Source organism: Massilistercora timonensis (assembly GCF_048354975.1).
GTDB classification, from domain to species: domain Bacteria; phylum Bacillota; class Clostridia; order Lachnospirales; family Lachnospiraceae; genus Massilistercora; species Massilistercora timonensis.
On sequence record NZ_DBGCJQ010000083.1, the window covers coordinates 1 to 41,909 of the forward strand.

At 49.8% G+C, this 41,909-nt stretch carries 38 protein-coding genes, 2 pseudogenes and 1 other annotated feature; of the genes and pseudogenes, 32 read left to right on the top strand and 8 right to left on the bottom strand.

Going from position 1 to position 41,909, the window contains the following annotated elements; translation table 11 throughout:
• The first annotated feature begins 138 nt into the window (after positions 1-138).
• Entirely contained in the window at positions 139-1,416 is a 1,278-nt protein-coding gene (locus tag ACML7B_RS07620; RefSeq protein ID WP_418540366.1) for an IS30 family transposase, read from the top strand.
• Positions 1,417-1,686: 270 nt separating this feature from the next.
• On the opposite strand, the gene ACML7B_RS07625 is transcribed toward ACML7B_RS07620, so the two are convergent.
• The 6 genes from ACML7B_RS07625 to ACML7B_RS07650 form a co-directional block, all read right to left on the bottom strand.
• Positions 1,687-1,881 carry an AAA family ATPase gene (locus tag ACML7B_RS07625; protein ID WP_418540368.1) on the bottom strand — a complete coding sequence of 65 codons (195 nt, stop codon included), beginning with the start codon at positions 1,879-1,881 and terminating at the stop codon, positions 1,687-1,689.
• A complete protein-coding gene (locus tag ACML7B_RS07630; protein ID WP_418540370.1) occupies positions 1,878-2,279 on the bottom strand; it encodes a cytidylate kinase family protein in 402 nt (133 codons plus the stop codon). Before ACML7B_RS07630 ends, ACML7B_RS07625 begins: the two co-directional genes overlap by 4 nt.
• A gap of 63 nt (positions 2,280-2,342) precedes the next feature.
• Positions 2,343-2,627 (bottom strand): hypothetical protein, encoded by a 285-nt coding sequence (locus ACML7B_RS07635; RefSeq protein ID WP_418540372.1) that lies wholly within the window; start codon positions 2,625-2,627, stop codon positions 2,343-2,345.
• Positions 2,628-2,649: 22 nt separating this feature from the next.
• Complete coding sequence (locus ACML7B_RS07640) at positions 2,650-3,258, bottom strand: AAA family ATPase (RefSeq protein ID WP_418540376.1); 609 nt, start codon at positions 3,256-3,258, stop codon at positions 2,650-2,652.
• A 10-nt stretch (positions 3,259-3,268) separates the two neighbouring features.
• A complete protein-coding gene (locus ACML7B_RS07645; RefSeq protein WP_418540378.1) occupies positions 3,269-5,977 on the bottom strand; it encodes a hypothetical protein in 2,709 nt (902 codons plus the stop codon).
• A 4-nt stretch (positions 5,978-5,981) separates the two neighbouring features.
• Positions 5,982-8,060 carry an efflux RND transporter permease subunit gene (locus ACML7B_RS07650; protein ID WP_418540380.1) on the bottom strand — a complete coding sequence of 693 codons (2,079 nt, stop codon included), beginning with the start codon at positions 8,058-8,060 and terminating at the stop codon, positions 5,982-5,984.
• A 190-nt stretch (positions 8,061-8,250) separates the two neighbouring features.
• Here ACML7B_RS07650 and ACML7B_RS07655 point away from each other — a divergent pair, with 190 nt between their 5' ends.
• The 7 genes from ACML7B_RS07655 (at position 8,251) to ACML7B_RS07685 (ending at position 15,377) form a co-directional block, all read left to right on the top strand.
• Positions 8,251-8,835: a TetR/AcrR family transcriptional regulator gene (locus tag ACML7B_RS07655; protein ID WP_418540382.1), complete on the top strand. Its 585-nt coding sequence runs from the start codon at positions 8,251-8,253 to the stop codon at positions 8,833-8,835.
• A gap of 215 nt (positions 8,836-9,050) precedes the next feature.
• Positions 9,051-10,325 (top strand): glucose-1-phosphate adenylyltransferase, encoded by a 1,275-nt coding sequence (locus tag ACML7B_RS07660; RefSeq protein ID WP_418540384.1) that lies wholly within the window; start codon positions 9,051-9,053, stop codon positions 10,323-10,325.
• A complete protein-coding gene (gene glgD / locus ACML7B_RS07665) occupies positions 10,322-11,440 on the top strand; it encodes a glucose-1-phosphate adenylyltransferase subunit GlgD (protein WP_418540386.1) in 1,119 nt (372 codons plus the stop codon). The genes ACML7B_RS07660 and glgD overlap by 4 nt, the downstream gene beginning before the upstream one ends.
• 33 nt (positions 11,441-11,473) lie before the next feature.
• Positions 11,474-11,767: a septation regulator SpoVG gene (spoVG, locus tag ACML7B_RS07670; RefSeq protein WP_346707474.1), complete on the top strand. Its 294-nt coding sequence runs from the start codon at positions 11,474-11,476 to the stop codon at positions 11,765-11,767.
• A 118-nt stretch (positions 11,768-11,885) separates the two neighbouring features.
• Complete coding sequence (locus ACML7B_RS07675; RefSeq protein ID WP_346707475.1) at positions 11,886-13,064, top strand: PLP-dependent aspartate aminotransferase family protein; 1,179 nt, start codon at positions 11,886-11,888, stop codon at positions 13,062-13,064.
• A gap of 11 nt (positions 13,065-13,075) precedes the next feature.
• Positions 13,076-13,918, top strand: coding sequence for a diaminopimelate epimerase (dapF, locus tag ACML7B_RS07680; RefSeq protein WP_418540389.1), 843 nt, complete (start codon positions 13,076-13,078; stop codon positions 13,916-13,918).
• Positions 13,908-15,377: a UDP-N-acetylmuramoyl-L-alanyl-D-glutamate--2,6-diaminopimelate ligase gene (locus tag ACML7B_RS07685; RefSeq protein ID WP_418540392.1), complete on the top strand. Its 1,470-nt coding sequence runs from the start codon at positions 13,908-13,910 to the stop codon at positions 15,375-15,377. The genes dapF and ACML7B_RS07685 overlap by 11 nt, the downstream gene beginning before the upstream one ends.
• 3 nt (positions 15,378-15,380) lie before the next feature.
• Here ACML7B_RS07685 and ACML7B_RS07690 read toward each other — a convergent pair whose 3' ends face one another.
• A complete protein-coding gene (locus ACML7B_RS07690; RefSeq protein ID WP_418540394.1) occupies positions 15,381-16,106 on the bottom strand; it encodes an RluA family pseudouridine synthase in 726 nt (241 codons plus the stop codon).
• Between the two features lie 159 nt (positions 16,107-16,265).
• Positions 16,266-16,475 (top strand) — a binding site (T-box leader).
• A gap of 97 nt (positions 16,476-16,572) precedes the next feature.
• Between ACML7B_RS07690 and proS the strand changes: the two genes are divergently transcribed.
• From proS to ACML7B_RS07765, 15 genes and pseudogenes are all read left to right on the top strand, one after another.
• Positions 16,573-18,012 (top strand): proline--tRNA ligase, encoded by a 1,440-nt coding sequence (gene proS / locus ACML7B_RS07695; protein WP_106789532.1) that lies wholly within the window; start codon positions 16,573-16,575, stop codon positions 18,010-18,012.
• 86 nt (positions 18,013-18,098) lie between these two features.
• Positions 18,099-18,872 carry an REP-associated tyrosine transposase gene (locus ACML7B_RS07700; RefSeq protein WP_418540397.1) on the top strand — a complete coding sequence of 258 codons (774 nt, stop codon included), beginning with the start codon at positions 18,099-18,101 and terminating at the stop codon, positions 18,870-18,872.
• Positions 18,873-18,976: 104 nt separating this feature from the next.
• Positions 18,977-20,302, top strand: coding sequence for a CCA tRNA nucleotidyltransferase (locus ACML7B_RS07705; RefSeq protein ID WP_418540399.1), 1,326 nt, complete (start codon positions 18,977-18,979; stop codon positions 20,300-20,302).
• 131 nt (positions 20,303-20,433) lie between these two features.
• Positions 20,434-21,435 (top strand): CotS family spore coat protein, encoded by a 1,002-nt coding sequence (locus tag ACML7B_RS07710; protein WP_418540402.1) that lies wholly within the window; start codon positions 20,434-20,436, stop codon positions 21,433-21,435.
• Between the two features lie 45 nt (positions 21,436-21,480).
• Positions 21,481-23,214, top strand: a complete 1,734-nt coding sequence (locus ACML7B_RS07715; RefSeq protein ID WP_418540404.1) for a phospho-sugar mutase — start codon at positions 21,481-21,483, stop codon at positions 23,212-23,214.
• A 183-nt stretch (positions 23,215-23,397) separates the two neighbouring features.
• On the top strand, positions 23,398-23,673 hold the full coding sequence (locus ACML7B_RS07720; RefSeq protein ID WP_106789537.1) for an HU family DNA-binding protein: 276 nt from the start codon (positions 23,398-23,400) through the stop codon (positions 23,671-23,673).
• Positions 23,674-23,735: 62 nt separating this feature from the next.
• Positions 23,736-23,978: pseudogene (locus ACML7B_RS07725) on the top strand (RNA-binding S4 domain-containing protein); the annotation flags it as partial.
• A 49-nt stretch (positions 23,979-24,027) separates the two neighbouring features.
• On the top strand, positions 24,028-24,312 hold the full coding sequence (yabP, locus tag ACML7B_RS07730; protein ID WP_106789539.1) for a sporulation protein YabP: 285 nt from the start codon (positions 24,028-24,030) through the stop codon (positions 24,310-24,312).
• A gap of 5 nt (positions 24,313-24,317) precedes the next feature.
• Positions 24,318-24,671 carry a spore cortex biosynthesis protein YabQ gene (gene yabQ, locus ACML7B_RS07735; protein ID WP_418540407.1) on the top strand — a complete coding sequence of 118 codons (354 nt, stop codon included), beginning with the start codon at positions 24,318-24,320 and terminating at the stop codon, positions 24,669-24,671.
• A 63-nt stretch (positions 24,672-24,734) separates the two neighbouring features.
• Positions 24,735-25,058: an FtsB family cell division protein gene (locus ACML7B_RS07740; protein WP_418540409.1), complete on the top strand. Its 324-nt coding sequence runs from the start codon at positions 24,735-24,737 to the stop codon at positions 25,056-25,058.
• 81 nt (positions 25,059-25,139) lie between these two features.
• On the top strand, positions 25,140-26,528 hold the full coding sequence (locus ACML7B_RS07745) for a SpoIIE family protein phosphatase (protein WP_418540411.1): 1,389 nt from the start codon (positions 25,140-25,142) through the stop codon (positions 26,526-26,528).
• 64 nt (positions 26,529-26,592) lie between these two features.
• Complete coding sequence (tilS, locus tag ACML7B_RS07750) at positions 26,593-27,963, top strand: tRNA lysidine(34) synthetase TilS (protein WP_418540413.1); 1,371 nt, start codon at positions 26,593-26,595, stop codon at positions 27,961-27,963.
• Entirely contained in the window at positions 27,935-28,462 is a 528-nt protein-coding gene (gene hpt, locus ACML7B_RS07755; protein ID WP_106789544.1) for a hypoxanthine phosphoribosyltransferase, read from the top strand. The genes tilS and hpt overlap by 29 nt, the downstream gene beginning before the upstream one ends.
• Before the next feature lie 14 nt (positions 28,463-28,476).
• On the top strand, positions 28,477-30,315 hold the full coding sequence (gene ftsH, locus ACML7B_RS07760) for an ATP-dependent zinc metalloprotease FtsH (protein ID WP_418540416.1): 1,839 nt from the start codon (positions 28,477-28,479) through the stop codon (positions 30,313-30,315).
• A gap of 15 nt (positions 30,316-30,330) precedes the next feature.
• Complete coding sequence (locus ACML7B_RS07765; RefSeq protein ID WP_418540419.1) at positions 30,331-32,367, top strand: alpha amylase N-terminal ig-like domain-containing protein; 2,037 nt, start codon at positions 30,331-30,333, stop codon at positions 32,365-32,367.
• A 71-nt stretch (positions 32,368-32,438) separates the two neighbouring features.
• Here the strand turns inward: ACML7B_RS07765 and map are convergent, their stop codons facing one another.
• Complete coding sequence (map, locus tag ACML7B_RS07770; RefSeq protein ID WP_418540421.1) at positions 32,439-33,248, bottom strand: type I methionyl aminopeptidase; 810 nt, start codon at positions 33,246-33,248, stop codon at positions 32,439-32,441.
• A 198-nt stretch (positions 33,249-33,446) separates the two neighbouring features.
• On the opposite strand from map, the gene ACML7B_RS07775 reads away from it, so the two are divergent.
• The 9 genes and pseudogenes from ACML7B_RS07775 to ACML7B_RS07815 all read left to right on the top strand — a co-directional run.
• The gene (locus tag ACML7B_RS07775; RefSeq protein WP_346707491.1) at positions 33,447-34,523 is read left to right on the top strand and encodes an ATP-dependent 6-phosphofructokinase; all 1,077 of its coding nucleotides are present in this window, start codon (positions 33,447-33,449) and stop codon (positions 34,521-34,523) included.
• The gene (dnaX, locus tag ACML7B_RS07780) at positions 34,523-36,112 is read left to right on the top strand and encodes a DNA polymerase III subunit gamma/tau (protein ID WP_418540424.1); all 1,590 of its coding nucleotides are present in this window, start codon (positions 34,523-34,525) and stop codon (positions 36,110-36,112) included. The genes ACML7B_RS07775 and dnaX overlap by 1 nt, the downstream gene beginning before the upstream one ends.
• 37 nt (positions 36,113-36,149) lie before the next feature.
• Entirely contained in the window at positions 36,150-36,503 is a 354-nt protein-coding gene (locus tag ACML7B_RS07785) for a YbaB/EbfC family nucleoid-associated protein (RefSeq protein WP_346707493.1), read from the top strand.
• A 15-nt stretch (positions 36,504-36,518) separates the two neighbouring features.
• Complete coding sequence (gene recR / locus ACML7B_RS07790; RefSeq protein WP_418540428.1) at positions 36,519-37,115, top strand: recombination mediator RecR; 597 nt, start codon at positions 36,519-36,521, stop codon at positions 37,113-37,115.
• Positions 37,116-37,131: 16 nt separating this feature from the next.
• Positions 37,132-38,229 carry a LacI family DNA-binding transcriptional regulator gene (locus tag ACML7B_RS07795; protein ID WP_346707495.1) on the top strand — a complete coding sequence of 366 codons (1,098 nt, stop codon included), beginning with the start codon at positions 37,132-37,134 and terminating at the stop codon, positions 38,227-38,229.
• Between the two features lie 273 nt (positions 38,230-38,502).
• On the top strand, positions 38,503-39,156 hold the full coding sequence (gene fsa / locus ACML7B_RS07800; RefSeq protein WP_346707496.1) for a fructose-6-phosphate aldolase: 654 nt from the start codon (positions 38,503-38,505) through the stop codon (positions 39,154-39,156).
• 18 nt (positions 39,157-39,174) lie between these two features.
• Entirely contained in the window at positions 39,175-40,011 is an 837-nt protein-coding gene (locus ACML7B_RS07805) for a transketolase (protein WP_346707497.1), read from the top strand.
• Entirely contained in the window at positions 39,999-40,940 is a 942-nt protein-coding gene (locus ACML7B_RS07810) for a transketolase family protein (RefSeq protein WP_346707498.1), read from the top strand. The genes ACML7B_RS07805 and ACML7B_RS07810 overlap by 13 nt, the downstream gene beginning before the upstream one ends.
• Before the next feature lie 244 nt (positions 40,941-41,184).
• Positions 41,185-41,909, top strand: a pseudogene (locus ACML7B_RS07815) (peptidoglycan-binding protein); the annotation flags it as partial.

Consider the following 41,909-nt stretch of genomic DNA (forward strand, 5'->3'; position numbering starts at 1 on the left):
GCTGAAGTGAAAAGTTTATTTCCACTTTGAAGGTGGCAAAGTAGATTTTAGTCTTTCACTCATTTCCACTTCCCTATATATGGCATTTAGTCTTACACTTTTCATGTTAGGCAGTCGCCGGAAAGGTTGGTGTCTATCATGAAAACTCAAAACTCTTTTTCTCATTTAACTTTAGAAGAACGGCGTATTATTCTCGCCGGCATTACCAACGGTTCCACCAAAACTGCCATTGCCCAGACCATAGGCAAGGATAAGTCTACGGTTGGCAAAGAGATCAAGCTTCACAGATCGCTTACCCACAAGTGTAAGATGCCTCTGGAGTGCAGTCACTATAAAAAGTGTGTTTATGGCCGCCAGTGTACACCTGACTGTCCGGAATACAGCCCTTTCCACTGCTCAAGGCGCGACCGCTCCCCCGGCGCCTGCAACGGCTGTCCCAACTGGTCCCGCTGTCGTTTTGATAAATACCAGTACTCTCCAGAAAAGGCCCATAGGGATTACCGTACCACTCTGATCGACTCCCGGGAAGGTGTAAATCTTACCGTCCGGGAGGCTAAACAGATGACCGCTGTTATTGCTCCACTCCTGAAACAGGGGCAATCCCCTTATCAGATCGTTACGAACCATCCAGAACTTGGCATTTCAGAAAAAACGCTTTACAACTATATCGAAAACGGTGTTTTCCGCGAAATCGCCGACATCACTGTCCTGGATCTACGGCGGCAGGTATCACGCAAACTGCCCAGGAAAAAGGCCAAAACTTATAAGAAACGCACCGATAGAAAGTATCTTGAAGGCAGAACCTACAAAGATTATCAATCTTATCTTTCCGATCATCCTGAGGTTTTTGTTGTCCAAATGGATACCGTCTATAACGATGAAACAAACGGCCCCTTCCTTCAGACCTTTAAATTTGTGAGGGCCGGCTTCCTTCTCGCCTTATACCATGATGAGAAGACCTCCTCTTCCATGAAAGAAGGCATTGACATACTGGAAGGCATTCTTGGTACAGAACTGTTCCGCAAATACGTTCATGTCTTACTGACCGATCGCGGGGCGGAGTTTTCTGCCGCAGAAGCCATGGAGACATCCCGTGATGGTACAAGACGGACAAGGGTATTTTACTGCGATCCTATGCAGTCAGGACAAAAAGGCACGCTGGAGAACAAGCATATAGAACTCCGTTACATCCTTCCAAAAGGAACGGATCTGAAAGAACTCGGCCTGACCTGTCAGACCAGGCTGAATCTGGTTCTCAGCCATCTAAACTCCTCCCCCTGTAAGTTGCTTGGCAATAAAAGTCCGTTGGAACTGACAGAATTTATGTATCAGGATCTATATGAAAAACTGCTGGCTTTTGGCATCCATCCGATTGAAAAGGATCAGATCATCCTAAAGCCATACTTGCTCAAGTAGAGAACAGGTAGGGAACTAAAGCTGCCGATAAAAAAACAACAGGCGACTGTCAAAGAAAGAACATACCATCCACAGCAAGTGGAATTTAGTCCTACACCCTTAAAAACACCGACTAAAGTCCGCTTTTTTGTCATGCTCAAAAATCCTGTCTTTTTCAAGTAACCTGTTGTTTGCTTTATTTAGTGTAACACTTATTTCTGCTTAATAAAACAGAAAAAGCGGCACTCACTCATTTTGCAAGAGACAATATTTTCTGACACTTTTCTTTTTTCAATGATTGATCGTATATAATAAGATATCGGCGCATTCCGGAATTGAGAGCATCCCTGTATTTAATTCCAGATCATAGTTTTTTCTGTCTCGTGGATCTTTTTTTGTCCAGAATCTAAAGTAGGATTGCCTTTCCCTGTCATTTTCTTTCATCAGCGTCTTTGCCTCTGCTTCTGATACATGCTCCTTTTTCATAATTCTGTTAATTTTTTTGTTATACTGGATGAATAGATATATGTTCTAACTACATCCGGATGATATATTAAGATTTCAGTCGAGCAGCGTCCAATAAATACTGCTGGCCCTTCACCTGCAAGTTTTTTAATTGTCGCTTTCATACCGTCCCGCATTTTACAAAGTTCTGATCTGTCAGCATCTTCCGCATTTAAAGGAGTCGTCAGTATACTCCAAAGAAGATCATCCGTCTTCTTCTCATCATATTCTTGCAATTCTCCGATATTCAGTTCATATTCTTTTGCAGCCCGTACTAACAAATTTGTATCATAATAAGGTATTCCTGCCTTTTTCGCCACACTAATACCGATCTCTCGGCCACCAGATCCATATTCTCTTTCAATTGCTAAAGATTTCATAAATATTACCTCTCTTTAATACAGATAAACATAAGTACGTCCATAGCCATCTCGTAAAACCTGTCATATTTGATATCCTTCAATCTGAAATTTTCCTTTTGAAGTTTCCATTTCTCCCCGGATCAAGTCCATATTAATTTGGAATACCAGTTTATAATCTAATGTATAGGCATATGTCTGCAGCGTTCCCTGAATCCATCCCATCTTGTCATTATCCATTTCCCCGGAAACAGGGTTTGTATGCCGCAGAATCATCAGGCTGCCTTTGAGTTTTTTTCCTTCTTTGGTAAGAGAAAGTTTTCCTTCTCTTTTTCCAAGTTCTGTTTTCATAAAAATACAGTAAATCATACAAACCCTTCCTTAGCATTTTTTATCTAACGGAAATTTTCTTTGCTATTTCTGTAATCATACAGACTACATTATTTTCTCCCAATTGTGCAGAATTGAAAATCATGTCATAATCAGACGGTTTTTCCCAGTCACCGCCAGTATAATAATTATAGTAGGCTCTCCTCGCCTTATCTATTTTGCGGATTCGAGCGGCAGCCTGCTTTTCTTCAATTTTTTCCCGCTCCATGACTTTGTTTATCCTGTATTGCATGGGTGCTGTTATAAAAATATGAATCGCCAGATGACTGCTTTCCCTTCTGATAATATCGTGGGCACATCTTCCTACAACCACGCAGTCCCCTTTGTCTGCCGCTTCCAAAATTAATTCTTTTTGAGCCTCATACATGATATCATTCGCCGATTTTCCATAGTGTTCCTTCATGTTGCCTTCATAATAGGCTTCGTATATAAAAGGAGTGGTTCGCTCATCAGCTTTTTCCATTGCATGAGCAGGCAGACCGCTTTTCTCAATTGCCCGTTCTATCAAATACTTATCATAATAGTCAATCCCCATTTTTTCTGCCACTCTCTTAGCAATCACATGACCGCCGCTTCCAAATTGTCTTCCTATACAGATCACTTTGTTCATTACAATCATCCTATTCTGATTTAATTTCTTCTGTTGTAATAATAAATTTCACTTCGCCGTCCATATCTTTTTGTTTCCCTGAAAAAGACTGATATTCATATTCCGGGGAAGTCAAAATCTCCATTCGATCCAAAATTCCATCTAAGTTTTCCTCTACTGTAGTTGTTAAAGTATGTATTCCTTCTTCCTGGAATTCCTTCATCCCATCTGCCAATGTAAATGCGCCTTCACTTAATGCCGAAATTCCATTCTGCAACTGACTGCTTCCACTTTGCAAAGTACCCATACCGCTATTCAGCGTATCTGCGCCAGTTTCCAGTTCAAATGCTCCCATTCGCAGTTGCGGACTGCCTGCCGCCAAAGCACCTGCTCCGTCGGAAAGCTGGTTACTGAGTTCATCAAAACCGCCAATAAGCTGATCTGTGCCACCTTGTAAAGCACTTGCTCCCTGCACAATGGCGGGCGCATTTTGCTTCAGTTGCTCTGCTCCTGCCAAAAGCTGTGCATTACTTATATCCAAAGTTTTGATACCTGACTGCAGCCCTTCAATACCCTCAGCCGCTTCTGAAAAATTATCAGTTTCGCCGTCTAACAATTTAACATTTTCAGACAGAGAGCTTACCGCTCCATTTAGTTTTTTCATTCCAGCGCTTAACTGACCGGTAATATCCGTAAGCGTTCCCTGCATTTCTGTTATGTCCTGCAACTCTTCATTTTGTTCTTTCACGAGATTCAACTTTTCCCGCAGGTTTTCTGTTTTTGTCTGCATCTCCGAAATAGTGTCCTGCATTGTACTGCAATAGTCAGATAACTGCTGAGCAGATTCCGCCAAGTTTTCTGTATGAATGCGGACGTTTTCTGCTGAAACTGATGGAATCTCGATACTCTCTATTCTTCCTGTTTCTGCCGGTGCAACAGAAATATCACTTAATGAATCCGCTGCTGCATATAATGCATCTGCGCTGCTCTGGTCACCGGTTGTAGCCGCTGCTTCAGCCTGTGAACGCAGAGAAGCTCTCGCTGCTTCAATCTGACTATTCGCCTGATCCTGGGCATTGGAAGATATGTCGCTCGAAATCTGTTCTAAAGACATATTTTTCTCCTGAATCTGCGCATTTATATTTTCCGTTGCCTGACTCAGCGCCGTATCTATTTTCCCCTGTTCTGTTTCCTGCAAGGCTGCAAGCTGGCTGTTTACTTCATCAGCCTGTTTTTGTATACCACTCACTTTACCAGAGACCGCCTCCACCTGGCTCCCAATCCCGGTATCTGCCGTTTTAGCAAGTGCGTCTGAAGCCTCTGAAAGTTCCTTTCCTTCTTCTGCAAGTGTATTGAGTTTCTCAAGCATTGTCTGCATATCCGCACTATTCACAGCCTGATCCAAAGAATCCATGCCTTTGCTTAATTCTTCAACGGCTGCCAGGATATCTTCTTCGCTTGTTCCCTCTCCATCCAGCACATCATTTAACTGACCGATGGCTTTTTTTGTCTGTGACAGTCCATCAGAAAGCGGCGCCAATTGCTGTACTCCTGCTGAAAGCTGTTGTTCTCCCATAACATACTGCTCAACACCATCAGCAAGGGCAACTGTCCCATCTGCATATTCCTGGATTCCCAATATCACTGTATTTACCCCGTTCTGGTATTCCTTTACACTTCCTGTCATAATCCCCTTGTTTCCCAGGTATCGTTGGATTCCATTATTTAACTGATCTGCGCCTTCTGTATATGCATTGATTCCATCTGCCAGTTCCGTGCTGCCGCTTTGCAATATTTCAACACCATTTTTTAATTCACGGATGCCGTCATCAAACTTCTGATAATTGCTGTCCAGCTCATTGCTGCCATCGGCAAGTTCCTGTGTTCCATCCACTAATTGTAATGAAGCGTCTTCCAGATCGTCTAATGCCGTCTTAAGCTCCTCTGTGCTGTCGATTTCATCCATATTCAGATCCTGAAAGATATCAGAGGATGCGAATGTATACGTCTGGCCCATAGAAAAGTCGGTAACATCCGCTGTAATTTCCAGGCTTTCCGGTAAATTTAGGTCGTCAGTCAGCTCTTCGCTATCAATACCCAGGCTCTTCGCAAGCCCAGGCATACCATACCCAATAACTATATTCTTATCTCCATCCGAAATTACCTTGCCATTATCAATCATGACATTGCTGAATGTGTCTCCTGGCATAATGATTCCTGTCATCATCAGGAAAGGACTATATATCTCCTCTTCCTTCCCATTAATTTTTGCTTTCTGCTTTGTATTATTTTCATAATCGATCCGAATTTTCAGTTTCCCGCTCTGCCCTTTTAAATTTTCCGGAGAAATTTCTTTTCCATCAAGATAGTAAGTAAATGAAACTGAAACCGGTGGCTCTTCCTCACTCTGCCCGGTATAATAAATATCTTCGCCTTCCGTCTTCCAGATGATCTGATCGTTTTTTTCTGTATATTTTTCATCCCCTTTCACGTTCTTAATATTTTCCAGATTGCTCTGGTCTCTCAGTTCCGCCTGCTGTCCGGCATTTTTCAGCCAGTTGGAAACCGTAATCTTCTGATTTTCACCGGCAGCGTCTGCAGTAACATATACCGTTTCATCCTTAGATATTTCTGCACTCTCTGCCGCTTGTACACAAACCGGAGAGGCAGCCATCAGAAGAGACATACTTACTGCTGTTCCCTGGACAATTTTGTTTCTCAATTTTTTATTTCTGTTCATTATTTTAAGCCCCTTTCTTCGTTCCCAAAAAATTAATAGTAGTCTTACAGATTAATTTGTCGAATAACATATACATAGCCGGCAGTACCAAAAGTACCACGATCATGCTAATGATCGCTCCCCGTGCCAATAAAGTACAGATAGAACTGATCATATCAATGTTCGAATACAAGGCTACTCCATAAGTTGCCGCAAAAAAAGCGAGACCGCTGGTAATAATAGAAGGCATGCTCGTTCGATGTGCTATTGATATAGCTTCTTTCTTCTCGTGGCCGTTCTGTCTCTCTTTCTGATAGCGGGTAGTCATCAGTATCGCATAATCTACAGTTGATCCCAGTTGTATTGTTCCAACTACGATGCTTGCTACAAAAGGCAGGCTCACTCCCTGATAGTAAGGTATGGCCATATTCACCATAATTGCAAACTCTATCACCGCCACTAAAATTGCCGGAATTGAAATTGATTTAAATACAAGCATGATGATAATGAAAATAATAATTACGGAAACGCTGTTCACATTACGGATGTCTGTATCTGTAACCTCCTGCAGGTCATAGGTCAGCGGCGCCTCCCCGATCAACATAGCGTTCTCGCTATATCCCTTAATGATTGTATTCAATTCATCAATTTGTGCGTTTACCTCCGGTGTTGCTGTTTTATATTCCGAGCATATAAAGGTCAAGTCGTATTTATCACTCTCTAGCATAGACTTTACCTCATCCGGTATAGCTGAATCTGGTATTGCCGGCCCAACAAATGAATTAAGACTGATTGCCCACTCCACGCCATCTGCGTTTTGAATATCTTCCAGCATCTGCTGTTTGTCTTTTGCTTCCATATTCCGGTCAGACATAACCATATGAATCGTGCTGACGCCAAATGTATCTTCCATTTTTTCCGTCGCAACGCTGCTTGGAAGATCTTCTGGCAGGGACTTCGTTAAATCATAGTAAACTTCTGTATGATTGTTTCCATATACTGCAGGTATCAAAAGCACCAGAAATGCTGCCAGCCAGATTCCATAATGCTTCACAATAAAGGCCGAAGGCTTCTTCATATCACCAAATATTTTTTTATGGCTGGTTTTCTGGATCGGTTTATCAAAAACGAGCACAAATGCGGGGAGAATTGTAATACAGGCAATAACTCCAAGAATTACACCTTTTGCCATAACAATTCCCATATCCATACCTAAAGTAAACGACATAAAGCAAAGTGCGATAAATCCGGCCACAGTGGTAACAGAGCTTCCTGTCACAGACTTAAATGTATTGGCAATTGCATATCCCATGGCTTTATATCTGTCGGTTGGATAGTTTCTTTTCTCTTCCTCATAACTGTTTAAAAGGAAAATAGAATAATCCATTGTAACGCCAAGCTGAAGCACTGCCGCCAGAGCCTTCGTCACATAAGAAATTTCTCCCAGGAATACGTTAGTCCCAAGATTATATAAGATTGCCATCCCGATACTGAGCAGGAACAGCACTGGAACCAAAAAAGAGTCTGTTGTAAGGAGGAGTACAATAAAAGATAACAGCACTGCGATACCCACATAAATATTAACTTCTTCCTCGGATAACTCCTGCACATCCTCCAGCATAGAGGTCATTCCACTGATGAAACATTGTTCATTTGCCGCTTTTCGCATCTCCTTCACTGCATTTACTGCTGCATCCGAAGAAGATGTATCATCCAGCAAAACCAGCATCATAGTTGCATCTTCTTTAAAAAAGGCATTTCTGACTTCTTCTGGAAGCATTTCAATAGGAACATCAATATCCATTACATCGTCATACCATAGCACGTCTTTTACATGATCGATATCCTCAAACTTTTCTTCCAGTTTCTGGACATCTTTCATATCCATTCCCTGCACGATAACCATGGAAAAAGCGCCCATATCAAAGTCATCAACCAGAATATCCTGTCCTTTCACTGTTTCCAGATCCTCCGGCAGGTATGAAAGCAGATCATAATTGACCTTTGTCATGTTCATTCCTATTACAGAAGGAATTAATAACAGAATACTTACCAGAAGAATGAAGATCCGGTGTCTGGCAATCCATTGTCCTACTTTTATCAAGTAATTCACCCCTTTCATTTTTCATGTAAGATGATATCTCTGCTATGGATTTTTCTCAATCAATAGTATTATATCATTGTTCAATTTTTAGACATTTGTATAAAATTGTTTAAATTAATCTTGTAAACAAATGTCACACCATGTACAATAACAAAAGAGCATACAATGTGACAGAAAGGGATTGATTGTTATGAAAGACCATGCGACTCCAGCCTCACGCAGAACAAAAGATGCAATAGCATTTTCCCTGAAGAGGCTTATGGAATCGAAACCTTTGACTAAAATTTCGGTACGGGAAATTTTACAAGACTGTCAGATTAATCGGGGAACATTTTACTACCATTTTCAGGATATATATGATGTCGTCAAATATATCCTGGATAAGGAAGCCTACTCTTACCTGGAGTCTTACGCTACTCTTTTGACTTACGAAGATGCCGTTCGATTCGTCCTTGAGTATGCCCGATCTAACAAATATATTGTTCAATGTGCTTTGGATAGTTTTGCATATGAAGACTTGAGACATTTTTTTCACAAAGATATCTATCGTACCATCCATAATTCCATTCTGGATTTTGCAGAGGGACGGAATATCAGTAATAATTATCTGGATTTTCTGACTAATTTTTATACTTATGCACTGGTCAATCTGCTATTGGACTGGATTCGAGATGGAATGAAAGCAAGCGATGAAGAAATCATTAAAAATGTCCGTACAGTTGTTTCCGGAACGGTTGAAACAGCTCTTGATAACGCTGAAAAAGGACATTGCTGATAGAGCGGCTTCTCCTTATTCCCGCTGCACCAGCAATGTCCTGTCTTTATTTTTTCTTGTGCTTGCCACTTTTATTTTGACATTTTTCAAAGTGGAAATAAACTTTTCACTTCAGCAGAATGGAAAAAGTGAACATTATTTGTGAATTTTTATTCACGAAAATGAATTTCTGTGTTATAATAGATGAAATCAACTACGCGCGAAGGGGTGATGACATGATAAAAAAAGAAATGATAGCGATGCTGCTTGCAGGGGGACAGGGCAGCAGGCTTGGTGTTCTTACGGCGAAAGTGGCAAAGCCGGCGGTTGCGTTTGGAGGAAAGTACCGGATCATTGACTTCCCGCTCAGCAACTGTATCAATTCTGGAATCGATACCGTGGGTGTGCTGACCCAATATCAGCCCCTGCGTCTGAACAGCCATATCGGAATCGGGATTCCCTGGGATCTGGACCGGAATATCGGAGGTGTGACGATCCTGCCGCCGTATGAGAAGAGCAGCAACAGTGAGTGGTACACAGGCACGGCCAACGCCATTTACCAGAATCTGGACTATATGGAGTCCTTCCATCCGGACTACGTGCTGATCCTCTCCGGCGACCATATCTATAAGATGGATTATGAAGTGATGCTGGATTACCACAAGGAACATAAGGCGGACGTGACCATCGCCGCCATGCCGGTGCCTATGGAGGAGGCCAGCCGGTTCGGGATCGTGATCACCGACGAGGACGGACAGATTACGGAATTTCAGGAGAAGCCGCCCCAGCCCAAGAGCAACCTGGCGTCCATGGGGATCTATATCTTCAGCTGGCCGGCGCTCAAGGAAGCCCTGGTAGCGCTGAAGAACGAGCCGGGATGCGACTTTGGAAAACATATCATTCCCTACTGCCACGAGAAGGGGGAGCGGCTGTTCGCTTATGAATACAACGGCTACTGGAAAGATGTGGGGACCCTGGGTTCCTACTGGGAAGCCAACATGGAGCTGATCGACATTATCCCGGAATTCAACCTGTATGAAGAATTCTGGAAGATCTATACCAACAGCGATATCATCCCGCCTCAGTACATTTCCGGACAGGCGGTGATCAACCGGAGCATTATCGGCGACGGCGCGGAGATCTACGGCGAGGTGGACAACTGTGTGATCGGGCCCGGTGTTACCATCGGGGAAGGGACCATCGTCAGGGATTCCATCATTATGAAGGATGTGTCCGTGGGCGAGGGATGTGTGATCGACAAGGCGATCATCGCCGAGAGCGTGGAGATAGGCAGCCATGTGACGCTGGGCATCGGCGCGGACGTGCCCAATCAGCGCAAACCTGATATCTACGCGTTTGGCCTTGTGACCATCGGCGAGAATTCTGTCATTCCGGAAGGAGTGCAGGTTGGAAAGAATACCGCCATCAGCGGCGTCACTGCCAGGGAAGATTATCCGGACGGCGTGCTGGGAAGCGGAGAGACTTTGATAAAGGCAGGTGAGCGCTCATGAGAGCAGTAGGACTTATTTTAGCAGGCGGGAACAGTAATAAAATGAGGGAGCTGACTCAGAGGCGCGCGGTGGCGGCGATGCCGGTGGCCGGAAGCTACAGGGCCATTGATTTCGCGCTGAGTAATATGTCCAATTCCCATATCCAGAAGGTGGCGGTGCTGACCCAGTACAATGCCCGCTCCCTGAATGAACATCTGAATTCCTCCAAATGGTGGGATTTCGGAAGAAAACAGGGAGGGCTGTATGTATTTACCCCTACCATTACCGCGGACAATGGTTACTGGTATAGGGGGACGGCGGACGCCATCCACCAGAACCTGGATTTCTTAAAGAAATGCCATGAGCCATATGTGATTATCGCATCGGGAGATGCGGTGTACAAGATGGATTACAATAAAGTCCTGGAATACCACATTGCGAAAAAGGCGGACATCACGGTGGTGTGCAAGGAACTTCCGCCAGGCGAGGACGCCAGTCGGTTCGGCACGATCAAGATGAACGATACCATGCGGATCGAGGAGTTTGAGGAGAAGCCCATGGTGGCTAATTCCAATACCATTTCCACAGGGATCTATGTGATCCGAAGAAGACAGCTGATCGATCTGATCGAGCACTGCGCGGAAGAAGAGAGACACGATTTTGTAACCGATATCTTGATCAGATACAAGAATCTGAAGAAGATCTGCGGTTATAAAATAAAAGATTACTGGAGCAACATATCGACGGTGGATGCTTATTACAGGACGAATATGGATTTCCTGAAGCCGGAAGTAAGAAATTACTTCTTCAAGCAGCACCCGGATGTGTATTCGAAGGTGAGCGACCTGCCGCCGGCGAAGTACAACCCGGGAGCGGCCGTGAAGAACAGCCTTATCGCAAGCGGCTGTATCATCAACGGCACGGTGGAGAATTCCATTCTGTTTAAGAAAGTATTTGTCGGTAACAATTGTGTCATCAAGAATTCAATCATTCTTAACGATGTCTACCTCGGAGATAACACTTACATTGAAAACTGCATTGTAGAGAGTCGTGATACAATCAGGGCAAACACACGTCATATTGGGGAAAATGGTGTGAAAGTAGTTGTTGAAAAGGACGAGAGGTATGCACTCTAGTGCAGTGCCGAGGAAGAAAGGGGCAAAAGGAAGATGAAGATCACAGATGTACGCATGAGGAAGGTGGCAAAAGAAGGAAAATTAAAAGCAATCGTGTCCATTACGCTGGATGATGAATTTGCCGTTCATGACATCAAGATCATCGAAGGAGACAGAGGGCTGTTCATTGCAATGCCAAGCAAGAAAGTACTGGACGGAGAATATAGGGACATTGCACATCCGATCAATTCTGAAGTGAGGGAGAGAGTTCAAAGTGAGATCCTCCGGAAATATCAGGAGATGTTGGATAGCGAAGAGACAGAAAGTGAGGAAGAGGGAGCTTTTTAAGCCCCCTTTTCTTTCGCTGCAAAAGTCCTGGGTTTACGGTAAATATGGCGGTTCATGTTGAAAAACAGGGCCGGAAGTATTATAATGACAGTGTTTAAAAACGAAGGAGGATAAATCTATGATAAACGATTGCTACTATGACAATTTTGATCGGAAAGAAAACCTGCATTTTGACTCACAGACGGTGCATGGAGCCTTGGGGTATGATCCGATCACAGGGTCGGTCAGCTTTCCAATCTTTCAGACTTCTACGTTCCGTCACAGGGACTTTCAGATATCTACCGGGTATGATTATACCAGGCTGCAGAACCCAACCAGACAGGAGCTGGAGCGTACCATCGCCATCCTGGAGGAAGGGGAGGAAGGATTTGCATTTTCCAGCGGACAGGCAGCCAATATGGCAGTATTTGCACTGCTCAAACCCGGCGATCATGTAATGATGACCGACGACATTTACGGCGGTACTTTCCGTATGTGTGAGGATGTCTTCACGGCGGAAGGCTGTGAGTTCAGCTATCTTGACATGGGAGACATGGCTCGTGTGGAGGCGGCGTTCCGTCCGAATACGAAGATGATCTATATCGAGACGCCTACCAATCCGATGATGAAGGTTGCAGATATCCGCAAGATCGCTGAGTTTGCCAAGGAAAAGGGCGTGCTGTTTGTTGTGGACAACACGTTTATGACTCCGTATTTCCAGAAGCCGCTGACACTGGGAGCCGATATCGTGGTACACAGCGGTACAAAGTATCTCAGCGGACACAATGACGTGATCTCCGGTATCGTTGTCACCCGGGATCCCAAGCTGTCCGAGCACTTCCGTCTGCAGCTGAAGACCCAGGGAAATGGCCTTGCGCCCTTCGATTCCTGGCTGGTGCTGCGGGGACTGAAGACACTTTCCCTGCGTATGCAGCGGCATGATGAGAATGCAAGGAAGGTTGCCGCATGGCTGCGGGAGCAGAAGAAAGTGAAGAAAGTATATTATGTGGGCTTTGAAGATCATCCGGGATATGAAGTCAACCGGAAGCAGAGCTCAGGTTTTGGCGGAATGATCTCTCTTACCCTGGACAGCCCTGAGACGGCGAGAGCGCTGCTGGCCAATGTGAAGATGATCTTGTTTGCAGAGAGTCTGGGCGGGACAGAGACGCTGATCACCTATCCGCTTACACAGACCCATGAGTCGATCCCGCCGCAGATCCGGGAGAAGCTTGGAATTACCGAGAGCTTCGTGCGGATTTCTGTGGGAATCGAACATGCGGATGACATTATCGCGGATCTGGAGCAGGCGCTGGCTTAAGGAGAGAGAACATGAAACTGCCATTTACAAAGATGCAGGCTTACGGGAACGACTATATTTACATTAATGCCATTGAAAATGAGGTGGTGAACCCGGGCCTGCTTTCCAAAAAGATTTCTGACCGGCACTTCGGGGTGGGATCGGACGGACTGGTCCTGATCTGTGCCTCTGACGTGTGTGATTTTCGTATGCGTATTTTTAACCCTGATGGGACAGAGGCGGAGATGTGCGGGAATGCGCTGCGCAGTACGTCAAAGTATGTGTATGACAAGGGACTGACGCAGAAGGAGCAATTTACGGTGGAGACCATCGGCGGGATCAAGCGGATCACGCTGACGGTGCGCGACGGGGTGGCGCAGGATATCCGGGCGGATATCGGCAAGCCGATCCTGGAAGCGGCGAAGATCCCGGTGGACACCTCAAAGGAGCGGTTCCTGGAAGAGCCAATCCAGGCGGGGGAGAAGGAGTTTCTGGTATCCTCTCTTTCCTGGGGGAACCCTCATACCGTTACATTTGTGGACAATGTAGATGATGTGGAGATAGAGACCTATGGACCGCTGCTGGAGAACCATTCCCGGTTTCCCCAGAGGACCAACGTGACCTTTGCCCAGGTTGTGGATGACGGGCATATCCGGATCCGCGAGTGGGAGAGAGGGACCGGCGAGACGCTGGGCTGCGGCACCGGCTGCTGTACGGCAGTGGTGATCGGAGCTCTGCTGGGGAAATGCGGAAGAAACGTGGAGGTGACCCAGCCGGGAGGAGTGCTGAAGGTAGAACAGCAGGAAGACGGCACAGTGTTCATGCAGGGACCGTCCCATTTCGTCTTTGAGGGGGTATATGAGTATGAAGCTTAGAGAGCTGCTGGAAGGCGTGGCCTGCACCGGGATCCGGTGGCCGGAGGAAGAGGACTTTGACCAGGAGATCACAGGCATCACCAGCGATTCCAGGGAAGTGGCAGCTGGAGGCATGTTTGTGTGTATCCGGGGGTTCCTGGCAGACGGGCACGAATATATAGACAAAGCTATTGAGGCCGGCGCCGGAGCGGTGATCGTGGAAGAGATGCCGGAGAGACATCTGGACGCAGTGATGATCCAGGTGGAAGACTCCCGGGAGGCCATGGCGAAGATCGCGGCGGCCTGGTTCGGGCATCCGGCGGACCGGATGGTAATGATCGGACTGACCGGGACCAAGGGAAAGACCACCACGGCCCATATGATAAAGAAGATCCTGGAAGAAGCCGGGAAAAAGACGGGAATGATCGGAACCATCGGCGCATATATCGGGGCGGAGAAGATCCCAACCAAGAATACTACGCCGGGCCCTTATGAGCTTCAGGAAATCCTTGCTCAGATGGAGCGAGAAGGCTGTACCCATGTGGTGATGGAAGTGTCTTCCCAGGGACTGAAACAGCATCGGACGGATGGGATCCATTTTCGGTACGGTGCATTTCTCAATATTTCTCCGGATCATATCGGAGAAGGAGAGCATGCGGATTTTGCCGAGTATCTGTCCTGCAAGAAGCTTTTGTTCCGGCAGAGCCACTACGGGATCATCAATCTGGGAGATGCCCACGGGAAAGAAATGCTGGAGCTTACCGGACATCCGGTTACATTTTCCCGGGATCAGGGCGGGGACTACCAGGCGCATGACATCCGGAACATCTGGGAGCCGGGGCTTCTGGGGGTTTCCTTTGACCTTGACGGGAAGGAGAGCGCCCACATGGTGCTGAACATGCCCGGAGAGTTTAATGTGGAAAATGCACTGGCGGCCATAAGCGTGGCTAGGACCGAAGGGATTGATATGGAGACCGTGAGGGCGGCGCTGAAGAAGGTGTTTGTGAAAGGGCGTACCCAGCTGGTGCAGGACAGCGCTCACTTTACCAATATCATCATCGATTATGCCCATAATGCCCTCAGCATCGAGAGCCTTTTGCATCTGCTGAAGAGCTACCATCCAAAGCGGCTTATCTGTGTGTTTGGCGGCGGCGGAAACCGGCCGCGGCAGAGACGCCGGGATCTGGGGCAAGCGGCAGGAAAGTACGCAGATCTCACCATCCTCACCATGGACAATCCCAGGTTTGAGGATATGGATGATATCAACCGGGATATCATAGAAGGACTGGATGTATATAATGGCGTTTATCAGATCATTCCTGACCGGAAGGACGCGATCCATTACGTGATCGATCACTGCGGGAAAAATGATATTGTGGCGCTGATCGGAAAAGGACATGAAGAATATCAGGATGTCCGCGGAGTGAAATATCCATTTTCCGAGGAACAGGTTATCCGGGAATATCTTCAGACAAAATAGCGATCATAATGCAAAATCTTCAGGCGGCAGACGGAAAGTCAGCCGCCTTTTTGTAGTTGGATGGAGGAACTCCAGCCGGTAGGCACAGAGCATAAGCGGCAGACGTGCCGCCGGATCCGGTGAGCCCGGGCCGTATTTGAAATCCCCGACGATGGGGCAGCCCATGGCGGCCAGCTGGACGCGGATCTGGTGGTGGCGCCCCGTGTCCAGGTGAATGTCAAGCTCAGCAGGAAGCTCAGTTGGGGACGTGGTATTTTCGAAAATACCACGTCCCAGATTGAAAAAACCCTGTCCCTTTTTGACAATTGTATAATGCAGACGGGCAGATTTTGCCCCGGGAGTGTCTTTTGTGCATATCCGGGAGGTGTTACTGCGGGAATCTTTTACCAGGTAATCTTCCAGGGTGTCTTCTTCCCTGGGGGGGCGTCCAAAGACCAGGGCCCGGTAATATTTTCCAAATTGATGGCTGGTCAGCTGCTGGTTCAAGGCTTTGGCGGCGGCAGGCGTCCGGGCGAATACCAGGATGCCGGCTACCGGCTGATCCAGCCGGTGGATCAGAGCAAGATAGGGCGGTTGTCCGGAAGGGGATTGCCCGGCCAGATGATTTTTCAGAAGGCTTACCATGTCGGGTAAGCCGATTTTTTTGGTCTGAGTGGGAATACCTGCCGGTTTTACGCACACAATAATCTGGGGATCTTCATATAATATTTTCAGAGAAGTATGATCCATGACAGTCAGGCTCCTTTCTCGTGTTCTTGTCAGACAGTTATCATTAAAGCACAGAAACCGGCAGGATGCAATCCGGACAGGGGAGAAAAAAGGGAAGATTACAAGGGTTTTCCTTGACAAATAAAAGGGCTTGGCTTAAAATTACGTTTAACTCGATAGTTTTGGGCGATGAAGAGGAATAGTACATGTAAGCGGACATAAAGAGAGGAGATCATCTGGTGAAAGATTTCCGTCCTGAACTGCATGGAAACCCGCCTTGGAGCCTCTGCGTGAAAGCGCAGCGCAGGCCGGCGTTAAGGGCAAATGAAGCGAACTGCAGACGGTCTGCAGTTAACGAGGGTGGTACCGCCGAGCTTTTCGGTCCCTTTTGGGGAGCGAAAAACCCGGCGTTTTCTTTTGCCGGAAGCTCCCGTTAGATCATCATGCGGGGCAAGGGGCCCCGGGGAAAAGAAAAGGAGAAAAGAGTATGGCAAAGGAAAAAATGGTCAAAAACATCACATCCCGCGAGGAGAATTTTGCACAGTGGTACACAGACGTTGTGCGGGAGGCAGAGCTGTGTGATTATTCCAGTGTAAAAGGTTGTCTGAACTATCTTCCCAACGGCTACGCCATCTGGGAGCTGATCCAGGCAGATCTGGACCGCCGGTTTAAAGAGACTGGCGTGGAAAATGTATGTCTTCCAATGTTGATCCCGGAGAGCCTTCTGGAGAAGGAAGCAGACCACGTGGAAGGCTTTGCGCCGGAGGTTGCGTGGGTAACCCATGGCGGAATGGAGAGACTGCAGGAGCGGTTCTGTATCCGTCCTACTTCCGAGACCCTGTTCTGCGATCTGTGGGCCAAGAGCGTGCGCTCTTACCGTGATCTGCCGAAGGTATGGAACCAGTGGAACTCCGTGCTGCGCTGGGAGAAGACTACCCGGCCTTTCCTTCGTTCCAGAGAGTTCCTGTGGCAGGAGGGACACACCCTTCACGCTACCTATGAGGAAGCAGAAGAGCGGACTATCCAGATGTTCCACGTATATGAGGACTGCTACCGTGAGACCCTGGCGATCCCGTTTGTATCCGGAAGAAAAGCAGAGCACGAGAAATTTGCCGGCGCTCAGGATACCTACACCATTGAGGCGCTGATGCACGATGGAAAAGCACTGCAGTCCGCCACCAGCCATTTCTTCGGAAGCGGCTTCCCGGATGCATTTGGCATTAAGTATGTAGATAAGAATAATCAGCTTCAGAGCGCTTACGAGACTTCCTGGGGATGGTCCACCAGAAGCATCGGAGCCCTTATCATGGTACACGGCGATGACGACGGACTGGTGCTGCCGCCTCATGTAGCGCCGGTAGAATGCCGGATCATTCCGATCGCACAGCATAAAGAAGGCGTTCTTGACCGGGCATTCGCACTGCTGGATGAACTGAAGAAAGCCGGATATCGTGTGAAGATCGACGATTCCGACAAGAGCACCGGCTGGAAATTCGCTGAGCAGGAGATGCTGGGAATCCCGACCCGTATCGAGATCGGCCCGAAAGACCTGGAGAAGAACCAGGTAGTTGTAGTACGCCGGGATAACCGCGAGAAGACGGTAGTATCTCTGGATGAGATCGCGGTAAAACTTCGCGAGATCCTGGAGCAGGAGCAGCAGGATATGTACGATAAGGCAAATGAATTCCTGCAGAACCATATCGATACCGCAACCACCATGGACGAGATGGAAGAGAAATTCAAAGCCAACCGTGGCTTTGTAAAAGCCTGCTGGTGCGGAGATCCGGAATGCGAAGGAGAAGTAAAATACGTGACCGGCGGCGCGGCAACCAGATGTCTGATCGAAGATGAAGAAATGATCTCCGATAAATGTATCTGGTGCGGAAAGCCTGCGAAACACATGGCATATTGGGGAAAATCTTATTAATTTATTTTAATTGGGGACGTGGTATTTTTGAAAATACCACGTCCCAGATTGAAAAAACCCTGTCCCTTTTTGAAAGGAGGGTATAAATGCCGAGAAAAGCGAGGCAAAAGAGCGGGACGGGATTTTATCATGTTATAGCCAGAGGGCTGGATAAAGAACCTGTTTTTCAGACCGGGGCAGAGAAAAGGCGGATGCGGGAAATTATCAGGGAAAATCTGGAGAAGTATCAGGTGTCCGTTTACGCTTATTGTCTGATGTCAAATCACATTCATCTGCTTGTCAAGGCAGATCTAAAAAACTTATCACTATTCATGGCTAAAATCTTAGCCAAGTATGCCCATTATTATAATTACAAACATCATCGGACTGGATATGTATTCCAGGGACGATTCCGGAGCCAGTGTATTGAGAGCGAGGCATATTTCTGGAATTGCCTGCGCTATGTTCATTTAAATCCTGTGAAGGCAAATTTATGTAAACGACCTGCAAGTTATCCTTACAGCAGTATGACTGAATATATGGATGTGAAGAAGCAATTGCTGTTAGATGCAAAGGGTCGCGAAATGTTCCGCAGCAGGTTTTATCGCTGGAAGGAATTTGAAGAATTCCACCGTGCAAGTTGTGGAGACTTTTTCATAGATATACGAGAAGAAGAATTCGCTCAGAGAAAAGCAATTGCAGAAGAGGTCTTACGGCAACTGCAGGAAGAAAAAGGACTGTCTGCAGAAGAAATCCTTGACCAGGTGGAAATGCGGGATTTCTTTGAAAAAAACTTGCGGGAAACATTTGGCATTTCAAGAGACAAAATCAGAAAAATCCGGGAAGCAATTGAAAAGGAACTTATTCGGAAAGAGAAATAAGCGGAATGGGGACAGGGTATTTTCAATCTGGGACGTGGTATTTTTAAAAATACCACGTCCCCAATTAAAAAATATGGTATGATTAAAGGCATGGAGGGAACCGCATGAATGTATTGAGGATAGATTTACCGGAAAAAGTGAATCGAGTGATCGGGGTCTTGCAGCAGCATGGTTTTGAAGCTTATGCAGTAGGGGGGTGTGTTCGGGATTCGATTTTGGGGCGGATGCCGGAAGACTGGGATATCACTACTTCTGCCCAGCCGGAGGAGGTCAAGGCGTTGTTCCACCGCACCATCGATACGGGGATCCAGCATGGGACTGTTACAGTGCGTATGAGCGGAGAAAGCTTTGAGGTGACCACATACCGGGTGGATGGGGAATACGAGGACGGACGTCATCCAAAGGAAGTGACTTTTACCAGCAGGCTGGAGGAAGACCTGCAGCGACGGGATTTTACCATCAACGCTATGGCGTATAATGAGAGGGACGGACTGATAGATGTTTTTGGGGGGATCGAGGATCTGGAATCTGGCGTGATCCGGTGTGTGGGAAATCCGGAAGAACGGTTTTCCGAGGACGCCCTTCGGATCCTGCGGGGAGTCCGGTTTGCGGCGCAGCTGGGATTTGCCCTGGATGAAGCAACTAGAGAAGGAATGCGAAACCTTGCGCCTACACTGAAAAAGATCAGCGCGGAGCGGATACAGGTTGAGTTGGTGAAAATGCTGGTTTCTGACCGGCCGGAGCTTCTGGGAGAAGCCTGTGAATTGGGGATCACCGCCTGGTTCCTGCCGGAATTTGACCGGATGATGGAGACAGAGCAGGAAACACCCCATCACATGTATAATGTGGGGGAGCATACCCTGCATGCCATGAAAAATATACGCAGTGATAAAGTGCTGCGGCTGACCATGCTCCTCCACGATATGGGGAAGCCTGCGCTGAAGACCATGGATTCCGCGGGTCGGGCGCATTTTAAGAAACATGCCGCCGAGAGCGAGGTTTTGGCCAGACAGATCTTGCGGAGGCTGAAGTTTGACAATGACACGATCTATAAAGTCTGCAGGCTGGTGCACTTCCACGATTACCGGATGGAGGCAACCCAGCGGAATGTCCGCCGGGCGATGAACCGGATCGGGGAAGAGCTGTTCCCGGCATATCTGGAAGTGCGTCGGGCGGATGTGCTGGCGCAGAGCATGTATAAGCGGGAAGAAAAGATTCAAAATCTGGATGAAATCGAGGCGCTGTATCAGAAGATAAAAGAAGAAGAGCAGTGCGTTTCCCTGCGAACGCTGGCGGTATCCGGGAAAGACCTGCTGGAAGCAGGGATGACGCCGGGCAGGGAAATCGGCGAGAAACTGGAGGAATTGTTGGAGCTGGTGTTGGAATCTCCGGAACTTAACACCAAAGAAGAGCTGTTAAAGCATTTGTAAGTTCAAAAAGGGACAGGGTATTTTCAATCTGGGACGTGGTATTTTTAAAAATACCACGTCCCCACTCATATTTCCCCTGGGGAATTCATAAGTTTAGAGAGAATATGTGAGAGCGAGCGCAGGGGATTGGTATGCAGGAATATGAGCGGTACGTGCTGGAACAATATGATATTGACGTCAACAGCACCCATAAGATCAGGGGTGCTGTTTTATGCGAGACGGATCAGGGGCCGTTCCTGCTGCGCGAGACAACGACAGCGCCGGCCAGGCTGCAGGCGCTGTGCGGGCTGTATGAAGACCTGCGCCGGCAGGGGTATCTGAATGTGGACGCTGTTGTTCCAAACAAAGCGGGAGAGTATGTTACTGTGCTGGAAGACGGCGGCCGTTATCTGCTGAAGCGCTGGTTTCAGGGGCGGGAATGTGACCTGCGCCGCCCGGCGGAGATCTTAAGCGCTTCGGGGAACCTGGCCAAACTTCACCTCCTGCTGCGGAGCGGGGAGCGAGAAGGGCTGACGGCGGCGGAATCTCTGGAAGAGGAATACAGGCGGCATGACAGGGAATTGAAGAAGGTGCGTAAGTTTGTGCGGGAAATGTCTCCCAAAGGGGAATTTGAGGCGGCCTTCCTGAAATGTTTTGACCAGATGTATCGTTGGGCCCATGCGGCGGAAGAGCTTCTGAAACAGTCTTCCTACAAGGCTTTTTATCAGGAAAGTATTCAAAACTATCATGTAGTCCACGGAGAATACAACTATCACAACATTCTGATGATCCGGGACGGGTACGGGAGGCAGGAGATCGCCACCGTCAATTTTGAACAATATAAAAGTAATGTACAGGTGGAGGATCTCTATTATTTCCTGCGGAAGGTAATGGAGAAGCAGGGCTGGAAGGAGCGCCTGGGAGACGGGATACTGAATGCTTACTCGGCCATCTCTCCCCTTGGAGAGCGGGAAATGGAGTATCTGAAGATCCGCCTGGCCTACCCGGAGAAATTCTGGAAGACGGCTAACGCCTACTACCGCTCCAACAAGGCGTGGATCTCTGCCAAGAGCATTGAGAAACTGACTACTGCCATCGCCCAGACCCGGGAAAAGGAGCGGTTTTTAAATCAGATATTTTCTTTCCATTTATAAGATCCTGTTGTATAATGAGAGCATGAAAAACAGGAGGTGCCCAAAATGGAATATCGTGAAAAATACGAGGAGTGGCTCAGCAATCCGTACTTTGATGAGGCGACAAAGGAAGAGCTTCGCGCCATCGCTGGAGATGAAGGGGAGATCAAGGAGCGTTTTTACAAGGATCTGGAATTTGGAACCGCAGGCCTGCGGGGTGTGATCGGCGCGGGGACCAACCGGCTGAATATTTATACCGTACGCAAGGCCACCCAGGGACTGGCAAATTATATCTGCAAGAACAACGGACAGGACAAGGGAGTTGCCATCGCTTACGATTCCCGCCGGATGTCTCCGGAATTCGCGGACGAGGCAGCGCTTTGCCTGGCGGCCAACGGGATCAAAGCCTATGTGTTTGAGTCCCTGCGCCCCACGCCGGAACTGTCTTACGCGGTGCGTTTTCTTGGCTGTATCGCCGGGATCAATATCACTGCCAGCCATAACCCGCCGGAGTACAACGGCTACAAGGTATACTGGGAAGACGGGGCTCAGATCACGCCGCCTCACGACAAAGGGATCATGGATGAGGTGCGGGCGGTCACCGATTATAATACGGTAAAGACGATGGAACTTGCCCAGGCGAAAGCAGCAGGGCTTTATCAGACCATCGGTGCGGAAGTGGACGACGGCTACATCAGCGAGCTGAAGAAGCAGGTGATCCACCAGGATGCCATCGACGCGGTGGGCAGCGAACTGAAAATTGTATACAGTCCGCTTCACGGGACTGGAAATATCCCGGCCAGAAGGATCTTAAGAGAACTGGGATTCAAGAACGTATACGTGGTGAAAGAACAGGAGCTTCCAGACGGAGATTTCCCCACAGTTTCCTATCCTAATCCGGAGGCCAAGGAGGCCTTTGAGCTGGGCCTTGGGCTTGCGAAAGAAGTGGATGCGGATCTGGTGCTTGCCACAGACCCGGACGCAGACCGTCTCGGCGTCTACGTGAAAGACAGTAAAACCGGAGAGTATAAGGAGCTTACCGGAAATATGTCCGGCTGCCTCCTGGCGGATTACGAGATCGGCCAGAGAAAAGAGCTCTACGGTCTGCCGGAGGACGGATATCTGATTAAGACCATCGTGACCTCCAACATGGCGGACGCCATCGCCAAATCTTACGGAGTCGGCCTGATCGAAGTGCTCACCGGATTCAAATACATTGGGCAGCAGATCCTGGGATTTGAAACCACCGGAAAGGGCCATTATCTCTTTGGATTTGAGGAGAGCTACGGCTGCCTGATCGGCACCCACGCCAGAGACAAAGACGCCATCGTGGCCACAATGGCGCTGTGCGAGGCGGCGGCTTATTATAAAACCAAAGGTAAGACCCTGTGGGACGCTATGGTGGACATGTATGAGAAGTACGGCTATTACAAAGACGCCATCCAGTCCATCACATTGAAAGGGATCGAAGGCCTTCAGAAGATCCAGGAGATCCTGGAGACTCTGCGCAAGAATCCGCCGATGGAAGTGGGCGGCTATAAAGTGGTGAAGGCCCGGGATTACCAGGCAGATACCATCCGGGATATCGCCACCGGCGAAGTGACCTCCACCGGCCTTCCGTCCTCCAACGTGCTCTACTATGATCTGACCGATGACGCATGGCTGTGCGTAAGGCCTTCCGGAACCGAACCGAAGGTGAAATTCTACTACGGGATCAAGGGAACATCCCTGGAAGACGCGGATGAAAAGTCGGACAAACTGGGGAAAGAAGTCCTGGCGATGATAGACGCCATGATGTAAACGGTAAAAAATGCCGAAAAGCCTTGGAAATGCGGCGAAAAAGAGAAATCTCCTTGACAAATAAGGGGAAAACGGGTATAACAGTAACTAAAGGCGGCGGAACACAGGAGTGTTGAAGCCGCTGTAAAATCTGTAGAATTAAAATAAGGGATTCTATAATGAAACAAGAGGAGGAAATTATCCATGAACAAAACAGAATTAGTTGCAGCAATCGCAGACAAAGCGGAACTGTCCAAGAAAGACTCGGAGAAAGCTTTAAAGGCTTTTGTTGATGTAGTAACTGAGGAACTGAAGAAAGAGCACAAGATCCAGCTGGTTGGCTTCGGTACTTTCGAAGTTAGCAAGAGAGCTGCAAGAGAGGGAAGAAATCCTCAGACTGGCAAGACCATGAAGATCGCGGCTTGCAAGGCTCCTAAGTTCAAAGCTGGAAAAGCACTGAAGGACGCTGTTAATAAATAATTGAAAGAGTTCTGTAAGGCAGAGAGTCGGCAAGGCTCTCTGCCTTTTGCGTTAAGGAGGAATTTATGAGACTGGATAAATTTTTGAAGGTTTCCCGGCTGATCAAACGGCGGACGGTAGCCAACGAGGCCTGTGACGCGGGCCGGGTACTGGTCAACGGAACGGTGGCCAAGGCGTCGGTGAAAGTAAAAGCAGGAGACGTGATCGAGATCCATTTCGGGACAAAGACCGTGAAGGTGGAGGTGCTGGATATCCAGGAGACCACTAAAAAAGAAGAGGCGAAAGAATTGTTCCGGTATCTGTAATAAAGAAGAACAACCTTTCATAAGATGATTAAGAAAGGTTGTGAGGCGCATGGAAGAAAAAAATATACAGAAGAACCATAAACTGGTGGTAAACAACCGCAGGACCAGCCTTGTGACGGGAGTGCTGGATGTGCTGTCCTTTGATCTGGGGGAGGTTCTGCTGGAGACCCAGCAGGGGATGCTGATGGTCAAGGGGTCAGATCTCCATGTCAACCGGCTGAGCCTGGAGAAGGGAGAGGTGGACCTGTCGGGAAATATTGACAGCATCGCCTACTCAGATGCCCAGCCGGGAGGGAAATCCGGCGAAAATCTGTTTTCCAAATTGTTCCGGTGAGCAAGATGCCACAGATCGGAGCGGAGGTTGCAGGATTCCTTCTGGCAGTGATCGCAGGCGGGGTGGCCCGGCTTTTGTATCAGAGTCTTGTCTGTTTTCGGGAACTGGTGCGGCACAGTTATCTTGCCATGGGGATCGAAGATATTTTGTACTGGATGGGGACGGCAGTTTATTTCTTTGTGCAGATTTACCATACAAGTTCTGGTGGTATCCGGTGGAGTTTTCTACTAGGATGTGTGGGTGGAGCAGCTTTTGCCTCGTTTTTAATCAAAAAAATCGAAAAAATCGGAAAAAAAATCTACATGCGAAAACAGAATAAATTTTCTGAAAATCTTGCGGGAAAAAAGAAAAGAAGCTAAGATATCTTTATTAGGGGTAAGTATAATATCGGAAAGATTTCCGAAGAGGGTGAGTTAATAATTATGAGTGGTATGAAAGAAAGACAGCGAAGAAGGCGGTCTAAAAAGCGTGCCCGTCAGTATCGTCACAGTATGCTGGCAGTATGTGCAGTTCTTGTGTTCCTGGTGGCGGCCTTGTCAGTGAATGCTTTTCAGCTTCGGGTGAAGGCTCAGGAATATCAGATCCAGGAGACGGAACTGGCGGAACAGATCGAAGAAGAAAAGGGCCGGGCGGCTCAGATCGATGATCTGGAGGCTTATGTGGGCACCGACGAATATGTAGAAGAGATCGCAAGAGAAAAGTTTGGCCTTGTCCATGAAAATGAGATCATTTTTGAGGCGAAATAGGCGCAGGTACAGAAGATGAGCTTTGGGATGAAGATCCCAAAGCTTTTTTGTATTTGGAAATCAATAAAGGGGAGAGTATAAATGACGGAGATTTTTTTGAATCCTTATGTGATCCAGATGGACAAGTTTGCAGATTCCCTGATCCATCTGTCCCGCACATTTCTGTCTCTGGAGAGTTATAAGGGGACCTTTTCCAAAGAGGAATTTGAGGAGATGTTTGTAAGGATCACGGATCAGGTGTGCGGAGAATGCGAGAAGCGTAAGCGCTGTCTCCAGGAGAACCGGGTCTATACATACCAGCTGATGTATGAGATCCTCTGCGGGGTGGAGGAATACGGGGCGGAACTGAGCACGGAACTGAAGCGGAAGCTTCAGAAGCGTTGCATCCGCGCGCCCCGGTTCCTGCGGGAGACGCTGGAAGTTTTTGAGAGCGCCAAGCAGGTATTGCTGTGGAACCACAAGATCGCCGAGAGCAGGGAGGGGTATGCGGGCCAGTTGAACAGCTTTGCCAAATTGATCCAGTATACCACCCGGGAGCTGGACGCTGGTATTTTCGAGGATGGTCATCTGGAGAAGAAGTTGAAGAACCACTTAAGGAAAGCCGGAGTCAAGATGCTTTCTTCTGTCTTTTTTGTGACAGAAGAGGGCAGGTATGAACTTCACCTGACGGTGAAGGCACCGAAAGGACAGTGCATTACCACCAGAGATCTTGCCCGGGAGGCCGGGATCTGCCTGGGAAGGACCATGGCGCCCCGGCAGGGGGAGCGGCCTCTTCTGGGGGAGGAGTACGCTACGGTGGCCTGTGTGGAAGAATCCCGGTTTCATACGCTGCAGGGGGTGGCCAAGATCGGGAAGAACTGCGAGACCATCTCCGGGGATACTTTTCTTCTGACAGATCTTCCCGGAGGGAAGAAGGGGGCGGCCCTATCTGACGGCATGGGATCCGGGGAGAAGGCCTGCCAGGAGAGCACCATGGTGGTGGAGATGCTGGAGGAACTTCTGGAGGCGGGGTTCCCGGCGAAGACGGCTATCCAGATCATGAATACGGCCCTGGTGATCGGCAGGGACGAGGTGCGGTTCTCCACGGTGGATGTCAGCCTTTTCGATCTTTACAGTGGCGTCTGTGAGTTTGTAAAGGCCGGGGCGTCGGCTACCTTTATCCGGAGAAAAGACCGGGTGGAGCGGATCGTTTCCACCACCCTTCCCATTGGGGTGATCCGGGAGATCGAGATCGATGTGGAGCGACGGCAGCTGGAGAACGGGGATTTTGTGGTGATGGTGACGGACGGAGTGATGGACGCCCTGCCGGCGGGGGAGCAGGAGGAACTGATGGAGACGTTCCTTCTGGAGACGGCCACCAATAATCCAAAGGAATTGGCCCACCATCTTCTGGGACGGGTGCTGGAGCGAAGCGGGGAACTGCCCACCGACGACATGACGATCCTTGCGGTGGGGATCTGGAAGCGATAAGAACCTTGCTTTTTCGGGAAATATTATATATAGTTTAAGAAAAAGCAAAAGGCGAAGGCGCAGTATGTATCAGAGGGTAAAAGCATATGTAGAGGCTTATCATATGCTGGGAAAAGAAGATCGTGTGATCGCAGGCATATCCGGAGGCGCAGACTCCATATGCCTTCTTTTCGTGCTTCTGGAACTGAAAAAGGAACTGGGATTCGACCTTGTTGCAGTCCATGTCCATCACGGGCTGCGGGGGGCGTCGGCAGACAGGGACGAGGCCTATGTGCGGCAGGTGTGCAAGGAGCAGAGGGTTCCTCTTGAGGTTTTCCGCAGGGATGTAAGAGCCTATGCCAAAGAGAGGGGCCTTACAGAAGAAGAGGCCGGCCGGGAGGTCCGCAGGGAAGCATTTCTGGAATGCGCGGCCCGGCGGGGCGCCACCAGGATCGCTTTGGCGCACCATCGCAATGACAACGCGGAGACGGTTCTCTTTCACCTGTGCCGGGGGAGTTCTCTGGAAGGACTTTCGGGGATCCCGCCGGTAAGCGGCTGCTGGATCCATCCCCTCTTGTGCGTGGACCGCCGGGAGATTGAATCATATCTGGAAAAACGGGGAATATCTTATTGTACGGATGAAACCAACCGGGAGATGTGCTACACACGGAACCGGATCCGGGGGCGGGTGATCCCCTGCCTGGAGGAAAATGTGAATCCCAGGGCCATGGAGCATATCGCGGATACGGCCCAGCGGCTTCGCCTTGCGGCGGAGTTTGTCCGGGAGGAGGCGGGAAAATGCCGGCAGGTTTGTGTCCGGCAGGAGAAAGACGGAGAAATTTTGCTGGAAGAACCTTTCCGGAAACTTTCTTTGTTCCTGCGCCGGGAGGTGCTCTATGAGACCATCTGCAGGGCGGCGGGGACCCGAAGAGACATTGGCGCAGTGCATGTGAGCCTGGCAGAAGGGCTGCTGGAAAAGCAGGTTGGAAGGCGCATTGATCTGCCCGGTGATGCCGGGGCCGAGCGATGCTATGAGGGACTGCGGTTCTTTCGTAAGAGCCAGGGAGACCTTCCGGAGGTTCCGGGGGAATTTAAAATGCGCGTCTTTGATCGTCCGGAAGGAATGGAGGGAATTCCACAAAAGACCTACACGAAATGGTTTGATTATGATATAATAAAAAATACTGTAAAAATAAGGCACCGGCAGGCCGGAGATTACCTGACCATCAACAGCCAGGGCGGCAGGCAGAAGCTGAAGCAGTATTTTATCAATGAGAAGATCCCAAGAGAAACGCGGGACCGGATCTGGCTGGCGGTGGACGCGGACCACGTGATGTGGGTGGTGGGATACCGTCAGAACCAGGCGTATCAGATCACAGACAAGACCAGAAGGATTCTGGAAATTGAATTTTGCGGAGGAAAAAGCGATGGCAGAGACAGTGAGAGTAATGATTGAGGAAGAAGCGGTAGAGAAGAGGATCCGGGAGCTGGGAGAGATGATCAGCCGGGATTACGCAGGGAAGCAGGTGCATCTGATTTGCGTCCTGAAGGGCGGCGTTTTCTTCATGTGTGAACTTGCCAAAAGGATCACGGTTCCCGTGTCCATGGACTTTATGAGCGTGGGGAGCTACGGGGACGGAACTTCCTCCAGCGGTGTGGTGAAGATTGCCAAAGACCTGGATGAGACTCTGGAAGGAAAGGACGTTCTGGTAGTGGAAGATATCATTGATTCCGGAAGAACCCTCCACTATCTGCTGGAAGTTCTCAAAAAACGGCAGCCAAAGAGCATGAGACTTTGTACCCTGCTGGACAAACCGGACCGGCGGGTGGCTGATGTGAAGGTAGATTATGTGGGATTTGAGATCCCAGATGAATTTGTAGTGGGATACGGGCTGGACTATGCGCAGAAGTACCGGAACCTGCCTTACATCGGAGTTGTAGAAGGTCTGGAATAGAAAGGGGTTAGACATTGAAGGACGGAAAAAACAGAGGGATAAGCGGCATTACCCTGCTGATCTTTATCCTGTTTGTATTCGGCGTTCTCTGGTTTACCAATCAGTTTGACCAGAGAGAGCGGGAGATCACCTGGGAGGACTTTACGAAGCTGACCCAGGAAGGGAAGGTGGAGTCCTACCTGATCCGGCAGAATAAAAATGTTCCCACCGGCCGGGTGGAGATCCAGCTGGAGGGCCGGAACGGCGAGGCAGGAGAGATCAAATATCTCTATGTGTCGGATGTAAATGAGCTTCAGGATTATCTGAGGGATAAGAACATCGAATATCAGATCACGGATGTGCCGCGGGAGAGCCTGTTCATGACCACCATCATGCCTATGCTGATCATGCTGGCGGGGATCCTGATCATTTTCTATCTTATGAACCGGCAGGGCGGCGGAGCCAATTCCAAGGCCATGAATTTCGGCAAGAGCCGGGCAAGGATGAGTACGGAAAATGACAAACAGGTGACCTTCGCCCAGGTGGCGGGGCTGAAAGAAGAGAAGGAGGAGCTGGAGGAGATCGTGGATTTCCTGAAGGCGCCGAAGAAATATATCCAGGTGGGGGCCAGAATCCCCAAGGGGGTGCTTCTGGTAGGCCCTCCGGGAACCGGTAAGACTCTGCTTGCCAAGGCGGTGGCGGGGGAGGCCGGCGTGCCTTTCTTTACCATCTCCGGATCGGATTTCGTGGAAATGTTCGTGGGCGTGGGCGCTTCCCGTGTGCGGGATCTTTTCGAGGACGCCAAGCACCATGCCCCCTGTATTGTCTTTATCGATGAGATCGACGCTGTGGCCCGGCGAAGAGGCACCGGCATGGGCGGCGGCCATGACGAGAGGGAGCAGACCCTGAACCAGCTCCTGGTGGAGATGGACGGATTTGGGGTCAACGAAGGCATTATCGTAATGGCGGCCACCAACCGGGTGGATATCCTGGATCCGGCGATCCTGCGTCCGGGGCGCTTTGACCGGAAGGTTATGGTTGGAAGGCCGGATGTGCAGGGCCGGGAAGAGATCTTAAAGGTACATGCAAAGGGGAAACCTTTAAGTGAGGAAGTAGATCTGAAACAGATTGCCCAGACCACCGCCGGATTTACCGGGGCGGACCTGGAGAATCTGTTGAATGAAGCCGCCATCCTGGCGGCAAAGGAAGACCGGATTTATCTGAAACAGGAAGATATCCGGAAAGCATTTGTAAAAGTGGGCATCGGCGCGGAGAAGAAGAGCCGGGTGATCTCAGAGAAAGAGAAGAAGATCACCGCCTTCCACGAGGCGGGGCATGCCATTTTGTTCCATGTGCTCCCGGATGTGGGACCGGTCTACAGCGTATCCATCATTCCTACCGGGTCGGCGGGGGGCTATACCATGCCGCTTCCGGAGAAAGATGAGATGTTCAATACCAAGGGGAAAATGCTTCAGGACATCACGGTGGCCCTTGGCGGCCGGGTGGCGGAAGAGGAAGTGTTTGACGATATTACCACCGGGGCGTCCCAGGACATCCGGCAGGCCACCAGCCTTGCCAAGTCCATGGTGACCAAATTTGGTATGTCAGAAGCGGTGGGTCTGATCAATTATGACAACGACAGCGACGAGGTCTTCATTGGCAGGGATCTTGCCCACGCCTCCCGGGGATACGGGGAGAGTGTGGCGACCACTATCGACCAGGAAGTAAAACGGATCATTGACGAGTGCTATGCCAGAGCGAAACAGATCATCCATGAGTATGACGACGTGCTTCACAGCTGCGCGGATCTTCTGTTGGAAAAGGAGAAGATCTCCAGGGATGAATTTGAGAGTCTGTTTGAGGGCAGAGCGTAGAGAGGATTGATTTGCATGAAGGAACAGGCTTTATTTTGCGACGGGACCGGGGGGTATGTGATCCCGCCGGAACCGAAGTGTAACCAGACGGTTACACTTCGCTTTCGTACGGCAAAAGACGACGTACAGCGTGTGCGCCTGATCACAGGCGTAGGCGGATACGAGATGGAGAAAGCGGAGACAAAAGGAGAGTTTGATTACTATACTATTGACTGGAAGCTGAATGAGGAGGCGTTTTCCTATTGCTTTGAGATCTGGGACGGGAAAACGGTCTGTTATTATAATCAGTGCGGAACAGCAGGAGAGATCGTGGAGTTCTACAACTTCGTCATCGTTCCCGGATTTTCCACACCGGACTGGGCCAAAGGGGCGGTCATGTACCAGATCTATACGGACCGGTTCTACAACGGTGATCCCTCCAATGACGTGGAGACTAATGAGTACTATTATATCGGCGGGTACTCCAGCCGGGTGAAGGACTGGGGTAAATATCCGGCGACTATGGGTGTGCGGGAATTCTACGGCGGCGACATCCGGGGAGTGATGGAGAAGCTGGATTATCTCCAGGACCTGGGTGTGGAGGTGTTGTATTTCAACCCGTTGTTTGTGTCTCCCTCCAACCATAAGTATGATATTCAGGATTATGATTATATCGATCCCCACTACGGGGTGATCGTGGCCGACGGAGGGGAAGTGCTCCCGGAAGGGGAGACGGACAATGCGAAGGCTACGAAATACCAGAAGCGGACCACCGATATCCGGAATCTGGAGGCCAGCAATCAGCTGTTTATTGAATTTGTAGAAGAACTTCACCGGCGGGGAATGAAGATCATTCTGGACGGAGTGTTCAACCACTGCGGTTCCTTCAATAAATGGATGGACCGGGAGCGGATCTACGAAGATCAGGAGGGCTATGAGCCTGGGGCTTTTGTCTCTCCGGACAGCCCGTTCCGCAGTTATTTCCGTTTCTTCCGGGAAAATGCGGAAGACTGGCCTTATAACGTGCACTATGATGGATGGTGGGGGCATGATACCCTTCCCAAACTGAATTATGAAGACTCTGTGAAGCTGGAGAATTACATTTTATATATCGGGCGGAAATGGGTATCCCCGCCCTATAACGTGGACGGCTGGCGGCTGGATGTGGCGGCGGATCTGGGGAGGAGCAACGACTATAACCATGAGTTCTGGAAGAAATTCCGGATCGCGGTGAAAGACGCGAACCCCAACGCCATCATCCTTGCGGAGCACTATGGCGATCCCGGGAGCTGGCTTCAGGGCGATGAGTGGGATACGGTCATGAATTATGACGCCTTTATGGAGCCCTTTACCTGGTTTCTGACCGGAATGGAGAAGCACAGCGATGAGATGCGTATGGAGCTTCTGGGGAACGGAGATAATCTGGTGGGCGCCATCACTCACCACATGTCCAATATGCTGACGCCTTCGCTCCAGACGGCCATGAACGAGTTGTCCAACCACGATCATTCCCGGTTCCTTACCCGGACTAATCATATGGTGGGGCGTGTGGAGACATTGGGATCCAAAGCAGCGGAAGAGTATGTGAACCCGGCAGTGATGCGGGAGGCGGTGGCCATTCAGATGACCTGGGTGGGAGCGCCAACCATCTACTACGGCGACGAGGCCGGTGTGTGCGGATTTACCGATCCGGATAACCGCCGGACCTATCCCTGGGGGAAAGAAGACCAGGAACTTCTGGGATTCCACAAAGAGATGATCCGCATTCATAAAGAACATCCGGCGCTTCGCACCGGATCCTTGAATATCCTTGCCTGGAAGGAAAATATCTTCAGTTTTGCCAGATTTAATCAGGAAGAACAGATCGTAGTCATCATCAATAACCGCAGCGAACTGGCGGAGGTGACGGTGCCGGTATGGCGGGCGGAAGTGCCTGTGAAGGGCAGGATGAAACGGCTGATGTATTCCTATGAAGACGGATATACCACGGCTTATGAAGAATACCTGGTGCAGGACGGCGAAGTAGTAGTAAATATGGGCGCATATTCCGCGCTGATCATCGAGACAATATAATTGGGGACGTGGTATTTTCAAAAATACCACGTCCCAGATTGAAAAAACCCTGTCCCTTTTTGAAAAAGGGACTATTTTGTCAGTACTTCTGCACCGGTCTCAGTAATGAGGACCATATATTCGATCTGAGCGGACAGGCCATCGTCAATGGTGTATACGGTCCAGCCATTGTCTTCATCAATATAGAAATCGGGACTCCCCTCATTGATCATAGGTTCGATGGTAAACATCATGCCAGGAACCAGGACCATTTCGCTTCCCTTAGGGGTGACATAGCTGACAAAAGGTTCTTCGTGGAATTCCAGTCCGATCCCATGGCCGCCGATCTCTTCTACAACGGAGTAGCCGTTGCGCTGCGCGTGAGTCCAGATGGCATAGGCGATATCTCCCAGGTGTCCCCAGGGTTTGGCCTGGGCAAGTCCCCGTTCCACGCACTCCTGTGTGATCCGGAGAAGTTTGCTGGCCCGGGGAGACAAAGAGCCGATGGCGAACATCCGGGAGGCGTCAGAATAATATCCATCTAAGATGGTAGAGACGTCTACATTGATAATATCTCCGTCTTTTAAAATTTCCTGTTCGTCGGGAATCCCGTGACAGATCACGTTATTCACGGAAGTGCATACACTTTTGGGGAAGCCCTCATAATTCAGCGGGGCGGGGATTCCGCCGTGCTGTACTGTAAAATCATAGACGAGCCGGTCGATCTGGGCAGTGTTCATGCCGGCGTGGATATGTTCTGCTACATGATCCAAAACCGCCGTGTTTAATGCGGCGCTTTTTTTAATTGCTTTAATTTGTTCCGGAGTCTTCAGCATGGAGCGGTCCGGGACGATCTGTCCCTTTGCGGCCAGGGACCATAGTTTGATGTCTAATTTGTCCAAAAGATTACCTGCTTTCTGTAAATGTATTTTCGCAGTATATTATAGCATTATTTTTAGGTGGGGACGTGGTATTTTTAAAAATACCACGTCCCAGATTAAAAAAACCCTGTCCCCATTGTTTCAAATCCCGAAATAAGGTATAATTTTATGTGACAACTTTTTAGCAACATATGCAAATGATCGGGGAGGAGTGATCGGATGTTAAGAATTGGTATGCTGACCAGCGGCGGTGACTGCCAGGCGCTGAACGCAGCGATGCGCGGAGTTGTGAAAGGAATCTGTTCCAAGCGGGACGATGTGGAGATTTATGGTTTTCAGGAGGGCTACAAGGGCCTGATCTATTCGAATTTTAAAATGCTTACTTCCAGGGATTTCTCCGGGATCCTGACGGTTGGCGGTACGATCCTGGGAACTTCCCGGCAGCCGTTTAAACTGATGCGGGTGCCGGATGAGAACGGACTGGACAAGGTGGAGGCGATGAAGCACACCTATCACAAGCTGAACCTGGACTGTCTGGTAGTCCTGGGTGGAAACGGAACTCATAAGACTGCGAATATGCTCAGTGAAGAAGGGTTAAATGTAGTCACCCTTCCCAAGACCATTGACAATGATCTGTGGGGGACGGATATGACTTTTGGTTTCCAGAGCGCGGTGGATATCGCCACGGATACCATTGACCGGATCCATACCACGGCCACATCCCACAGCCGGGTATTCATTATTGAGGTAATGGGACACAAGGTGGGCTGGGTAACCCTTCATGCGGGAATCGCCGGCGGGGCGGACATCATCCTGCTTCCAGAGATCCCTTATGATATCGATGTGATCGCGGCGGCTATCAACCGCAGAAAGGCGGCCGGCAAGCGCTTTACCATTATCGCGGTGGCGGAAGGAGCTATTTCCAAAAAAGATGCAAAGCTCTCCAAGAAGGAACTGAAGGCGAAGCAGGCGGAGAAGAAATATCCGTCGGTTGCCTATGAGCTGGCAGAGCGGGTGCAGAAGAAGACGGATCAGGAAGTGCGGATCACCGTGCCGGGACACACTCAGCGGGGCGGGTCTCCCTGTCCCTACGATCGGGTGCTGGCCACCAGACTGGGAGCAGCGGCTGCGGAGGCGATCCTGGATGGGAAATACGGCTGCATGATGGGAGTTTCCAACAATAAGATCATCCATGTGCCGCTGTCGGAAGTGGCAGGAAAACTTAAAAGTGTAGATCCGGAATCCGAGATCATCCAGGAGGCCAAGCTTACCGGGATCAGCTTTGGTGATAAATAATGTCGTACATGGCATTGTACCGGAAGTTCCGGCCGGATGAATTTGAAGATGTAAAAGGGCAGGATGCCATTGTCAGAACGTTGAAAAATCAGATCAAATCAGACCGGGCGGGTCACGCCTACCTTTTCTGCGGGACCCGGGGTACGGGAAAGACCACCGTGGCCAAGATCTTCGCGAAAGCGGTCAACTGTGAGCATCCGGTGGATGGAAGCCCTTGTGGGGAATGCGCGTCCTGCCGCAGTATTGCGGCAGGCACTTCCATGAATGTGATCGAGATCGACGCCGCTTCCAACAACGGCGTGGACAATATCCGGGAGATCCGGGAGGAAGTGGCTTACCGTCCCACGGAAGGCCGCTATAAAGTCTATATCATCGACGAGGTCCACATGCTTTCTATCGGCGCTTTTAATGCGCTTTTGAAAACCCTGGAAGAACCGCCGGAATACGTGATCTTTATCCTGGCCACCACGGAGGCCAACAAGATCCCGGTCACCATCCTGAGCCGCTGTCAGCGTTATGATTTTAAGAGGATCTCTATCGAGACCATCGCAGACCGGCTGCGGGAACTGATCGCGAAGGAACAGTGGGATGTGGAGGACAAAGCGGTCCGCTATCTTGCCCGGGCGGCGGACGGTTCCATGCGGGACGCCTTAAGTCTTCTGGACCAGTGCGCTGCCTTCTATATGGGAGAGAAACTGACCTACGACCATGTGCTGGAAGTGCTGGGGGCAGTGGATACAGAGGTGTTCAGCCGGCTTCTGCGGGAGCTTCTCGCTATGGATGCGAAGAAGGTGATCGAGACGGTGGATGAACTGGTGATGCAGGGGAGAGACATCTCCCAGCTGGTGGCGGATTTCACCTGGTATCTGAGAAACCTTCTGCTGGTGAGCAGTTCCGAGGAGATGGAGGACGTGCTGGATATGTCCACGGAAAATCTGGCCCGCCTGAAGGAAGAGGCGCAGATGGTGGACATGGATACGCTGCTGCGGTACATCCGCGTGTTCTCTGACCTGGGAAGCCAGCTGCGGTACGCCACACAGAAGAGGGTGCTTCTGGAGGTGGCACTGATCAAGCTGTGCCGTCCGGCCATGGAGACAAGACCGGACGCCCTCCTGGACCGGATCCGGGCAGTGGAAAAACAGCTGGAAGAAGGGATGGAGACCCTGGCTGCAAATGTGCAGGCGGGCCGGGGCGGCGGATCCCTGGCAGCAGACCGCCCGGAACCTGTAAGAGAGCCGGCGGCAAAGCCCAGGCTTCCCGAGGCGCTCAATGAAGATGTAAAAGCGGTGGCCGGAGATTTCCGCAGTTTCTTAAACGACATGTCCCCCATGCTCCGCACCTATCTGAAACAGGCGCGCTTAAGCGCGGGAGAGGACAACCGCCTTCTTATCGTTCTCCCGGATGAACTGAGCGCCAGCGCGGCGGGGACGAAGGAGCACAAAGAAGAGATCCAGCAGGTGATCGCCGACAAGACGGGGAAGATGGTGGAGGTAGAATTCCGAAGCCTGGAAAACGGCAGAAGGTTTGAGGATCAGTATGTGGATCTTGAGAGCCTGATCCACATGGAAATAACAGTGGAAGATGAATAACGTTTTCCCTGATGCGAAGAAAGAGAGGAGATAAACAATGGCAAAAAGAGGAGGATTCCCAGGCGGAGGAATGCCGGGGAACATGGCAAATCTTATGAAACAGGCGCAGAAGATGCAGCGCCAGATGGAAGAGCAGGCAAAAGAGATGGAGACGAAAGAATTTACTGCTACAGCCGGTGGCGGCGCAGTGGAAGTGACCGTCTCCGGAGCCAGAAAACTGGTGAAACTGTCTCTTGCAGAAGAAGCGGTAGATCCAGATGATGTGGAGATGCTGGAAGATATGATCGTGGCGGCAGTCAACGAGGCGCTGGAAAAGGTGGAGACGGAATCCGCTTCTGCCATGTCTAAGTTCACCGGCGGCATGGGCGGCGGAATACCGGGACTGTTCTAGCGGGAGCGAAGAAGAATGGAGTATTACAGCAATCAGATCGGGAAGCTGATCGAAGAACTGTCAAGTCTTCCCGGGATCGGGACGAAGTCAGCGGCAAGGCTGGCTTTTCACTTGATACACATGCCGAAAGAGGATGTAAGAAGACTGGCGGACACCATGGTGGAGGCCAGGGAAAATGTACGCTACTGCAAGGAATGCTGCACCCTGACGGATCAGGAGACCTGCCCCATCTGCAGTAATCCGGCCCGGGATCACAAGACCATTATGGTGGTGGAAAATACCCGGGATCTTGCGGCCTATGAGAAGACCGGGAGATATGACGGGGTCTATCACGTGCTCCACGGAGCCATTTCCCCCATGCTGGGCATCGGGCCGGAGGACATCCGCCTGAAGGAGCTGATCACCCGCCTGGAGGGGGATGTGGAGGAAGTGATCATCGCTACTAACTCCAGTCTGGAGGGAGAGACCACGGCCATGTATATCAGCAAGCTGATCAAACCCACAGGCATCAAGGTCAGCCGGATCGCCAGCGGAGTCCCGGTGGGCGGAGACCTGGAATACATTGACGAGGTGACGCTTCTGCGGGCGCTGGAAGGGCGGACCGAACTTTAACAAAAGGACCAGGACTATGAATAAAAAGAAAGTCACGTCTACGGATATCGCACGGGCGGCCGGGGTCTCCCAGTCTACCGTGTCTATGATCCTGAACAGGAAATATAACGTCTCCTTCTCAAGGGAGACCATCGATAAGGTGGAAGCCGCGGCCAAAGAGCTTGGCTACGTTCCCCAGAAGCGGAAGACCCGCAGGGAAAGCAAGAAAGAGAAGCTTCTGGTAGTATTCTGCTCTAATCTTACGAATCCCTATTATGTCATGCTGCTGCAGGGCATCGAGTCCCGGGCCAAAGAGCAGGGATTTGGGCTTTTTGTATGCAACACCCAGCGGGACCTGAAGATGGAAGAGCGGTATCTGAAAATGATGTGGTCCCTGCGGCCCCTGGGGATCATTTATACCTGTAATCCCAGCCATTGCTTCATGGGAATGGTGGAGGAACTGGCCTCCCATATTCCGGTTGCTGTGGTCAACAACCAGAACGAGAAGCTGAACGTGGACGCGGTGGAGCTAGACAATTCCAAGCTGGGTCGGATGATGGCCCGGCATCTTCTGGAGCTGGGGCACCGGAAGGTGGCCTATGTGGCGCCGCCCCTTACCACCCGGCAGAAACAGCGGTCTAAACGAGTGGAAGGATTCTTGAAAGAATTCGGAGAAGCGGGACTGAAGGATCAGGTGATCATCAAGGCGGCGAAGGAAGAGATGGATCAGAATATCGCCCATATTGACTCCGAGTATAAGATCGGATACGAGCTGACGAAAGAACTGCTGGCGGAGACCAGGGATGTGACGGCTATTGTGGGGCTTAACGATATGATCGCCTTTGGGGTACTGGACGCTCTCCATGAGGCAAAGCTGAAGGTGCCGGGAGATGTTTCTGTCATGGGCTGCGACAATACCCTGTTTGCCCGGATGCACAAGGTGTCTCTGACAACCATCGAACACTTCGTGATCTTCAAGGGGCGGGATGCCTGCGACATCATCATGAAGAAGATCACCTCCCACAATGAGAAATATTCAGAGATCGAGCCCATCAGCACCTATCACGTGGAGTATGAGCCGAAACTGATCGTCCGGGGAACCACCTCTTATCCGAAAAGACAGAAGAAAAAATAAAATTAATGTATTTGGCGAAATTATTATTAATAATTTCGCCTTTTTAAAATCCTGTCTGGAAACAGTAAGGAAAACCAATAAAAAAAGATCATCAAAGTGTAAAATTTCAGAAAAAATATGGTAAACACAATTGATAATTTAAATTTATCAATTTTAAAAATTATTAATAAAAAATGGGACCTATTGACCATTGCCCGGATTTTGAGCTATAATTTTATCACATGAAAATTCAGAACAGATGGATGTCATCTAAAATCAAAGGAGGAACGAAACATGAAATTTTTCATCGACACAGCCAAGGTGGAAGATATCAGAAAAGCCAATGATATGGGCGTTATCTGCGGCGTGACGACAAACCCGTCCCTGATCGCGAAGGAAGGACGGGTTTTTGAAGAGGTGATCGCGGAGATCGCTTCCATCGTAGATGGACCGATCAGCGGCGAGGTGAAAGCCACCACTACCGATGCGGAAGGAATGATCAAAGAAGGAAGAGAGATCGCCAAGATCCATCCTAACATGGTAGTAAAGATCCCTATGACGGCAGAGGGACTGAAAGCCTGCCATCAGCTGTCCAAAGAAGGGATCAAGACCAATGTGACACTGATCTTTACCGCAAATCAGGCGCTTCTGGCTGCCAGAGCAGGCGCTACTTATGTTTCTCCGTTCCTGGGACGTCTGGACGATATTTCTGTCAGAGGAACTGATCTGATCGCGGAGATCGCAGAGATCTTCAAGATCGCAGGGATCAAGACAGAGATCATCGCAGCCAGCATCCGTCATCCGATGCACGTAACTGACTGCGCACTGGCAGGAGCCGATATCGCTACCGTGCCTTACGGAGTCATCGAGAAGATGGTAAAACACCCGCTGACCGACAGCGGCATCGAGAAGTTCCAGGCAGATTATAAAGCGGTATTTGGAGAATAAGTATTCAGGAGGATCATTATGAACAAATTAGAATTGATGAAGATGGCCAATGAGATCCGCAAAGACATCATCACTGCGGTTCACAGCGCCAAATCCGGCCATCCGGGCGGATCTTTATCTGCGGCAGACATTTACACCTATCTTTATTTTGAAGAGCTGAACATTGATCCCAAGGATCCCAGGAAAGCAGACCGCGACCGGTTTGTACTCTCTAAGGGACATACGGCGCCAGGATACTATGCGGCGCTGGCCAACAGAGGGTTCTTCCCGGTGGAAGACCTGAAGACACTGCGGAAAGTTGGCTCTTACCTTCAGGGACATCCGGATATGAAGCATATTCCGGGCGTGGACATGTCCAGCGGCTCTCTGGGACAGGGAATTTCTGCGGCGGTAGGTATGGCTATCTCCGCCAAGCTTTCCAATGACAGTTACCGGGTATACACCCTGGTGGGAGACGGCGAGATCCAGGAAGGACAGGTGTGGGAGGCTGCTATGCTGGCCGGCCACAGAAAGCTGGACAACCTGGTAGTGATCGTGGATAACAACAATCTGCAGATCGACGGCCCTATCAATGAAGTAAATTCTCCTTATCCCATCGATAAGAAGTTTGAGGCCTTCAATTTCCATGTAATCAATATTGACGGACATGATTTTGATGCCATCGATGCAGCCTTCAAAGAGGCAAAAGCGACCAAGGGGCAGCCTACAGCCATCATTGCCAAGACAGTGAAAGGCAAGGGAGTTTCCTTCATGGAGAACCAGGCTTCCTGGCACGGCGCCGCACCCAATGACGAGCAGTACGAGATCGCCATGGCAGATTTAGAGAAAGTAGGTGAAGCATTATGTCAGAAGTAAAGAAGATCGCCACAAGAGAGAGCTACGGTAATGCTTTGGTAGAATTAGGAAAGAAATATGACGATGTGGTTGTTCTGGATGCGGACCTGGCTTCTGCTACCAAGACAGGGATTTTCAAGAAGGCTTTCCCGGAGCGCCACATTGACTGCGGGATCGCGGAAGGAAATATGATGGGCGTGGCGGCAGGGATCGCTACCACTGGTAAGGTTCCTTTCGCAAGTTCTTTTGCCATGTTCGCGGCAGGAAGGGCGTTTGAGCAGATCCGCAATTCCATCGGTTATCCCAAGCTGAATGTAAAGATCGGCGCCACTCATGCAAGTATTTCTGTAGGAGAGGACGGAGCCACCCATCAGTGTAACGAGGATATCGCTCTTATGCGTACCATCCCGGGAATGGTAGTCATCAATCCTTCCGACGACGTGGAGGCAAAGGCGGCGGTAGAGGCAGCCTATAAGCATGTGGGTCCGGTATATCTGCGGTTTGGCAGAGCGGCAGTACCGGTGATCAATGACAACCCGGATTACAAATTTGAGATCGGCAAGGCTGTGACCCTGCGGGAAGGAACAGATGTGACCATTATCGCCACAGGACTCCCGGTATCCGAGTCTCTGGCAGCAGCTGAGAAACTGGAGCAGGATGGCATCAGCGCGGCAGTGATCAACATGCACACCATCAAACCGCTGGATGAAGAGGCGGTGATGGCAGCAGCGGCGAAGACCGGCAAGATCGTTACAGTAGAAGAACATTCTGTGATCGGCGGTCTTGGAAGCGCGGTCTGCGATGTGGTTGCGGAGAAAGCGCCGGCCAAAGTGCTGAAGATCGGTGTCAATGACGTGTACGGAGAATCCGGACCGGCGGCAGAACTGATCAAGAAGTACGGTCTGGACAGTGAAAGCATTTACGAAAAGGTAAAAGCATTTGTAAAATAGGAAAAGAGAGAAAAGCCCGACATCTGCGGACAGCGGATGCCGGGCTTTTTTGCGCCTTCTGGCACATGGCGTCAAACGGCATACAAGACAAAGAAAAGCCGTCGAAAGATTAGAAACCCTGCCGGAAATTTCCCGGGACAGGTTCCACGGATTGCTAAAATACGCAGAGCCGCTGTGCTATCCTAAGCGCAATGGCCGGAGGTTGAAAGCCGCGGCCGGAAATCTGTAAATGAGGTGAGAGTATATGGAAAGACAGTTTCCGAAAAACGTCCGCCAGATAGGGAATGTTTGTGACGAGCCCAAGATATATGTAGAAGACTACGTGGACACCTATCTGAACCAGCTGCGGATGAAAGCGATGGACATGCCTGTCGGGGCGGTGTTCACGGGAGAGATCCAAAGGGTAGAAGAACAGGATGTGGTCTACATATCCGGAGCACTGCAGATGAAAGATCTGGAGATCAAGGGAACGGATATCCTGGTGGGACAGGAAGTCTGGGAGCAGGCGGAAAAGGAGCGGGAGGAATACTTTCCGGAACTGAAGATCGTGGGATGGTGCCTGGTGGAGACGGGGCATCCCATGGGTCTTAGCCGGAGCGTCAACAAGATCCACGGGAAGGTATTTGGTGAAGAAAATACCATTTTCGTATGGAAAGATGCGGCGGAGGCGGACGAACTGTTTTACGCATACAAGTACGGAGAACTTATGCAGATGGGCGGGCATTACATTTATTATGAAAAGAATCCTGCTATGCAGAATTATATGATCAGCACACGGAAAAAGATTGGCGTTACACCCTTCGAAGTGGTTGAGGATCGAGCTGCAAAGAATTTTCGTAGTGCAGTAAAAGAGCAGATGGAGCAGCGGGAAAGCCGCCAGAATTCCCGGTTTGTCTACGTGATGAGCGTGCTTCTGGTGGTAGTCGTGCTTGCGATCGGTATCTCAACCCTGAATAATTTCGATAAGAT

What these genes read in the sequence shown, in the direction of transcription:
- ACML7B_RS07645 (WP_418540378.1), bottom strand. Translation starts at nt 5,977, where the DNA reads ATGAACAGAAATAAAAAATTGAGAAACAAAATTGTCCAGGGAACAGCA.
- ACML7B_RS07685 (WP_418540392.1), top strand. Translation starts at nt 13,908, where the DNA reads ATGAAGCTTAGAGAGCTGCTGGAAGGCGTGGCCTGCACCGGGATCCGG.
- ACML7B_RS07690 (WP_418540394.1), bottom strand. Translation starts at nt 16,106, where the DNA reads ATGGATCATACTTCTCTGAAAATATTATATGAAGATCCCCAGATTATT.
- dapF (WP_418540389.1), top strand. Translation starts at nt 13,076, where the DNA reads ATGAAACTGCCATTTACAAAGATGCAGGCTTACGGGAACGACTATATT.
- ACML7B_RS07675 (WP_346707475.1), top strand. Translation starts at nt 11,886, where the DNA reads ATGATAAACGATTGCTACTATGACAATTTTGATCGGAAAGAAAACCTG.
- tilS (WP_418540413.1), top strand. Translation starts at nt 26,593, where the DNA reads ATGTATCAGAGGGTAAAAGCATATGTAGAGGCTTATCATATGCTGGGA.
- ACML7B_RS07705 (WP_418540399.1), top strand. Translation starts at nt 18,977, where the DNA reads ATGAATGTATTGAGGATAGATTTACCGGAAAAAGTGAATCGAGTGATC.
- glgD (WP_418540386.1), top strand. Translation starts at nt 10,322, where the DNA reads ATGAGAGCAGTAGGACTTATTTTAGCAGGCGGGAACAGTAATAAAATG.
- ACML7B_RS07640 (WP_418540376.1), bottom strand. Translation starts at nt 3,258, where the DNA reads ATGAACAAAGTGATCTGTATAGGAAGACAATTTGGAAGCGGCGGTCAT.
- ACML7B_RS07810 (WP_346707498.1), top strand. Translation starts at nt 39,999, where the DNA reads ATGTCAGAAGTAAAGAAGATCGCCACAAGAGAGAGCTACGGTAATGCT.
- ACML7B_RS07805 (WP_346707497.1), top strand. Translation starts at nt 39,175, where the DNA reads ATGAACAAATTAGAATTGATGAAGATGGCCAATGAGATCCGCAAAGAC.
- proS (WP_106789532.1), top strand. Translation starts at nt 16,573, where the DNA reads ATGGCAAAGGAAAAAATGGTCAAAAACATCACATCCCGCGAGGAGAAT.
- dnaX (WP_418540424.1), top strand. Translation starts at nt 34,523, where the DNA reads ATGTCGTACATGGCATTGTACCGGAAGTTCCGGCCGGATGAATTTGAA.
- ACML7B_RS07630 (WP_418540370.1), bottom strand. Translation starts at nt 2,279, where the DNA reads ATGAAATCTTTAGCAATTGAAAGAGAATATGGATCTGGTGGCCGAGAG.
- spoVG (WP_346707474.1), top strand. Translation starts at nt 11,474, where the DNA reads ATGAAGATCACAGATGTACGCATGAGGAAGGTGGCAAAAGAAGGAAAA.
- ACML7B_RS07785 (WP_346707493.1), top strand. Translation starts at nt 36,150, where the DNA reads ATGGCAAAAAGAGGAGGATTCCCAGGCGGAGGAATGCCGGGGAACATG.
- yabQ (WP_418540407.1), top strand. Translation starts at nt 24,318, where the DNA reads ATGCCACAGATCGGAGCGGAGGTTGCAGGATTCCTTCTGGCAGTGATC.
- ACML7B_RS07740 (WP_418540409.1), top strand. Translation starts at nt 24,735, where the DNA reads ATGAGTGGTATGAAAGAAAGACAGCGAAGAAGGCGGTCTAAAAAGCGT.
- ACML7B_RS07795 (WP_346707495.1), top strand. Translation starts at nt 37,132, where the DNA reads ATGAATAAAAAGAAAGTCACGTCTACGGATATCGCACGGGCGGCCGGG.
- ACML7B_RS07655 (WP_418540382.1), top strand. Translation starts at nt 8,251, where the DNA reads ATGAAAGACCATGCGACTCCAGCCTCACGCAGAACAAAAGATGCAATA.
- recR (WP_418540428.1), top strand. Translation starts at nt 36,519, where the DNA reads ATGGAGTATTACAGCAATCAGATCGGGAAGCTGATCGAAGAACTGTCA.
- ACML7B_RS07720 (WP_106789537.1), top strand. Translation starts at nt 23,398, where the DNA reads ATGAACAAAACAGAATTAGTTGCAGCAATCGCAGACAAAGCGGAACTG.
- ACML7B_RS07620 (WP_418540366.1), top strand. Translation starts at nt 139, where the DNA reads ATGAAAACTCAAAACTCTTTTTCTCATTTAACTTTAGAAGAACGGCGT.
- ACML7B_RS07700 (WP_418540397.1), top strand. Translation starts at nt 18,099, where the DNA reads ATGCCGAGAAAAGCGAGGCAAAAGAGCGGGACGGGATTTTATCATGTT.
- fsa (WP_346707496.1), top strand. Translation starts at nt 38,503, where the DNA reads ATGAAATTTTTCATCGACACAGCCAAGGTGGAAGATATCAGAAAAGCC.
- ACML7B_RS07745 (WP_418540411.1), top strand. Translation starts at nt 25,140, where the DNA reads ATGACGGAGATTTTTTTGAATCCTTATGTGATCCAGATGGACAAGTTT.
- ACML7B_RS07635 (WP_418540372.1), bottom strand. Translation starts at nt 2,627, where the DNA reads ATGATTTACTGTATTTTTATGAAAACAGAACTTGGAAAAAGAGAAGGA.
- ACML7B_RS07765 (WP_418540419.1), top strand. Translation starts at nt 30,331, where the DNA reads ATGAAGGAACAGGCTTTATTTTGCGACGGGACCGGGGGGTATGTGATC.
- ACML7B_RS07625 (WP_418540368.1), bottom strand. Translation starts at nt 1,881, where the DNA reads ATGAAAAAGGAGCATGTATCAGAAGCAGAGGCAAAGACGCTGATGAAA.
- ACML7B_RS07775 (WP_346707491.1), top strand. Translation starts at nt 33,447, where the DNA reads ATGTTAAGAATTGGTATGCTGACCAGCGGCGGTGACTGCCAGGCGCTG.
- ACML7B_RS07710 (WP_418540402.1), top strand. Translation starts at nt 20,434, where the DNA reads ATGCAGGAATATGAGCGGTACGTGCTGGAACAATATGATATTGACGTC.
- yabP (WP_106789539.1), top strand. Translation starts at nt 24,028, where the DNA reads ATGGAAGAAAAAAATATACAGAAGAACCATAAACTGGTGGTAAACAAC.
- hpt (WP_106789544.1), top strand. Translation starts at nt 27,935, where the DNA reads ATGGCAGAGACAGTGAGAGTAATGATTGAGGAAGAAGCGGTAGAGAAG.
- ACML7B_RS07715 (WP_418540404.1), top strand. Translation starts at nt 21,481, where the DNA reads ATGGAATATCGTGAAAAATACGAGGAGTGGCTCAGCAATCCGTACTTT.
- ACML7B_RS07660 (WP_418540384.1), top strand. Translation starts at nt 9,051, where the DNA reads ATGATAAAAAAAGAAATGATAGCGATGCTGCTTGCAGGGGGACAGGGC.